Origin of the sequence: Streptacidiphilus sp. EB129, from assembly GCF_041262645.1 — a bacterium.
Classification (GTDB): Bacteria; Actinomycetota; Actinomycetes; order Streptomycetales; family Streptomycetaceae; genus Streptacidiphilus.
On the sequence record NZ_JBGCCS010000022.1, the window covers coordinates 57,444 to 114,782 of the forward strand.

50 protein-coding genes (2 of these 50 running past the window's edge) are annotated in these 57,339 nt (G+C 71.8%); 21 read left to right on the forward strand and 29 right to left on the reverse strand.

The genetic code is table 11. From position 1 onward, the window contains the following. Positions 1-88, forward strand: partial view of an SDR family NAD(P)-dependent oxidoreductase gene (locus tag ABH925_RS24830; protein WP_370151156.1) — the end only. The gene continues 650 nt to the left of window position 1, outside the view; 88 of the gene's 738 nt are visible here — the last part of the coding sequence; its start codon lies beyond the left edge, outside the window; its stop codon occupies positions 86-88. A 17-nt stretch (positions 89-105) separates the two neighbouring features. Here the strand turns inward: ABH925_RS24830 and ABH925_RS24835 are convergent, their stop codons facing one another. From ABH925_RS24835 to ABH925_RS24850, 4 genes are all read right to left on the reverse strand, one after another. Next, the gene (locus ABH925_RS24835; protein WP_370151092.1) at positions 106-396 is read right to left on the reverse strand and encodes a hypothetical protein; all 291 of its coding nucleotides are present in this window, start codon (positions 394-396) and stop codon (positions 106-108) included. 63 nt (positions 397-459) lie between these two features. Next, positions 460-1,512 (reverse strand): LacI family DNA-binding transcriptional regulator, encoded by a 1,053-nt coding sequence (locus tag ABH925_RS24840; RefSeq protein ID WP_370151093.1) that lies wholly within the window; start codon positions 1,510-1,512, stop codon positions 460-462. A gap of 61 nt (positions 1,513-1,573) precedes the next feature. Further along, complete coding sequence (gene sthA / locus ABH925_RS24845) at positions 1,574-2,977, reverse strand: Si-specific NAD(P)(+) transhydrogenase (RefSeq protein WP_370151094.1); 1,404 nt, start codon at positions 2,975-2,977, stop codon at positions 1,574-1,576. A 71-nt stretch (positions 2,978-3,048) separates the two neighbouring features. Further along, positions 3,049-4,827 (reverse strand): AMP-binding protein, encoded by a 1,779-nt coding sequence (locus ABH925_RS24850; protein WP_370151095.1) that lies wholly within the window; start codon positions 4,825-4,827, stop codon positions 3,049-3,051. A gap of 238 nt (positions 4,828-5,065) precedes the next feature. Between ABH925_RS24850 and ABH925_RS24855 the strand changes: the two genes are divergently transcribed. Next, the gene (locus ABH925_RS24855; protein WP_370151096.1) at positions 5,066-5,884 is read left to right on the forward strand and encodes a hypothetical protein; all 819 of its coding nucleotides are present in this window, start codon (positions 5,066-5,068) and stop codon (positions 5,882-5,884) included. 190 nt (positions 5,885-6,074) lie between these two features. Here ABH925_RS24855 and ABH925_RS24860 read toward each other — a convergent pair whose 3' ends face one another. Then, positions 6,075-6,407, reverse strand: coding sequence for a DUF6401 family natural product biosynthesis protein (locus ABH925_RS24860; protein WP_370151097.1), 333 nt, complete (start codon positions 6,405-6,407; stop codon positions 6,075-6,077). A gap of 439 nt (positions 6,408-6,846) precedes the next feature. On the opposite strand from ABH925_RS24860, the gene ABH925_RS24865 reads away from it, so the two are divergent. From ABH925_RS24865 to hemC, 4 genes are all read left to right on the forward strand, one after another. After that, positions 6,847-7,032 carry a hypothetical protein gene (locus tag ABH925_RS24865; RefSeq protein WP_370151098.1) on the forward strand — a complete coding sequence of 62 codons (186 nt, stop codon included), beginning with the start codon at positions 6,847-6,849 and terminating at the stop codon, positions 7,030-7,032. Positions 7,033-7,355: 323 nt separating this feature from the next. After that, the gene (locus ABH925_RS24870; protein WP_370151099.1) at positions 7,356-7,880 is read left to right on the forward strand and encodes a DUF5666 domain-containing protein; all 525 of its coding nucleotides are present in this window, start codon (positions 7,356-7,358) and stop codon (positions 7,878-7,880) included. A gap of 127 nt (positions 7,881-8,007) precedes the next feature. Next, positions 8,008-8,889, forward strand: coding sequence for a glycoside hydrolase family 25 protein (locus ABH925_RS24875; protein WP_370151100.1), 882 nt, complete (start codon positions 8,008-8,010; stop codon positions 8,887-8,889). Between the two features lie 212 nt (positions 8,890-9,101). Next, entirely contained in the window at positions 9,102-10,019 is a 918-nt protein-coding gene (gene hemC, locus ABH925_RS24880) for a hydroxymethylbilane synthase (protein WP_370151101.1), read from the forward strand. 74 nt (positions 10,020-10,093) lie between these two features. On the opposite strand, the gene ABH925_RS24885 is transcribed toward hemC, so the two are convergent. From ABH925_RS24885 to ABH925_RS24925, 9 genes are all read right to left on the reverse strand, one after another. Further along, positions 10,094-10,978 (reverse strand): hypothetical protein, encoded by an 885-nt coding sequence (locus tag ABH925_RS24885; protein ID WP_370151102.1) that lies wholly within the window; start codon positions 10,976-10,978, stop codon positions 10,094-10,096. Positions 10,979-11,020: 42 nt separating this feature from the next. Next, positions 11,021-11,164, reverse strand: coding sequence for a helix-turn-helix domain-containing protein (locus ABH925_RS24890; RefSeq protein WP_370151157.1), 144 nt, complete (start codon positions 11,162-11,164; stop codon positions 11,021-11,023). A 47-nt stretch (positions 11,165-11,211) separates the two neighbouring features. After that, on the reverse strand, positions 11,212-11,727 hold the full coding sequence (locus ABH925_RS24895) for a DUF6879 family protein (RefSeq protein ID WP_370151104.1): 516 nt from the start codon (positions 11,725-11,727) through the stop codon (positions 11,212-11,214). Between the two features lie 354 nt (positions 11,728-12,081). Further along, the gene (locus ABH925_RS24900) at positions 12,082-12,921 is read right to left on the reverse strand and encodes an ABC transporter ATP-binding protein (RefSeq protein ID WP_370151105.1); all 840 of its coding nucleotides are present in this window, start codon (positions 12,919-12,921) and stop codon (positions 12,082-12,084) included. After that, positions 12,914-13,909, reverse strand: coding sequence for an ABC transporter ATP-binding protein (locus ABH925_RS24905; RefSeq protein ID WP_370151106.1), 996 nt, complete (start codon positions 13,907-13,909; stop codon positions 12,914-12,916). The genes ABH925_RS24900 and ABH925_RS24905 overlap by 8 nt, the downstream gene beginning before the upstream one ends. After that, complete coding sequence (locus tag ABH925_RS24910) at positions 13,906-14,760, reverse strand: ABC transporter permease (protein ID WP_370151107.1); 855 nt, start codon at positions 14,758-14,760, stop codon at positions 13,906-13,908. Before ABH925_RS24910 ends, ABH925_RS24905 begins: the two co-directional genes overlap by 4 nt. Further along, a complete protein-coding gene (locus ABH925_RS24915) occupies positions 14,757-15,716 on the reverse strand; it encodes an ABC transporter permease (RefSeq protein WP_370151158.1) in 960 nt (319 codons plus the stop codon). The genes ABH925_RS24910 and ABH925_RS24915 overlap by 4 nt, the downstream gene beginning before the upstream one ends. An 86-nt stretch (positions 15,717-15,802) precedes the next feature. Further along, positions 15,803-17,479, reverse strand: coding sequence for an ABC transporter substrate-binding protein (locus tag ABH925_RS24920; protein WP_370151108.1), 1,677 nt, complete (start codon positions 17,477-17,479; stop codon positions 15,803-15,805). Between the two features lie 175 nt (positions 17,480-17,654). Continuing rightward, the gene (locus ABH925_RS24925) at positions 17,655-18,680 is read right to left on the reverse strand and encodes an agmatine/peptidylarginine deiminase (protein WP_370151109.1); all 1,026 of its coding nucleotides are present in this window, start codon (positions 18,678-18,680) and stop codon (positions 17,655-17,657) included. A gap of 236 nt (positions 18,681-18,916) precedes the next feature. Here ABH925_RS24925 and ABH925_RS24930 point away from each other — a divergent pair, with 236 nt between their 5' ends. Then, positions 18,917-19,483, forward strand: a complete 567-nt coding sequence (locus ABH925_RS24930) for a TetR/AcrR family transcriptional regulator (RefSeq protein WP_370151110.1) — start codon at positions 18,917-18,919, stop codon at positions 19,481-19,483. Positions 19,484-19,522: 39 nt separating this feature from the next. Here the strand turns inward: ABH925_RS24930 and ABH925_RS24935 are convergent, their stop codons facing one another. Both ABH925_RS24935 and ureA read right to left on the reverse strand, forming a co-directional pair. Then, complete coding sequence (locus ABH925_RS24935; protein WP_370151159.1) at positions 19,523-21,238, reverse strand: urease subunit alpha; 1,716 nt, start codon at positions 21,236-21,238, stop codon at positions 19,523-19,525. Between the two features lie 44 nt (positions 21,239-21,282). After that, positions 21,283-22,014 carry an urease subunit gamma gene (ureA, locus tag ABH925_RS24940; protein ID WP_370151111.1) on the reverse strand — a complete coding sequence of 244 codons (732 nt, stop codon included), beginning with the start codon at positions 22,012-22,014 and terminating at the stop codon, positions 21,283-21,285. Positions 22,015-22,288: 274 nt separating this feature from the next. Here ureA and ABH925_RS24945 point away from each other — a divergent pair, with 274 nt between their 5' ends. The 4 genes from ABH925_RS24945 (at position 22,289) to ABH925_RS24960 (ending at position 24,919) form a co-directional block, all read left to right on the forward strand. Beyond that, on the forward strand, positions 22,289-22,606 hold the full coding sequence (locus tag ABH925_RS24945; protein ID WP_370151112.1) for a hypothetical protein: 318 nt from the start codon (positions 22,289-22,291) through the stop codon (positions 22,604-22,606). Beyond that, complete coding sequence (locus ABH925_RS24950; protein ID WP_370151113.1) at positions 22,584-22,964, forward strand: hypothetical protein; 381 nt, start codon at positions 22,584-22,586, stop codon at positions 22,962-22,964. The genes ABH925_RS24945 and ABH925_RS24950 overlap by 23 nt, the downstream gene beginning before the upstream one ends. A gap of 234 nt (positions 22,965-23,198) precedes the next feature. Further along, entirely contained in the window at positions 23,199-24,131 is a 933-nt protein-coding gene (locus ABH925_RS24955; RefSeq protein ID WP_370151114.1) for a Rieske 2Fe-2S domain-containing protein, read from the forward strand. Then, positions 24,128-24,919, forward strand: coding sequence for an alpha/beta fold hydrolase (locus tag ABH925_RS24960; protein ID WP_370151115.1), 792 nt, complete (start codon positions 24,128-24,130; stop codon positions 24,917-24,919). Before ABH925_RS24955 ends, ABH925_RS24960 begins: the two co-directional genes overlap by 4 nt. 121 nt (positions 24,920-25,040) lie before the next feature. On the opposite strand, the gene ABH925_RS24965 is transcribed toward ABH925_RS24960, so the two are convergent. The 11 genes from ABH925_RS24965 to ABH925_RS25015 form a co-directional block, all read right to left on the reverse strand. Next, on the reverse strand, positions 25,041-28,007 hold the full coding sequence (locus ABH925_RS24965; protein WP_370151116.1) for an NHLP bacteriocin export ABC transporter permease/ATPase subunit: 2,967 nt from the start codon (positions 28,005-28,007) through the stop codon (positions 25,041-25,043). After that, positions 28,004-30,316, reverse strand: a complete 2,313-nt coding sequence (locus ABH925_RS24970; RefSeq protein WP_370151117.1) for an NHLP family bacteriocin export ABC transporter peptidase/permease/ATPase subunit — start codon at positions 30,314-30,316, stop codon at positions 28,004-28,006. Before ABH925_RS24970 ends, ABH925_RS24965 begins: the two co-directional genes overlap by 4 nt. A gap of 5 nt (positions 30,317-30,321) precedes the next feature. Continuing rightward, entirely contained in the window at positions 30,322-31,134 is an 813-nt protein-coding gene (locus ABH925_RS24975; protein ID WP_370151118.1) for an HlyD family efflux transporter periplasmic adaptor subunit, read from the reverse strand. Beyond that, positions 31,131-32,615 (reverse strand): SagB family peptide dehydrogenase, encoded by a 1,485-nt coding sequence (locus tag ABH925_RS24980; protein WP_370151119.1) that lies wholly within the window; start codon positions 32,613-32,615, stop codon positions 31,131-31,133. Before ABH925_RS24980 ends, ABH925_RS24975 begins: the two co-directional genes overlap by 4 nt. 120 nt (positions 32,616-32,735) lie before the next feature. Then, the gene (locus tag ABH925_RS24985; RefSeq protein ID WP_370151120.1) at positions 32,736-35,087 is read right to left on the reverse strand and encodes a TOMM precursor leader peptide-binding protein; all 2,352 of its coding nucleotides are present in this window, start codon (positions 35,085-35,087) and stop codon (positions 32,736-32,738) included. A 74-nt stretch (positions 35,088-35,161) separates the two neighbouring features. Then, complete coding sequence (locus ABH925_RS24990; RefSeq protein WP_370151121.1) at positions 35,162-35,950, reverse strand: RimK family alpha-L-glutamate ligase; 789 nt, start codon at positions 35,948-35,950, stop codon at positions 35,162-35,164. Between the two features lie 366 nt (positions 35,951-36,316). Further along, positions 36,317-36,985 carry a GAF domain-containing protein gene (locus tag ABH925_RS24995; protein ID WP_370151122.1) on the reverse strand — a complete coding sequence of 223 codons (669 nt, stop codon included), beginning with the start codon at positions 36,983-36,985 and terminating at the stop codon, positions 36,317-36,319. Next, on the reverse strand, positions 36,978-37,946 hold the full coding sequence (locus ABH925_RS25000; protein WP_370151123.1) for a S8 family serine peptidase: 969 nt from the start codon (positions 37,944-37,946) through the stop codon (positions 36,978-36,980). The genes ABH925_RS24995 and ABH925_RS25000 overlap by 8 nt, the downstream gene beginning before the upstream one ends. 11 nt (positions 37,947-37,957) lie before the next feature. Next, positions 37,958-41,215, reverse strand: coding sequence for an AAA family ATPase (locus ABH925_RS25005; protein ID WP_370151125.1), 3,258 nt, complete (start codon positions 41,213-41,215; stop codon positions 37,958-37,960). 84 nt (positions 41,216-41,299) lie between these two features. Further along, a complete protein-coding gene (locus ABH925_RS25010) occupies positions 41,300-41,491 on the reverse strand; it encodes an aroma-sacti cluster domain-containing protein (RefSeq protein WP_370151127.1) in 192 nt (63 codons plus the stop codon). A gap of 180 nt (positions 41,492-41,671) precedes the next feature. After that, positions 41,672-41,992, reverse strand: a complete 321-nt coding sequence (locus tag ABH925_RS25015) for a helix-turn-helix transcriptional regulator (RefSeq protein WP_370151128.1) — start codon at positions 41,990-41,992, stop codon at positions 41,672-41,674. Positions 41,993-42,325: 333 nt separating this feature from the next. On the opposite strand from ABH925_RS25015, the gene ABH925_RS25020 reads away from it, so the two are divergent. Next, positions 42,326-42,538, forward strand: a complete 213-nt coding sequence (locus tag ABH925_RS25020) for a hypothetical protein (RefSeq protein WP_370151129.1) — start codon at positions 42,326-42,328, stop codon at positions 42,536-42,538. Positions 42,539-42,599: 61 nt separating this feature from the next. On the opposite strand, the gene ABH925_RS25025 is transcribed toward ABH925_RS25020, so the two are convergent. Beyond that, on the reverse strand, positions 42,600-45,830 hold the full coding sequence (locus ABH925_RS25025; RefSeq protein WP_370151130.1) for a BTAD domain-containing putative transcriptional regulator: 3,231 nt from the start codon (positions 45,828-45,830) through the stop codon (positions 42,600-42,602). A 605-nt stretch (positions 45,831-46,435) separates the two neighbouring features. Here ABH925_RS25025 and kdpF point away from each other — a divergent pair. The 8 genes from kdpF to ABH925_RS25065 all read left to right on the forward strand — a co-directional run bounded on the left by kdpF (position 46,436) and on the right by ABH925_RS25065 (position 56,037). Further along, positions 46,436-46,525, forward strand: a complete 90-nt coding sequence (kdpF, locus tag ABH925_RS25030; protein ID WP_370151131.1) for a K(+)-transporting ATPase subunit F — start codon at positions 46,436-46,438, stop codon at positions 46,523-46,525. A 2-nt stretch (positions 46,526-46,527) separates the two neighbouring features. Beyond that, positions 46,528-48,192, forward strand: a complete 1,665-nt coding sequence (kdpA, locus tag ABH925_RS25035; RefSeq protein ID WP_370151132.1) for a potassium-transporting ATPase subunit KdpA — start codon at positions 46,528-46,530, stop codon at positions 48,190-48,192. Beyond that, positions 48,192-50,330 carry a potassium-transporting ATPase subunit KdpB gene (gene kdpB / locus ABH925_RS25040; protein ID WP_370151133.1) on the forward strand — a complete coding sequence of 713 codons (2,139 nt, stop codon included), beginning with the start codon at positions 48,192-48,194 and terminating at the stop codon, positions 50,328-50,330. Before kdpA ends, kdpB begins: the two co-directional genes overlap by 1 nt. 20 nt (positions 50,331-50,350) lie before the next feature. After that, on the forward strand, positions 50,351-50,980 hold the full coding sequence (gene kdpC, locus ABH925_RS25045; protein ID WP_370151134.1) for a potassium-transporting ATPase subunit KdpC: 630 nt from the start codon (positions 50,351-50,353) through the stop codon (positions 50,978-50,980). Positions 50,981-51,108: 128 nt separating this feature from the next. Next, complete coding sequence (locus ABH925_RS25050; protein WP_370151135.1) at positions 51,109-53,766, forward strand: ATP-binding protein; 2,658 nt, start codon at positions 51,109-51,111, stop codon at positions 53,764-53,766. Next, entirely contained in the window at positions 53,763-54,467 is a 705-nt protein-coding gene (locus tag ABH925_RS25055) for a response regulator (RefSeq protein ID WP_370151136.1), read from the forward strand. The genes ABH925_RS25050 and ABH925_RS25055 overlap by 4 nt, the downstream gene beginning before the upstream one ends. Before the next feature lie 161 nt (positions 54,468-54,628). Continuing rightward, complete coding sequence (locus tag ABH925_RS25060; RefSeq protein ID WP_370151137.1) at positions 54,629-54,883, forward strand: hypothetical protein; 255 nt, start codon at positions 54,629-54,631, stop codon at positions 54,881-54,883. A 98-nt stretch (positions 54,884-54,981) separates the two neighbouring features. Beyond that, entirely contained in the window at positions 54,982-56,037 is a 1,056-nt protein-coding gene (locus tag ABH925_RS25065) for a phosphotriesterase (protein ID WP_370151138.1), read from the forward strand. 32 nt (positions 56,038-56,069) lie between these two features. Here ABH925_RS25065 and ABH925_RS25070 read toward each other — a convergent pair whose 3' ends face one another. Continuing rightward, positions 56,070-56,669 (reverse strand): Uma2 family endonuclease, encoded by a 600-nt coding sequence (locus tag ABH925_RS25070; protein ID WP_370151139.1) that lies wholly within the window; start codon positions 56,667-56,669, stop codon positions 56,070-56,072. 386 nt (positions 56,670-57,055) lie between these two features. Between ABH925_RS25070 and ABH925_RS25075 the strand changes: the two genes are divergently transcribed. Further along, on the forward strand, positions 57,056-57,339 hold the beginning of the coding sequence (locus ABH925_RS25075; protein ID WP_370151140.1) for a neuraminidase (sialidase). Its footprint extends 1,294 nt past the window's final position; 284 of the gene's 1,578 nt are visible here — the first part of the coding sequence; it begins with the start codon at positions 57,056-57,058; its stop codon lies beyond the right edge, outside the window.

The window sequence follows — 57,339 nt, forward strand, 5'->3', positions numbered from 1 at the left end:
CGGCCCGGCAGCCGCCTCGGTCACCGGCACCGCACTCGCCGTCGACGGCGGCATGCAGGGCCTGCGGCTCCGCCCGGCCACGACCTGACCGGCTCGCCGCAGCCGTCAGCGGATGGACCGGCGGTACGCCCCGGCCGCCAGGTCCACCGCCTCCTTCGCGTCCCTCAGCCCCGAGCCGGTGATCTCCCGGTACCGCTTGATGGCCATGATCAGCTTGCCCCGCGTGATCCACTCCATCACCTCGGGCATGGCCGAGGCATCAGGCGGCCCCCAGCTCGCCACCGGGGGCTGGGAGCCCGTCAGCCCGAGGTGCGCCATGATCGCGTCGAGCTTCTCCTCGATCGCGGCCAGCCGCGCGTCGGTGCTCGGAGTGTCCTGCTTGTCGAACATATCCATGCGCCAGAACCTACGGCACCCGCCGCCGCCATGGCTCCACGGGCTCCGGAACCACCCGCCCGCTCAGGCGGACTCCCGCAGCACCAGGGTCGGCCGGAACAGCACCGACTCCTGGGTCTCCCCCGGCTCGGTGATCTGCCGCAGCAGCAGCTGCGCCATCCGTGCCGCCATCTCCTCCAGCGGCTGGCGCACCGTGGTCAGCGGCGGGTCGCAGGCCAGCGCCGCGCTGCTGTCGTCGAAGCCCACCAGCGCGACGTCCTCCGGCACCCGCAGTCCGGCCCGGCCCAGCACCGGCAGCGCGCCCAGCGCCATCAGGTCCGAACCGACGAAGACCGCGTCGAAGCCCGGTGCCTGCTCCAGCAGCGCCCGCATCGCCGCCGCGCCGCCCGCCTGGGTGAAGTCCCCCTCGACCATCCCGGCCTCGGCCAGGCCGTGCCCGGCCAGCGCCTCGCGGAAGCCGGCCAGCCGCTCCTGCGCCGACGGCATGTCCAACGGGCCTGCGAGAGTGGCGATCCGGCGGCGCCCGGTGGCGACCAGATGGTCCACCGCCAGCACCGCGCCCGCCCGCTGGTCCGCCTCGACGAAGGTGATCGGCGTGGGCTGTCCCGGCCGCCCGGACAGCACCGCCGGTACCCGGGAGTCCGCGAGCATCCCCGGCAACGGGTCGGCGGCGTGGCCGCAGATCAGCACCACGCCGTCGACGTGGCCCTGCCGCAGGTAGCCGACCAGGCCGGCGCGCGAGGCGGCGTCGTCCACCAGCATCAGCACCAGCTGCACGCCGCGCGGACGGATCGCCTCCATCACGCCGGTGACGACCCGTCCGAAGAACGGGTCGGTGAACACCCGGCCGAGGAACGGGTCCGCCACCTCGCGCTGCTCGGCCTCGGAGACCACCAGCGCGATCGAGTCGGTGCGCCGGGTGACCAGCGAACGCGCGGCCCGGTTGGGTACGTAGTCGGTGGCGGCGACCGCGTTCTCGACCAGCACGCGCATGGCCGGGTCCACCGTCGTACTGCCGTTGATGACGCGCGAGACGGTGGCCCGGGACACTCCGGCGACCCGGGCCACGTCCTCCAGGGTGACCGACCCCGAGGCCGGCGGCTTCCTGCTGCTCATACGGCCTTTATACCGTCTGCGTGTGCGACTGCGGCCCGCCACCGGGGCGCAGCCGCGGGGGTCAGTCCCGGAGCTGCTCGATCTGGCGGATCTTGTTGGTCGCGTCGAGCGCGGCGACCTTGTAGGACTCGGCCAGGGTCGGGTAGTTGAACACCGCGTCGACCAGGTAGTCGACGGTGCCGCCGGACCCCATCACCGCCTGGCCGATGTGGATCAGCTCGGTGGCCCCCGTGCCGAAGCAGTGCACTCCCAGCAGCCGCCGGTCCTCCGGGCTGACCAGCAGCTTCAGCACACCGTGGGCGTCGCCGATGATCTGCCCACGGGCCAGCTCCCGGTAGCGGGCCACGCCCACCTCGAAGGGCACGCGCTGCTCGGTCAGCTGGTCCTCGGTACGGCCGACGAAGCTGATCTCCGGGATGGTGTAGATGCCGATCGGCTGCAGCTCCGGCATCGGGTGCACCGGCTCGCCGCAGGCGTGGTACGCGGCGACCCGCCCCTGTTCCATCGAGGTCGCGGCCAGCGCCGGGAAGCCGATCACGTCGCCCACCGCGTAGATGTGCGGGACCGCGGTGCGGTAGTGCGCGTCGACGGCGATCCGGCCCCGGCTGTCGGCGGTCAGGCCGGCCTTGCCGAGGTCCAGCTCGTCGGTCAGCCCCTGGCGTCCCGCCGAGTACATCACCGCGTCGGCGGGGATGCGCTTCCCGCTCTCCAGGACGGTGATCGTCCCGCGCGGGTGGCGCTCGACCGCGGCCACCTTCTCGCCGAAGCGGAAGGTCACCGCCAGGTCGCGCAGGTGGTACTTGAGCGACTCGATCACCTCGACGTCGCAGAAGTCCAGCATCCTCTCGCGCTGCTCGACCACGGTCACCTTGCTGCCCAGGGCCGCGAACATGGACGCGTACTCCATGCCGATCACCCCGGCGCCGACGATGACCATGGAGCGCGGGACCCGCTCCAGGTTGATCACGTTGTCCGAGTCCAGGATGGTGCGCTCGTCGAACTCCACCAGGTCCGGCCGGGCCGGCCGGGTGCCGGTGGCGATGACGATGTGCTCGGCCGTCAGCATCCGGTCCTGACCCGTCACATCGCGGACCGCGACGGTGTGGTCGTCGACGAACCGGCCGGTCCCGGCCAGCAGCGCGACATGGTTGCGGGAGAGCTGACTGCGGATCACATCGACTTCACGGCTCACCACATGCTCGGTGCGGGCGGTCAGGTCGGCCACCGTGATCTCGTCCTTGAGCCGGTAACTCTGGCCGTAGAGGTCGCGCTGGGTCAGCCCGGTGAGGTAGAGCACCGCCTCACGCAGGGTCTTGGACGGGATGGTGCCGGTGTGGATGGAGACTCCACCGACGCGGTCGGGACGGTCGACGACAGCGACCCGGCGGCCCAGCTTGGCCGCGGCGATGGCGGCCTTCTGGCCGCCCGGGCCGGATCCGATCACCAGCATGTCGAGTTCGGGCACGCGTCAGAGTCTGGCAGCCCGTCATCCCGCACGGAAGGGAACTCCGTACGGTCGAGCCGGATTCCGTGACCTCATCCGCCCTGCTCCAGCAGCGCGGTCCGGCCGTGCTCGGCGAAGGACGCGTGCAGCGCGGCGACGTCCCCGGGCGTCAGGGGTCGGTAGTCGAGGCCGGCGTGCGGGCGCCAGAGCACCAGCTCACCCGCCGGGGCCAGCCAACGCTCCTGCCGCAGACCGGACTTTGCGGTCTTGTGGCTCGCCGTCGCCGGCATCGCGGCGACGAAGCGCACGAACCGCGGCGGCATCTTGGTGCCGAGGTCCGGCTGCACCGCCAGGAAGGCGCGCAGCGCGCCGGCGAGCGTCACCTCGTCATGTTCCCGCTGCCCGTCCCGCAGTTGGACGGCGGCCATCACCTGGTCCCCCGCCACCGGATCCGGCACCGCGTACACCGCGACGGCCTCCGCCGCCTCCCAGCGACCGAGGATGTTCTCGATGTCGGCGACCGACAGGTTCTCACTGTCCACCCGGAGCCAGTCGGCGCTGCGCCCGGCGAAGCGGAACCAGCCCTCCTGGTCGCGGTGGAAGAGGTCCCCGGTCCAGTACCAGCCCCGCCGGACCCGGGCGGCGCCCGCCTCCGGGTTGCGCCAGTAGCCCTCGAAGCCGGCCCGCTCGGTGCGGTTCACCAGCTCGCCGATGGCCTCGGCGCCGTTGAGCAGCCGCCCGGTGGCGTCGAAGCGGGAGCGGGGGCACTCGGCGCCGGTGGCCGGGTCGACCACCGCGAGGTCGTCGTCGGGTCCGGAGCCGGTCCGGCCCACCGCGCCGGGCGGGGCCGCCGGGTCCTGCTTCAGGCTGCACCCGCCCTCGGAGGAGCCGTAGCCCTCGACCAGCGAGCAGCCGAAGCGCCGCTCGAAGCGGGCCGCGTCCACCGCCCCCGCCTCGGTGCCGAAGCCCAGCCGGAGCGGGCTGTCCGCGTCGTCCGGGCGCGGCGCGGTGGCCAGCACATAGGAGACGGCGCGGCCGACATAGGTGAAGTAGCCCGCCCGGTAGTCCCGGACGTCGTCCAGGAAGCCGGAGGCGGAGAAGCGGCTGCGCAGCGCTATGGCCCCGCCCGCCAGCAGCATCGGGGCCCAGAGCGCCATGGTGGCGTTGCCGTGGAACAGCGGCATGCAGGCGTAGCCGGTGTCGTCGGCGGTGAGCCGGAACTGCTCGCGCAGCTTGTCCCCGGCCCGGGCGAGCCGCCGCTGGCTGCAGATGACCGCCTTGGGCGCGCCGGTGGAACCGGAGGTGAAGGTGAGCAGCATCCTGGTGTCCTGGGCCGGCAGCCGAGACGGTGGCTCCGCACCGTCGTAGCGGGCCAGCAGCGCGGCATAGTGCGCGGAGTCGCTGTCCAGGACCGGGACCGGCAGCTCCAGTCCGTCCAGCAGCGGGAGCCGGCTCCGCTCGGCGACGACCAGGGCGCAGTCGGTGTGCCGGATGTCGCGGAGCAGGTCGAGGCCGCGCCGGGTGGGGTTGATCCCGACCGCCGTGGCCCCGGCGAGGGCGCAGGCCTGCAGCCACAGGACGTACTCGGGGGTGTTGTCCAGCAGCAAGCCGACATGCGGCTCGGCCGCCGGGGCCCCGGCCGGGCCTGCGGCGAGTGCTCCGACCCGCGCGTCGGCCAGTGTTCCGGCCAGTGCCCCGGCCAGTGCGTCCGCGAGCAGCGCGGCGCGGGCGCAGGCGCCGCGGAAGACCTGGTCGTGGCTGTGGTCGAAGCCCGTCCCGACCAGCCCCCTGCCGGTCCGCCCCCGCTGGGCCAGCACGGCCTCGACCAGTGCCGACGGCGCGGCGGAACGGGCGTCCTGCGGTTCGGGCATGGCGGCGGACTCCCTGCGCGGCGTCGGAGCGGGGCACGGTCATAGCTGACGATCCGTCAGCTATGGGTGTTGATACCGCGCCGCGGCGGCCGACCGCAAGACCGCCCGGTTTCACCCACTCGGCGTACTGCGGCGGCGGGTCGGCGCACCGACTGGTATCCACAGAACAGACCCATATGGAGGGGTCTCGTCCGCGCGCGATCAGACTGTGCGGGCCCGTCGAGTGGAGGTCCGCCCCATGGCACAGCAGCTCGCTCTCTCCGTGAACTTCGGCCAGGGCTTTTCGAATGCCTGGTCCAAGGTCGCCACGTTCATCCCGCAGTTCCTGGCCTTCCTGGCGATCCTGGCCATCGGCTGGTTCGTGGCCCGGCTGATCGCCCGGGTGCTGGACCGGCTGCTCCGAAGGGTCGGCTCGGAGAAGCTCTCGGAACGCGCCGGGGTGTCCCGGATGCTCCGGGGCTCGGGCTATGACGGCACCGGGATCATCAGCAAGATCATCTACTACGTGATCCTGCTGATGGCGCTGCAACTGGCCCTGGGTGTGTTCGGCGCCAACCCGATCAGCACGATGATCAACAGCATCGTTTCCTGGCTGCCCAAGGGCCTGGTCGCCATCGTGATCATCATCGTCGCCATGGCGATCGCCAACGCGGTGCGCGGCATCGTCGGCAGCGCGCTGACCAGCACCTCCTACGGACGCACGCTCGCCACCATCGCCTGGGCGTTCATCGTGGCCCTGGGCGTGATCGCGGCACTGGGCCAGGCGGGGATCGCCACCTCGGTCTCGCAGCCGGTCCTGATCGCGATCCTGGCGACCATGACGGGCATCGCGGTGGTCGGCGTCGGCGGCGGGATGATCATTCCGATGCGCCAGCGCTGGGAGCGCTGGCTGGACGCGGCCGAGCGCGAGACCGCCAACGCCCGTGGCAGCCTGGACGCCTACCAGGCCGGACGCGCCGACGCGATGGAGGGCCAGCCGGCGAAGCCGACCCTCCCCACCACGGGCACCGCAGGCACCACGGGCACCTCTGGCACCACGGACGAGTGGGAGCGATAACCCCGCTCCACCCCCGACCCGGCACCCACGCGCGCGGTGCCGGTCGGCCCCCGGACGACGCGCGCCGGTCGCGGCCCAGCCCCCGACCGGCGCGCGTCACCGTTCCCAGCCAGCCGACGCACGGGGCACGGTCCAGACAGCTCCAGGGGGCGCGACGACACATCGACGGGGCGCGCAACGCGCCCTGGGGTCAGGCCGCGAGGAGTTGGTGCCGGTGCACCAGCCAGCAGATCGCGGTCAGCCGGCACACGGCGAAGTCCTGCCCCACCGGCTCGCACCAGCCGTTCTCGGCGAGCACGTCGGTGAAGCCGAGCGCGTAGTCAGCCAGCGCCTCACGGTCCACGGGCCGGAGCTCCAGCTCCGGCCCGCTGGCATGCAGCCGCTCGCGCACGGCGGCGACATGCTGGTCGACGGCGGCCAGGAACCCGGGCTCGAACGCGAACTCCGCGAAACGCGGGGTGTACGCGGCCACGAGCCCGGACAGCGGATCGCGCGGCGCGGCGTCGTCGGGTGAGGCGGACATCCGTACACGGTAAGGGCCGGATCCCGCCCGCAGCGGGGACTGTCGTCCAGCTCACATGGGACGTCCGCCACGCCGGCGGACCACGGCCTGCGGCCGGCACCGAGCGCGGTCAACCCCCGCACACCTGACGTACTCTCAACTTCCGCTCCGCCAGAACCGCTTCGTAGCCGTCCCGATTCGACGGCGGCATGCGGTGTTTGCCAGGATGACAAGAGGCGCCCCGCAATCACAGGGTTGCGGGACGCCTTGCGCTTGTCCGGGGGGAGCGCGCTCGTTAACTATGACATGCATGCGTCAAGCGCGCCACCCCCTGGAGGCCGCCACGCTCTGTCACTCTCGGTAACTCTTCGAGATGCGGGGAGACTTGCGTGCTGGGACGGTGGGGTGAGCACCCACCGGTCGTGGGTGCGGTGTCCTAGACCATGCAGGAGACTGGATCATGACGAAGGTCAAGAACCGCGGCCGCGGCAAGCACAAGGCCATGAGCTCCACCGAGCACGGTGCCGGTGGGCGTCAGGACAAGGCCATGTCCATGGACATGCAGGCGGAGCACTCGCCCATGCAGATGCCGCTGGACACGGAGCCCATGTCGCACAAGAAGCAGAAGAAGTTCGGCCACAACTGAGACCGCTGGGCCGCAACCCGACGGCCTCACGGCCGCACCGCTCCACAGCTGAGGTGCGCACCCCTGGCGGGCGCGCACCTCACGCCTTTCCGGCCGGCCGCAGGCACTCGTAAATTCGCTCGCCCGGCCGACCCCCGCTCCGTACTCTCAAGACCAGCGGGAGCGCGGTTCGACAGCGCGGGGGCCTCACCGGCCCCAGCTGACGGGGGTCGAACCGCGCCCCGCGTCCCCGCCCGCCGCGCCACAACGTTTCCACAAAATCGGGCCCTACGCTCCGCAGGTAATCGGTACAACGCCGACCACCGTGACCCTCGGAGATCATCATGCGCACCCTGCCCCTGCGCCGGCGCGGCATCGCCGTCGCCTCCCTCGTCCTGGCCGGCGGGGTCGCCGTCGGCGGTGCGACGGCGTACGCCGCCTCCGGTACGACCGCGACGCCGAGCGCCTCGCCCTCGGCCACCGCAGCCCACCAGGCCGCCCACCGGCACCTGCGGACACCTCGCGGCATCCATGGCCAGGCCACCGTCAAGAACGGTGTGACCGGTCAGTACGTCACCCGCGAGTGGCAGCGCGGACAGGTCACCTCGGTGTCCGGCGCCACCCTCACCGTCAAGAGCGCCGACGGCACCAGCTGGACCTGGACCACGGACTCCTCGACCAAGGTCACCCGCGACGGCAAGAAGATCAACGAGTCGGTCCTGGCGAACGGTGACACCGTCGAGGTCCTCGGGAAGCAGTCGGGCACCGCGAACGACGCGACCCGGATCTTCGCCCCGTCCGCCGCGCAGATCGCCAAGATGAAGGCCAAGTCCGCCGCGACCCCGACCCCGAGTCCCACCAACAGCTGACCCAACTCCCGTCCCGCACCAGGACGCCGTGCTCAGCGTGCCCTCGACATGTCCGCCGCCCCTGGTGAGTCGCTAGCCTGGAAGGGGCGGCACCGCCCCGGTCGACCAGTCGAAAGACGGTACGTGCATGGGGATCTGGGGCCAGGACTGGGCCTCGTACCAGTCGGACACGCCGGACACGAGCGGGCTCGCCTTCGCGTTCGTGAAGGTCACGCAGGGCGTCAGCTACGTCAACCCGCGCTGGACCGCCCAGCGCGACCACGCGAAGGCCGCCGGGCTGGTCTGGGGCGGCTACCACTACCCGGACATGGGCAACGGCGTCCAGGCCGAGGGGAACTACTTCCTCTCCCAGGTGGCCTGGGAGCCGGGCGACCTCGCGATCCTGGACTGGGAGGGTTACGACACCGCCAACTCGGCGGTGTCGAAGCATGACCAGGCCGCCTACAAGGAGGCCTGGCTGCGGTACGTGAAGTCCCGACTGCCGCACAACCCGGTGGGCCTGTACTGCGACACGGACTACTGGCGGACCGTCGACACCACCGGCTACTACGGCGACTTCCTCTGGATCGCCACCGCCGGGCTGCCCGCCGGCCAGCCCGGGATCCAGGCCCCGTGGCTGTTCCACCAGTACAGCGCTTCCGGCGTCGACCGTGACTTCTGTCATCTGTCCACCACTCAGGCGCTCCGTGACTGGGCGCTCTCGTTCTCGGAGGCCGACGTGCCGTTCACCCCTGCCGACGCCCAAGTACTGCTCGACACCAAGGTGCCCCTCGCGAAGCTGGCCGACGGCTATGTGCCTTCGGTCGCGGAGCTTCTGAACGGGGCGAAGCTGGCCGACTCGCTGCTGACGGCGCAGACCGCGCAGATCGCGGCCCTGTCCGCGGCGGTGGCGGCCCTGGCGAAGAACGGCTCCCTCACCGCGGCTGAGGTCCAGGCGGCGGCGCAGGCCGGGGCGGCGGCGGCGCTCGCGCAGCTCGGCCAGGTCCTGCAACACCCCGCCGCGCCCTGACCAGCCGGCCGGCCCACAGCCTGCAGCCGCCCGCGTCACCGTGACGGCACGGAGCTGCCGGCTGACGACTGAGGGCGGGGAGCTGTCGAACGACGGTACGGAACTGTCCCAGGACGGCGCCATCACGGCACGAAGTGGTCCGGCGACGGACGGTGGCGGCAGGGGGTGGGCGGCGGTCACGCCGATCGGATCTGACGGGTAGTCTGAACGCCATGTCCGACCCCCGCCTGATCCGAATCGGCGCCCGCAGCTCCCCCATGTCCCTCGCCCAGGTGGAGCGCGTCCGCGCGCTGCTCGGCGACACGCCCACCGAGGTCGTTCCGGTGACCACGTCCGGCGATCGCTGGGCCGGGGCGCTGTCCGCGCTGGGCGGCAAGGGCGCGTTCACCAAGGAGCTCGACGACGGCCTGCTCAGCGGTGCCTGGGACCTTGCCGTGCACTGCGTCAAGGACGTCCCCGGCGACCGTCCCGTCCCGGCCGGTACCGCCTTCGCCGCGTACCTGGCGCGGGACGACATCCGCGACGCGCTGGTCCATCCGGGCGGGCTGACCCTCGACCAACTGCCGGTCGGCGCACGGATCGGCACCAGTTCGGTGCGGCGCGTCGCCCATCTCGCCCGGCACTGGCCGCATCTCGAACCGGTGCCGTGCCGGGGCAACGCCAACACCCGCCTGGCCAAGCTGGACGCCGGCGAGTACGACGCGCTGCTGCTCGCCGTCTCCGGGCTGGAGCGGATCGGCCGGAGCGACCGGATCACACAGATCCTCGACGTCGAGCGGATGATGCCCGCCGTCGGCTCCGGCACGCTGGTGCTGCAGTGCCGCAGCGACGACCAGCGGGTGATCGAGGCCGTCCAGCCGCTGAACGATCCGGAAGCCTTTCGGCAGACCACGGCCGAACGGATGCTGCTGCATGTCCTGCAGGGCCACTGCAACTCGCCGATCAGCGCCTACGCGGGCACCGAGCCCGACGGCCGGCTGTCGCTGCGCGCCCGGGTCTTCTCCCCGGACGGCAAGGTCTGCCTGGACGCCCACGAGTGGGACCGCAACGCCATGGCGCTGGGCACCAGCGTCGCGGCGACGCTGCTGCGGCAGGGCGCGCACGAGCTGATCGCCGGCATCCCGCACTGACCCGGCCGCGCCTCGGCGTCCCGTCGGCCGCTCTCCGCCTCCCGCCGCACCGGCGGGCGGCGGCGCGCCCCCGTTCAGGCCTGGCGGCGCGCCTGGCTGCCAGGCGCTGCACGGAGTTCGTGCATCAGGCTGCGCAGCCAGGGCTGGTCGACAGCGGGCTCCGCAGCCATGGTGCGCACCATCCGGTCGCGGACGGCCGGGGTCCGTCCGACGGCGACCAGGGCGACCGCCTGCGCCAGGGCCTGGCGGTGGTCCAGCCGCCGCGCGGGTGACGTCACGCCTTCCTGGTGCCACTCCCTGGGCGGGAAGCTGGGAGCCGTCTTGGCCTGGGCGTTGCCGAGCACGTTCCACAGCCAGGGGTGGATCGAGATGCTGCTGACGCTGCCGGCCGGCAGGTCCCTGGTCCAGGGGCGGTGCTGTCGCCAGCGGTAGGTCTTCGGGCTGGTCCTCTCGCGCGAGGTGACACCGAGGTAGCGCAGCTTGAGCCGGACCACCGGCCACGGCTCCCGCGTCTCGTCCACCCAACCGCGCAGCACGGTGTGCAGGGTGGTGAACGTCCTGCCCGCCCAGACCAGGTCCACCAGCGTCACCGGGCGGCTGCGCCGGGCCAGCGCCCGTGGCTCCAGCCCGACGGCGGCCAGGTGCTCCCGCAGCCGTCGCCGCTCCCGCGCGGACAGCTCACCGGGCGGGACGGTACACGACAGCGGCAGCCGCACCGGCCGCTCCTGCCAGGACGTCCCCGCCAGCGCGCCGCTGAGCAGGTCGAAGAGGTTGTCCGCCGACCTGCCCACAAAGCACAGGTCGCCGTTGCCCGAGCGAGCGAGCACCCGCGCCCCGCACTCGGTCAACTCGTCCAGCCACCCCAGCCCGGGCGCGTCCACATCGTCCAGCAGGCTCCCCAGCCGGTCCGGCCGCACCAGATCCCACCGATGGGGCAGCGGAGGCGTGGCATTCGACATGCCCCCGAGTCCACCACCGAACCCCCCAGCCCGCACGCGAATTTACCGCTTGAGCCGCCTGGTCGGCTGCATGCCGGGCGTGATCCTGCCGGTCTCAATTTTGCTGATTTTGCTCTGACTCATGGCACAACGTCGAGCGAGCCGGTCCCCTGTGAGACCGGCCCGCTTGCGTAGTGCTCTGAGCATTTCCGCCAGATCAGTCCGGGACTGTCCCAGCTGTTCAGGATCGAAGGTCACCCGTGGTCTTTCACGTAGTCCAGGAACGGCACCGACTCTTCCAGGGCAAGGCGCTTCCAGTGCCCATAAGGCTCCGGATCCCCCTCATGAATCCGGCGGTCGATCTGCGTGCCGTCCGGCTCATAGTTCATGAGGACCACCCGCTCGTCGTCGAACATCCAGAAGTCCTGATCCGGCAACCCTGGATTCTCGCGGTTCGTGATATCAAGAATGCGAACGTCCTCGCCCGCAGCTACATTGTGGCGGTAGTGCTCGAACTCGAATTCCAGGTACTCCGTCAGCGGCCGGGAGAGCACGTGGACACGCCGGACGACCCTCCCGGACTCTGCGAACATCCTGAGCCGAGCAGTCCAGGTCGCGGTATCCGCTTCGGCGATCGGCCGGCCCGCCCGGAATCTCCGGATGGCCTCCTCCTCTTGCGGGACGCGATAGACAGGAAGGGTCTCCAGGCGAAACGCATCCCGTTGCATTCCGTCGAAGAACTCCCGCCACCGGCTACCATCCAAGCGCACGAATTTCCTCCTTCGGAACCGCCTCCGGGATCTCCACGAGTCCCTCGCCGTCCGGCGGACGGAATCCGTTGAACACGGCGCCCTGAACGACGAACGTGCCGTGCTCCGTGGCATCGACGTTGGGACAGTCATCCGCCCCGCAGGGACCGGAGCCCTCCCCCGAGCCGTCTCCTGAGCCGGTGAGCCGCGTAAGTCCGACCTTCCCCGCCATCGTCAACCCCCTTGACCTGCCGGGCGCTTCCCGACCGCGCACACGACGCTACGGGTCGCATCTGAGCCCGTCCATGCCGCAATGCGGATATTCCCGTCCTGGAATTAACGATCTCCAGCAGCCTCGGATATGCCCCCGCCAGGTCACAGCGCGCGGCGGGTGGCGGCTATGTGGTGGGGGTTCCAGCCGGGGCGGGGGACGGATTCCAGGAGCAGGCGGGTGTAGGGGTGCTGGGGGGCGGCCAGGACGCGGGTGGTGGGGCCGGCTTCGACGATCCGGCCCTCGCGCATGACCACCACCTCGTCGGTGACGCAGGCCACCACGCCCAGGTCATGGGTGATGAACAGGTAGCCGACGCCGGTCTGTTCGCGGATGTCGGCGAGCAGGTTGAGGATCTGCGCCTGTACGGACACGTCGAGGGCGGCCACCGCCTCGTCCAGGACCAGGACGGCGGGTTCGACGGCCAGCGCCCGGGCGATGGCGACGCGTTGGCGCTGCCCGCCGGAGAGCTGCCGGGGCAGCGACTCGGCCAGCCGCCGTCCCAGGCCGACCTGGTCGAGGAGTTCGGCGACGCGGGCGGCGTGGTCCCGGCCGGGGAAGTGCAGGGCGAGCGGTTCGCGTAGCGCGGTGGCCACGCTGATCCTGGGGTCGAGCGACAGGAACGGGTCCTGGAACACCATCTGCACATCCTTGGCCCTGGCCAGCCGCTCGTTCCGGCCGCGCCGGTGCCCGGTACGGTCACGGCCGTTGATCCGCACCCGCCCGCTGTCGGCGCGCTCCAGGCCGACGATGATCCGGGCGGTGGTGGTCTTGCCGGATCCGGACTCCCCGACGATGCCCAGCGACGCGCCTGCGGCCAGGGAGAAGGAGACATCGTCGACCGCCCGAACGGTGCCGTAGGCCCGGTGCAGGCCGGTGACCTCCAGGACGGGACGGCCCGGCGCGTCGCGGCCAGTCCGCTCGTGTGCCTTCGGGTCACTCATCGGCGGTGCTCCCTTCGAACTGGTGACGGTCTTCGAGCTGGTCGCTGTGGTGGCAGGAGACCAGGTGCGCCGGCTCGCCCGGGACGGGCAACTGCTGGGGTGCCGTCTCGCGGCAGACGTCGGTGGCGTGCCGGCAGCGCGGGGCGAACGGACAGCCAGTCAGTTCCTCGTGCAGGTCCGGTGGTTGGCCGTCGATGGCGGCGAGGCGGCCCCGGGCCGCGTCCAGTCGCGGGGTGGAGGCGAGCAGCGCGGCGGTGTAGGGGTGGCGGGGGCGGGCGAAAAGGGCTTCGGCCGGGCCGGTCTCGGCGATCCGTCCCGCGTACATGACGTAGACGCGGTCGCTGATGGCCGCGGCCAGGCCCAGGTCGTGGGTGACGAAGAGCAGGCCGGTGCCGAAGCGTTCGCGCAGGTCGCCCAGGAGCGCGACCACCTCGGCCTGGGTGGTGACGTCCAGGGCCGTGGTGGGCTCGTCGGCCAGGATCAGCGCGGGGTCGCCCATCAGCGCGGCGGCGATCATGACGCGTTGCAGCATGCCCCCGGACAGCTGCCCCGGGTACTGCCGCAGCGCGGCGCTGGTCAGCCCGACGGACGCGAGCATCTCGGCCGCGCGTGCGGTGGCCTCGGCCTTGGCGACACCCGCTCCCAGCCGGAGGCCCTCGGTGAGGAAGTCACCGACCCGGCGCAGCGGGTTGATGGAGGCGCGCGGGTCCTGGAACACCATGGCGGCGGTGCCCGAGCGCAGTCGGCGCAGCTGGTCCGGCGTCATGGTCAGCACGTCGTCACCGGCGACCCGTACCGTCCCCTCAGTGACGGCTCCCGGCGGGAGCAGGCTGAGCACGGTGCGCGAGGTGAGGGTCTTGCCGGAGCCCGACTCGCCGACCAGGGCCACGGTCTCGCGGGCGGCGACGGTCAGGTCGACGCCGTCGAGGACGGGTCGGGCGGTACGGGGCAGGCGCAGGCGCAGACCCTGGATCTCGAGTGTGTTCAACGGTCCCTCCGGGCGACCTGGTCGGCCCAGCGTTCGCCGACGACGTTGAAGGCGACGACGGTCAGCACGATCGCCGCGCAGGGCAGGACCGCGGACAGGGGGTAGCCGGACTGGATGGCGGACTCGCCGTCGAAGACCATGCGCCCCCAGTCGGGTGTCAGCGCCGGGACGCCGAGGCCGAGGAAGGACAGGCCGGCCAGGTCGATCAGGGCGTAGCCGAAGTTGATGGTGGACTGCGCCAGGACCACCGGGGCGATGTTGGGCAGCACGTGGCGCAGGCAGATCTGCACCCCGGAGTGGCCCTGGACCCGGTAGGCGGCGACGTAGGGGCGTTCGCGTTCGGCCAGCACCAGCGAGCGGGTGAGCCGGCTGACATAGGGGAGGTAGGCGACGGCCAGGGCGAGGACCGGCGCGACGAGTCCCTCGCCGTAGATGGAGACGATCATCAGGGCGAGCAGCAGGCCGGGGAAGGCGAAGACCAGCTCGGTGCTGCGCGACAGCACCGAGTCCAGCCAGCCGCCGCGCCAGCCGGCGGCCGCGCCCACGGCGACTCCGGCCAGGGTGGAGAAGACCACCACGCCGAGCGGGCCGAGCAGTGAGGTGCGGGCGCCGGTGATCAGGCGGGACAGGGTGTCGCGTCCGGACGCGTCGACTCCCAGCAGGTGGCTGCCGGAGGGTCCCGCCAGCGCGTTGCCCAGATCGACGCCGTTGGGGTCGTGTGGGGCGAGCCAGGGGGCGAGCAGGGCCAGCAGCGTGACCAGGGAGATGAAGCCCAGGCAGGTCAGGTAGAGCGGGGCGCGGGTGGTGCGGATCCGGGAGAGGCCGGGCCGGCGGATCAGTGCGGTGGTCATGCTGCCGTACTCCTCGTGCCGAGGGTCACCCGGGGGTCGACCAGGGGGTGGAGCAGGTCGACGACCAGGTTCACGACCATGAACAGCGCGACGATGATCAGCGAGATGGCCTGCACGACCGGGAAGTCCTTGGTGGTCGTGGACAGGTCCAGCAACTGGCCGATGCCGTCGAGACTGAAGGCGGTCTCCACCAGGACCGTGCAGATGACCAGGGTGGAGATGATCAGGCCGCCCATGGTGAGGACGGTGCCCAGCGAGTTGCGGAAGACGTGACGGCGGATCACCTGCCGCTGCGGCACGCCCCGGCTGCGGGCCACCGTGACGTGGTCGTGGCTCAGGGATTCGAGCATGGCGCTGCGGGTGACCCGGGCCAGCATCCCGATCAGGTAGAGAGCCAGGGCGACCGAGGGCAGGGTCAGGTGCCACAGCATCTGCCCGAGGCCGGTGCCGCTGCCGCCGCTGGGGAACCAGTGCAGCTTCACCGCGAACAGCCCCTGCAGCAGGATCGCCGCGACGAAGGAGGGGGTGCCCAGGGCGAAGGTGGTGGCCACCAGGATCGTGGAGTCGACGGCTCCGCCGCGTACCGCGCCGATCCAGCCCAGCACCAGGCCGAGCACCACGACCAGGACCAGGGACATCGCCACCAGCAGGAGGGTGGTGGGCAGCCGGGCGGCCAGCAGGTGGGAGACCGGGGTGCGGTACTCGATCGAGCGGCCGAAGTCCCCGTGCAGCACCTGGCCGAGCCAGCGCAGGTACTGCACCGCGAAGGGATCGTTCAGGTGGTACTGGGCGTTGATGGCGGCGAGCGCCGCCGGGGTGGCGGCGCGGCCCGAGAGCAGGAAGCTGGCAGGGTTGCCCGGGGCCAGGTAGAGCGCCCCGAAGATCACGAAGGAGGCGGCGAGCAGGGCCGCCGCCATCTCCGCGAGCCGGCGTGCGACAAACCGCGCGAAGGCCACCACGCCTGCGGAGGATCCGGCGCCCGCGGAGCGCCCGGCACCTGCGGCGGTCGCAGCCGCTGCAGGGCTGCCGCCGCTTGCGACGGTCACTGCGCGGCCCCCACGTCGGCGGCCCACGGGTAGTACATGTAGGCGATGGAGGTGGGTGCGCCGGTGATCCGCTTGTTCAGGAACACCGAGGTCGGCCACTCGGCGGCCGGGATCCACAGCACCTGGTCGGCGGCCTGCTGCTGGATCCTGGCCTCGATCGCGAGCCGGGCCGCCGGGTCGTAGGTGGCGTCGGCCTGCTGGACCAGCCGGTCGTACGCGGGGAGGCTGAAGCCCGCGTCGTTCTGGTAGCCGCCGGTCTGGAAGTTGGAGAGGACGTCCATCGGATCGGTGATGGACAGGTAGTAGGTCTCGGGGAACATGTCCAGGCCGGCCCGGGCCTTGGGATCGGTGAACAGCGCCGTGTAGCCGTTCGGGGAGACCGTCTTCAGCTGGACGTTGAGGCCGATCTGCTGGCCCGCCGACTGGACGGCGGTGGCCAGCAGTGAGACATCCTGGCCGATCGGACTGGTGGCGATGGTGACGGTCTTTCCGGTCGCACCGGCCTGCTTGATCAACTCCTTGGCGGTGGCCAGATTCTGGGCGAGGTTCTGGCTGGTGGGCGGCAGGCCGTCGAAGGCGGAGGAGACGACGGAGCCGGGCGCGGCGGCCCAGGCGGCGCGCGGCGAGATGGCGTTGCTGACGCTGCCCACCCCGGCCAGTCCGGCCTTGACGAAGCCGCTGCGGTCCAGCGCCAGGGACAGCGCCCGGCGCACCCGGACGTCACCCAGAGCGCCCTTCAGGTTGGTGACGTTCATGTTGACGGTGGTCAGGCCCTGACCGAAGTAGAGGGTGCCGGCGCCGCTGGACTTCAGACCGGCGTAGCTCTGGGTGGGGATCAGGTAGCTGCCGTCGGCCTGCCCGGTGAGCAGCGCGTTGGTGAGCGCGGAGGGGTCGGTGAGGAAGTCGAAGAGCACCTTGGCGGACTTGGCCGGAGTGCCCCAGTAGCCGTCGAAGCGGTCCAGCTCGATGGACTGGCCCTTGGTCCAGATGCCGAGCCGGTAGGGACCGGTGCAGTCCAGGCTGCCCGCGGTGCCGTAGTTGTTGCCCCCGGCCCGGACACCCTTCGCGCTGGCCACCACGCCGGCCGCGGTCGCCATGTACTGCGGGAACTGGGAGTCGGGCTGCCTGAGCTTGACGGTGACCTGCAGCGGCCCGGTCTTGGTGATCGAGCTGACGTTCTGGAAGGTCTGCACCCAGGAGGAGCCGAGAGCGGGGTTCATCTGCCGGCCGAGGCTGTAGACCACGTCGTCGGCCGTCATCACGCCGCCGTCCTGGAAGTGCACTCCGGGCCGCAGGTCGTAGACGAAGGTGGTGGGGTTCGGCGTCTCCACCTTCTGGGCCAGGCCGGGGACCTCGGTGAGCTGCGGGGTCCAGCGCATCAGGCTTTCGCAGACGTTCGACAGGATCATGTTCTGCGGGTAGTCGAACGCCGCGATGTAGTCCAGCGTGGGCGGTTCGGCGTACAGGGCCCAGGTGAACGAGTCCAGGCTGCCCTTGGCGGCGGGCGTCCCGGGCGAGAGGGTGAAGGCCGCCGCGGCGGCCGGGCCGGTCTTCGGTGGCCCGGAGCAGCCGGCGACGGCGACCAGGCCGAAGGCGGACAGGGCCGCGGCGGCGAGGGCGAGCCGGCGGCGCGGGTCACTGCGTCTGGCGGATCGGGGCGGGAGTGTCGGCATCGACGTGTCCTTTCCGAGCTCAGTGGGGGTGGCGCGGGAAGCGGGCGGGTCCTGCGGACGGGGCGGACGCGCGGTGAGGCGGGGTCGGGTGGGCGGGGCGGGCGGACGGACGGACGGGCGAAGCCCTGGCGCATCGGGGGCGGGGCGGCGCCCCCGAGGGCGCGGGTGCTGCCGGCTACGCGCTCGCGTCTGCGGCGGCGTGCTGGGCGGCGGGGATCTGCTGGGTGATGCAGTGGACCCCGCCGCCGCCGTAGGCGACCACGCGGGTGCGCACGCCGACGACCTTGCGGCCGGGGAAGGCGTCCGCGATGACCGCCAGGGCCGCCTCGTCCTCGGGCAGGTCGGCGACCGGGACGACCACACCGCCGTTGGCGACGTAGAAGTTGAGGTAGCCGACCTCGGTCTCCACACCGTCGACCTCCGTGAACACGGTCTGCGGCAGATCGAGGATCTCCAGCGGGCGTCCCTGGGCGTCGGTGGCGGCCTCCAGCACCGCGCGGTTGGCGCGCATCCGCTCGAAGTCGGGGTGCTCGGGGTCGTCGGGCAGCGAGACCAGGACCCGGCCGGGGCCGACGAACGCGCAGACGCCGTCGACGTGCCCGTCCGTCTCGGTGTCCTCCAGGCCGCCGTAGGGCAGCCAGATCACCTTGGTGACGCCGAGTCGGGCCATCAGCTCGCCCTCGATCTGCTCCCTGGTCATCCCCGGATTGCGGTTGGGGTGGAGCAGGCACTGCTCGGTGGTGATCAGGGTGCCCTCGCCGTCGACGGTGATCGCCCCGCCTTCGAGGATCATCGGCGAGCCGATGCGCGGCAGGCCGAGCCGCTCCAGCAGCAGGCCGCTGATCCGGTCGTCGGCGTCGAAGGGGTGGTGCTTGCCGCCCCAGGCGTTGAAGCGGAAGTCCACTCCGGCGCGCTCGCCGTCCGCACCGAGGACGACGATCGGCCCGGAATCGCGGAACCAGGAGTCGTCGATCGGCAGTTCGACCACCTCGACGCCGTCCCCGCAGAGCTCGCGGGCCTCGTCGCGGGCTCCGGGTCGGGCCACCATGGTCACCGGCTCGAACCCGGCGATGGCCCGGGCCACCGCAGCGTACTCCCGCTTGACCTCGGCGAAGACCCCGCCCCACAGGTCCGGCCGGGTCGGCCAGGCCATCAGGCAGCCCTCGTGCTCGGTCCACTCGGCAGGCATACGGAAGCTCATGGCCACTCTCTTCTCGCGTGAGGTGTTCGTTCGTCGGTGGGGCTGCTTGGTGCTCAGGAAGGTGCGTGGTGCGGGGAATCCTGCCCCTTCCTGAAAATTCAGTCAAGGGTTCTGGGGAGAAGTTCCCCCATGTCCCCGCAGGGCAGGGGGCCCAGCGAAGGAAGCCCAGAAGGGAGGTCGATGGGATGCTGAAAAATTGATCAGGATTACTGGGTCGCGCAGTAGAGTGTCTGCTTGTGTCGGACCGTCGAACAGCGATACTCAAAGCCGCCACCCGCGTCATCGCGCGGCGTGGCGTGCGCGGGCTGCGCGTGGAAGAACTGTCGGCCGAGGCGGGGGTGTCGACCTCGCTGATCTACTACCACTTCACCGACCGGGCCGGGATCCTGCGCCGGACCCTGGAGTTCATCACCGAGCGCGCCCGCCGGTACACGGCCGAGCGGGATCCCGACGCCGTCGATCCGCGCGCCGATCTCGAACAAGCGCTGCTCCTGGAACTCCAGGACACCCCCGAGGTACGGGAGAACAGCACCGCCTGGGGCGAGTTGCGGGCCAGCGCCGTCTTCGAGCCGGGGCTGCGCGAGGATCTGGCCAAGGCCACCACGACCTGGGTCCACGCGACCGCCGAGCTGCTCGGCCGGGCCCGACCGCTCGGCACGGCGACCGCCCACGCGGCCGCCGCCGAGCGGCTGACCGCCCTGCTGGAGGGGCTGAGCATGCGCTGGCTCAGCGGCACCCTGCCGCTGGAGCACGCCCGCGAACTGCTGCGGCAGGCCATCGACGTGGAGCTGCGGCAGCTGTGACCGGTGGCCCTCGTCGAGGTCGACCCCTCCTGAAGTTCGCTACAGGAAGTAGAGGCGGCTGAGCGGGACCGAGTCGGCGGGTTCGGAGCGCAGCGGGTCGCCGTCCAGCGAGACCAGGCCGGTGCGGGGGTCCACGTCGACCTGGCCGAGCCGGCCGTTGCGGAGCATGTCGCGCGGGCCGATGCCCCGGGTGCCGCGCACCGCGACGCGGCGCCTGCGCGTGGCCATCGCGTCGTAGGGCCTGCCGAAGGAGCCCGACTCGGCGGCGGCGCGGCTGACGAAGGCCACGGACAGGTCGGCCGCGGTCGGGCCGTGCCCGCCGAAGAGGGGACCGAGCACCAGCGGCTGGCAGCTGTCGGTGGCGGCGTTGGGGTCGCCGGTCACCCCGTAGGCGGGGAAGCCTGCCTTCAGCACCATCTGCGGTTTGGCGCCGAAGAACGGGGGCCGCCACAGCACGATGTCGGCGAGCTTGCCGACCTCGATGGAGCCGACTTCATGGGCCAGGCCGTGGGCGATGGCGGGGTTGATGGTGAGCTTGGCGATGTAGCGGCAGACGCGCTCGTTGTCGTCGCCGTCCCCGTCGCCCGCCAGCGGGCCGAGGTCCGCCTTCATCTTCCCGGCCATGGCGAAGGTGCGGCGTACGGTTTCGCCGGCCCGGCCCATGCCCTGGGCGTCGGAGGAGGTGATCCCGATGACGCCCAGGTCGTGCAGGATGTCCTCGGCTCCCATGGTCCCGGCCCGGATCCGGTCCCGGGCCATGGCGGCGTCGCCGGGCAGGTCGATCTTGAGATCGTGCGAGGTGACGATCATCCCGAAGTGCTCGCCCAGGGCGTCGCGGCCGAAGGGGAGGGTGGGGTTGGTGGAGGAGCCGATGACGTTGGGGACGCCGGCCATCTTCAGGACGTTGGGGACGTGGCCGCCGCCGCAGCCTTCGATGTGGAAGGCGTGGATGGTGCGGCCGGCCAGGACGGACAGGGTGTCCTCGACGGAGAGGCATTCGTTGAGGCCGTCGGTGTGCAGGGCGACCTGGACGTCGTGGTCCTCGGCGACCCGCAGGGCGGTGTCCAGGGCGCGGGTGTGCGCGCCCATGTCCTCGTGCACCTTGAAGCCGGACGCGCCGCCCTCGGCCAGCGCCTCCACCAGCGGCGCCGGGTCCGAGGAGGAGCCGCGGGCCAGGAAGCCGATGTTCACCGGCCAGGCGTCGAAGGCGTTGAACGCGTGCCGCAGCGCCCAGGGCGAGTTGACCCCCACCCCCCAGACCGGGCCGAACTCCTGGCCGATGACGGTGGTCACCCCGGAGGCCAGCGACGCCTCCATGATCCGCGGCGAGAGCAGGTGGACGTGGGTGTCGACGGCCCCGGCGGTGGCGATCAGCCCCTCACCGGAGACGATGGTGGTCCCGGTGCCGACCACCACCTGCACCCCGTCCAGGGTGTCCGGGTTCCCGGCCCGGCCGATCGAGCAGATCCGGCCCTCCCGGATCCCGATACTGGTCTTGCGGATCCCCTGCACCGCGTCGATCACCAGCACATTGCTGATCACCACGTCACAGGTGTCCCGGACCGCGGCCGCCTTCAGATGCAGCCCGTCCCGCGCCGTCTTGCCGAACCCCGCCAGGAACTCCTCACCCGGCACCTGCGAATCCGACTCCACCCGCACGATCAGACCCGAATCCCCCAACCGCACCCGATCCCCGGCACGCGGCCCGTGCACCGCGATGTACTCCTGCGCGGTGATGGCGTCGGTGGCGGGTATGCCGGGACGGCCGTGGCAGCCCCGGGCCTCGAAGATGCTTGCGGTCACTGTCCCGCCTCCTGGGATGCGTCGTTCCGGTACTCGGTGAGGTAGCCCGTGGCCCGGGCTCTGGCCATGGCCGCTTCGCGCGCCCCCGGCGCGTCCAGCGGACCGTCCACCAACCCGGCGAAGCCGATGGCGATCCGGGCGCCGCCGACGGGAATGAGACCCACCTCGACCACCGCGCCGGGATCGAAGCGCACCGTGGAGCCGGCCGGTACGGCCAGCCGCATCCCGTAGCCGGCGGAACGGTCGAAGGCGAGCCGGGGATTGGCCTCGAAGAAGTGGAAGTGCGAGGTCACCGTGATCGGCACGCTCGCGGTGTTGCGAACCGTCAGGGTGCGTACGGGCTGGGGGACATGCACCCGATCCGTGCCCGGCAGCACCGCACCAGGGGCGTCCTGGCCATCGTCGTGGCCATCGTCGGTGCCGTGCGCGCGGAACGGGTCGTCGACCACGATGAGCCTGGTCCCGTCCTCGAACACCGCCTCCACCTGGATCTCGGTGACCACGTCCACCACACCCGGCAGCACGTCGTGAGGGCCGAGCACGCTGCGGGCCGCCTCGATCGCGTCCGCCAGCCTGGCACCGTCGCGGGCCGACTCGCAGGCCGTGTCGGCGATCAGCGCGGTGGCCTCCGGCACGTTCAGCCGCAGTCCGCGCGACCGCCGCGAACGCGCCAGTTCCGCCGCCGTGAACAGCAGCAATCGGTCTCGCTCGGTGGGAGTCAGCTGCACCGGTCCTCCTGAGGTCGTCGCGTCGCGGCCACTGTGGCATTGACTGAATTTTCAGTCAAGCATCCGACGCCGCCCCACAGCTCCGATCGCGCACGCCTCCGCATCGGCGGACGTGGACCGGCCGGACACACCCGAACCCGGCTGGACCGACGGCGTACCACTGAGCGGATAGCCGGGACGTGCGGCCGAGGCATGTTCCTCTCTTTATTCAGGCCGAATTCCGCCTGCCCCGGCCCGCACCCCGGCAGCACCGCCCAGAAGTCCCCGAAAATCCATGGAGGGGATTACAGAAAAGCGCCGCGAGACAGGCGGAACTCCCTATGACCACCAGCTGATGGCAATCGAGCCGATGGCGCTGACCAGCGCATTCATCACCCCCGGCATCGCCCGGCCACCCTACGGCACCCCTTCGGGCACGCAGCGTAGCGGCGTGAATTCGCATCGCCCCGGCCGCCGCCGGGGCACCGGCGCGCAGTTTTCGACCCTGGCCGGGCCGCCTATTCCTGTGGAACACTCAGGCCATCGGAATCCCGCCGGGGATTCGCGGAATCAAAAAGGGGATGAGACGAATGAACAGCCAGGATCGCGCTGATTTCCTGAACGCCTACACCAAGCTGCTGGTCAGCGCGTGGTCCGACGAGGACTTCGCCGCCCGCCTGAAGAGCGAGCCGCGTGCGGCCCTGGCCGAGGTGGGCCTTGAGGTGCAGGCCGATGCACAGATCAACATCCTCACCTACTCGGTCGCCCACGACACCCCGAGCGAGCAGGAGGCGGCCCTGGAGGAGCAGATCGGCTTCTGGGAGGAGGGCCTGAAGACCGGCATCTACAAGCTCCACGTCCCGGACGAGCCGCAGATCGACGGCGAGGCGCTGAGCGACAGCGACCTGATGTCCGTCGCCGGTGGTGGCTGCTGCTGCTGCCCGTGCTGCACCATGACCATCAAGTTCTGAGGCCAGCCGCCGTTCGGAACAGCGGAAGAGGTTTCGGGAGGGCAGCCTTCTGCTCTGCCCTCCCGAAGCCGGTCGAGCATACCGCGGGCTCCCGCCAGGGGAGTTCGATCGCTCTCCCCCGCGACATGTCCCGGAACCCGAACTCGGGTCCGGGACATCGGCGTCGCGTCGTACGGATGGGCACTTCACCACTGATGCCCCGTCAGCGACCGGGGCAGAGGAGCAGTCGAACCAATGACCACTGTGCAGTCCGCACCACTCGCAGCGTGCGCCGTTCCGGCGCACGCTGTCAGCGGTTGGTACCTGATCGCCTTCGCCGACGAACTCACGGCGGAGGTCACCCCGCTGAGCATCGGCGGGCACGCCCTGCTGGCGGTCCGGCGGGGCGCGGACATCCGCGTCTTCGACGCGATCTGCCCACACCGCGGCGCCAACCTCGCCCACGGCGGCGCCGTGTCCGGCGACGCTGTGATCTGCCCGTTCCACGGCAAGGCCGTGGCCCTGGGCGACACCTCGCGGCGCTGGTCGGTCGCCGAACACCACGTCCACCGGGTCGGTGACGCGGTCTTCGTGCGGATCGGCGACGACGACCGCGGCTTCGCCTCGGTGCTGGCCGCGCTGGACGGGCGACGCCTCGTCGCCGGCCTGGTCCGTGAGGTGGCGGTGGCACCCTCGTACGTCATCGAGAACGCCTTCGACATCGGGCACTTCTCCGCGGTCCACAAGGTGCCGCGGGTGGTCGATCTCGGGCTGCGTCCCGGCGAGCACGGCGAACTGGCGGTCGAAGCCCTCTTCGAGACCGGAGCACCCGCCATCGGCGGGGACGCGGAGCCGGTCCGGAGCCGGTTCTGTGCCCGCGCCTACAGCCCGCACCTCGTGGTGAGCGAGCTCGGGCCGGCCGAACGCTCGCATCTGGTGATCACCGGGGCGGTGCCGACACCGGCCGGCTGCACGGCCAGGGTCGCCTACGCGCTCGCGCCGGACGAGCCGGAGAGCACCCTGCACGGCTTCATCCGGGGTGGCGAACTCGCCTTCGAGCAGGACCAGGTGGTCTGGGAGCACCTCGATCCGTCGGCGCCGGCCCGCTACGACGCGGGCGACGTCGCGGTCCTCGCCTTCCAGGCGTTCCGCAGCACCTTCGCGGGCTCCACCGGGGGGCTGCAGTGAACGCGTCGGCCGGGCCACTGGCCACCCACGTCTCGGGTTCCGGTGCCGGGGTGCTCTGGCTGCACGGGTACACCATGGACTCCTCGCTCTGGCGGCCGCTGTGGGAGCGGCTGCCGGGCTGGCGCCACATCGGGGTCGACCTCCCCAGTCACGGCGGGTCACAGCCCTGGGACCCACGGGCGTCGCTGGCCGACACCGCCGCCCTGATCGCGGACGTCGCCCGCAGCCACGAGGCCCACCGGGTCGTCGCGCTGTCGTTCGGCAGCAGCCTGGCCCTGCAACTGGCCTTCGACGAGCCCGACCTGGTCCACCGCCTGGTCCTCGGTGCCCCGACCATCGCGGGAGCCGCGACCGAGGCGGGGACCGCCCGCCGCTACAACCAGCTGGCCGCGCTCTACCGCCTGGCCGGGGCCGGCGAGCACCTCACCCGGCTGTGGATGACCTCGCCGCCGGACATCTTCCGCGGTACCGAGGCCCATCCCGAACTGCGGGCCGCCATCCGCTCGGTGGTGGACGCACATCGCTGGACCGAACTCGGCAACGGCGCCCTGCGCACCATGTCGCAGACAGTGCACACCGACGCCGACCTGTCCCGGATCCGGGCGGCGACCCTGGTGGCAGTCGGCGACCAGGAGATGCCCGGCTTCGTGGCCAACGCCGAACGGCTGAGCGCGGTGCTGCCGGACTGCCGGGTCGCCGGGATGGCGGCCGCCGGGCATCTCTGCCTGCTCGAACGTCCCGACGAGGCAGCCGAGCTGATTGACACTCACCTGCGGTCGGGGGCCTAGCTCCAGCGGCCCGCGCATCACCTCGGCGCCGGCGTCGGACAGGATCCGTGCTCCTGTCCGGCGCCGGCGCCGTCTTTCCCCGCCTGTTCGGTGCGACGACCGACCGCCAGCGCTGGCGGCGCTAGCGCTGGCGCGCGGCCAGCGTCGCGAACAGGCCCTCCTGCGCGCTGAGTTCCTCGTAGCTGCCGCGCTGCACGATCCTGCCCTGGTCCAGCACGATGATCTGGTCCGCGTCGCGCACGGTGGAGAGCCGGTGGGCGATGACGACGCGGGTGGCGTTCAGCCGTCGGGTGCTCTCCGCGACGATCTTCTGGGTCGGGTTGTCCAGGGCGCTGGTCGCCTCGTCGAAGAAGAGGATGCGGGGCCGCGACACCAGCGCTCTGGCGATCATCAGCCGCTGCCGCTGTCCGCCGGACAGGGTGCTGACGCCCTCGGACAGGATGGTCTGCATCCCCATCGGCATCGCCGCGATGTCCTCGGCGACACCCGCCATCCGGGCCGCCTCCCAGGCTTCGGCCAGGGTGTAGTTGGTGCTGCCGATGATGTTCGTCTTGATGTCGCCGGCGAGCAGTGCCCCGTTCTGGAGTACCACGCCGCACTGCCGCCGGACCGAGGTCACCTCCAGTTCGGACAGGTCCTGCCCGTCGTACAGCACGGACCCGCTGCCAGGCGCCTCGAAGCCGAGGAGCAGCCGCAGCATGGTGGACTTGCCGCAGCCGGTCGAGCCGACGACGGCGACGAACTCACCGGGCTTCGCCTCGAACGACACGTCGTCGAGGATCAGCGGCCCGTCCTCGGTGTAGCGGAAGGAGACGTGGTTGAAGCTGATGCCGCCGGCCAGGTCTCCCGGGTCCGCCTTGGTGCCGGTGACCTCCGGCTCCGCCTCCAGGATCGGGGACAGCCGCTCGAACATCGGGATGACGCTCATCGTGGTGATCGCGACGCCGGTGAACTGCAGCGTCGAGGAGAGCAGCAGGTAGAACGCCGAGTAGAAGGAGAGGAACACGGCCACCGAGAGCCCGCCGTGCGCGGGTCCGCCGATCAAGGCGAAGAGGATGACCGAACACAGCAGCGGGAATCCCGCGTTGAAGGTGGAGACCAGGATCTGCACCCGCCGGGCCGAGCTTGCCAGCGCCCTGCCCCGGACGAACTCGCGGGACCACACGGCGAAGGCGCGGTCCTCGGCCGCCGCGACGCGCAGCTTCGACAGGCCGCCGAGCAGCTGGAAGACCCGCGAGGACAGCTTTCGCTCGACGTCGTACACCTGGCGCTGCCACCGCACCTCGCGGACTCCCGCGACCAGGCAGACACTGCCGCCGATCGCGACCAGCAGCGTGGCCACCAGGGCGAGCTGGACGCTGTAGAAGTACACCAGCACGAGGTTGGCCAGCCCCGTCAGCACCCCCAGCGTGGCAGTGGTGGTGACGGCGGACAGCGCCTCCTGGGCGGTGCTCACCCCGAGCGCGGCGCCGGCGAGTTCGCCGGTGGTGTAGTCGGCGAAGAACGACGCGGGCAGCGAGAGCAGTCTGGTCCACACGGCGGACTGCAGCGTCGAGGTGGCTCTGCCCTCGATCCGCAGCACGGCGATGTTCTGGACGACCGACAGCACCGCGCTGACCACGGCGGCCCCGATGATCAGGAGTCCGCCCTCGGCGACGAGCTGCCGCTGGGCGTCGGGGACGAAGGTGCCCAGGACCCGGCCGGTGAGGATCGGGGTGAGCAGGCCGAGCACCGCGACCAGGGCGCCGGTGGCGATCAGGGTCCGGATGTCCCGGCCGTTGCGCCGCTGGCTGAACCGCAGCAGGTCCCTGACCGTCAGTCTGCCTGCGGGGAGCGGGGTGTAGAGAACCACACCACGGTCGGTCAGCCGACCGACGGTGTCCTTGGTCACCGGCGTGGGCTGCTCCTCGTCGTGGGCGACCATGACGTAGCGACGGCCCTTGGGGAGGAGTGCCACCGGGCGGCCGTCAGCGCGCCGGAACCCGACCATGGGGCCGAGGTCCTGCTGCCACCATCCCTTCTCCAGGCGCAGATCGCGCGTGCGGACACCGGCGGCCTGAGCGATGCGCTGGAGCTTGTCGGTCCGTCGGCCCGGCGGTCCCAGCGTGGGGGGAACCCGCAGGTCGAAGCCCATTCGGGCGGCGACCAGGCGCATGGCGGCCAGCTCCGGGGTGTCGGCGGCCACGTCGACCGGTGCGCCGTGGGCGGGGCTGCCGCCCAGTACGGCGGCGAAGCCGCGGGTGGCGCTGCCGATCGCCTCGGCGTCGTTGGCCGCACGGGAGGCGAGCGCGAGGCGCTCGACCTCGTTCCTGCGTTCGATGCGGCGGTCGACGCTGTGCAGCATCCGCTCGGCGTAGCCGTGCAGGTGGTCCCAGAGCCGGCCGTCGGCCAGCAGGTCGTGGCTCGACCGGGAGTGCAGCCGGACCTCCGACTCGGCGGTGAGCCAGTCGCGTTCGGTCATGCACAGTTCGTCGCCGGGGCCCAGCGGACCCGACAGCAGCCCCTCGCCGACGCGTACCGTGCCCTCGACGATGGTCACCCACTGCACCCCGTCGACCGACCGGGCGGCCTTGGACGCCTCGACCACGGTCTCCGTACCGGGCTCGAACGGGGTGAAGTCCCTCGGCGGGAGCGCCTCCCGCAGGGGTCCCGCGAGTGCGTCCACACCCCGGTCGAGCCCGCGCACGAACTGACGTACCGCCAGGCCGTGCTCGGACGGCGCGAGTTCCCGGACCCGGCCTCCCGCCGCGGCGGGAGTCGCGCCCGTGGACAGTTCCTTGAGCGTCTCGACGGACAGCGAGGACAGCCGGGTGTCGAGCACCGGACGGCCGACGATGCTGTGCTCGGGTCCCGGCGGCACGCCGAGCAGCACCGTCCCCTGTTCGGCGCGGCAGAGGAAATTCCAGCGGCCGTGCGGCCCGCCGCCGGTCATCCGGACCGCGAAGAGGTCGACGGCCCCGCAGTCCACCAGGGTGACCCGGTCGGGGTCGTTGAGCACCAGCAGCGGGTCGTCGTCGAGGTCGACCGGGACCGCGGCGTCGGTGAAGAAGCGGGAGAACCCGGACACTCCCGGAGCGACGGTGGTCATGCCCCACCCCCGTCGGCGGGCACGTCGTCAGCGGAAGGGGTTTCGGCGGGAGGGGCGTCGTCCGCCGCCGCGATCAGGGCGGCGTAGGGGCCGTTGCCGGCGATCAATGTGTGGTGCCTTCCCCGCTCGACCACCTCGCCGGCCCGCATGACGATGATCTCGTCGGCGTCCCGGACGGTGGACAGGCGATGCGCGATGATCAGGCAGGCGCAGCCGCGCCTGCGCAGGTTGTCGGCGATGAGGCGCTCGGTCTCCGGGTCCAGGGCGCTGGTCGCCTCGTCCAGGATCAGCAGCGTCGGTTTGGTGACCAGGGCGCGGGCCAGCTCCAGCCGCTGGCGCTGTCCGCCGCTCAGGTTGCGGCCGCCCTCGTCGATCCGGCTGTTGACGCCGCCGGGTCGGGCCGCCACGACGTCGTAGATCAGCGCGTCCCTGAGTGCCGCGATGACGTCCTCCTCCGGGACCGTGTCGTCCCAGAGCGTGACGTTCTCCCGCACCGTGCCCTCGAACAGGAAGGCGTCCTGGTCCACGAAGGACACCGAGGTGGCGAGCACCGCCCGGGAGACCGACTGCCGGGGGTTGCCGTCCAGCAGCACCGCGCCGGTGGTGGGCTCGTGCAGTCCCGCGGCCAGCCTTCCGACGGTGGACTTCCCGCTGCCGGACCCGCCGACGACGGCGGTCCGGCGGCCGGGGGCCAGCGAGAAGGACAGGTTCCTGATCGCGGGCTCGTCCAGCGGCCCGTACGAGAAGCCGACCCCCTCGAAGTCGAGCCGCCCGTCGAGCCGGGAACTCCCCAGCTCCGGCGGGTCGACGAAACACGGCGCCACCGGGTAGCGCTCGACGTCGTAGAGCCGGTTGACGTCGGCGGTGACGTCCTGGAGTCGTTCGCCGAGGTTGGTGAGCTGGGCCACCGGCAGGCTCAGCCCGCTCAGCAGGGTCTGGAAGGCCACCAGCAGGCCGATGCTGATCGCGCCGTCGATGGCCCGCAGCCCGCCGATGAACAGGATCAGGCCGACGTTCGCCGTGGCCAGCATCGGCGGGACGGTGGTGATCACCGCGGTGGAGACGCCCAGCCGCTGTTTCACCGTCACCATCTTGGCCAGGAAGCCGGACCAGCGGGCGAAGGCGTCCGGCTCGGCGCCGCTCGCCTTGATGGTCTCGATCAGTTTGAGCGTGTTGAAGCTGGCGGCGGCGAGCTTGCCCCGGTCGGCGCGCAGCCGCTCCACCGCGTCCGTCCTGGCGCGGGCGACCCAGCGCAGCACCAGGATGTTCAGCAGCGCCATCACGATGCCGATGGCGGCGAGCAGCACGTCGTAGTGGATCAGCAGGACCGCGTAGAACACCACCAGCACCAGGCTGACCAGCGTGGTGGCGACGTCCCGGGAGAGGATCTCGGCCACCATGTCGTTCGCCGACACCCGGGCCGCCACCTCGGCCGGCTGGCGCTGGACGAAGAAGGACAGCGGCAGCCGCAGCAGGTGCCGGAAGAACCGCGCGGTGCTGGTCACCGCCAGCTTCATCTCGATACGCAGCAGATGGCGCTGCTGGATCCAGGTGAGCAGCATGGTGGCCGCCATGGCGGCCACCATCACGCCGAGCAGCGGACAGAGGTAGGTCTGCTCTCCGCCGACCAGGATGTTGTCGATGAACACCCTGCTGAACGCCGGGGCGATCAGCCCGGGGACGACCAGCAGCAGGCTCGCCAGCAGCACCAGCAGCAGCGCGCCGCCGGTGGGCTGGCGACGGTTGAGCAGCGCCTCGACGACCTTGGTGGGCCGGCCGCCGGGCGTGAACTCCGGCCCGGGTTCGAAGGACAGGACCACGCCGGTGAAGCCGGAGTCGAAGATCTCCCAGTCGATGGTGCGGGGTCCGGTGGCCGGGTCGTTGACGTGGACGACCGTCCTCCCGAACCGGCGCTGGATGCTCTCCACGACCATGAAGTGCTGGAACGCCCAGTAGATGATCACCGGCTTGCGGACGGACCGCAGTTCCTCGGCCTCCATCTGGAAGCCCTTGGCGATCAGCCCGTAGGACCGGGCGGCCGCCACGATGTTCCCGGCGCGGGAGCCGTCGCGGGTGACCCCGCAGGCCACCCGGAGCTCCTCCAGCGGTACGAAGCGGCCGAAGAACCCGAGCACGATGGCGAGCGCCGCCGCCCCGCACTCCACCGCCTCCATCTGGATCACGGTCGGCGTCCGGCGGCGGCGGAGCCGGAACCCCTCCCGCCTCAGGTCGGCCAGCCCGTCGGCCGGCGGCGGGTCGGCTGCGGGGGGCTCGGCCGCGGACGGCGGTGGTTCGGTCACGGTGGCCATCGGCGTCAGCTCCCCAGCACAAGACTGATCGGCCGCTGCGAGCCGAGGTTGATGGATCCGGTCACCTGCACCAGCGACCCCAGCGGCATGGGCGCGCCCGCGCTGGTCGACCACGCGTAGCCGGAGGCGGTGGACGGGTTCCGCAGCAGGTCCACGAGGACCTCGGTGTAGGACCCGGTGCCGCTCAGGCCCGCGAGCGCCGCGTTCCCGCCGAGCAGTGCCGACGCGTCGGCCGCCGAGAGCGGGTACCGGCCGACCGTGGTCACCTGGCCCCGGAGCAGGCCGTACGCCTGCGAGGGCAGTGTCGACACCGAGAGGTCGACCGGTTCGCCCGGGGTGACGGCCAGGGCCTGCGAGGAGGGCAGGAACAGCATCGCCACCAGGCGGTCGTCGGGGCCGTCGGTCCGTTCCACCGTCAGGACGGTGGAACCGGGCCGGACGGCCTGGCCGGTCGCCACGGGCGCACCGGCGACCAGCCCGGAGAAGGGGCTCCGGACGGTGCGGACCGCGCCGGTCGGGTCGGTGATGTCGGCGACGTCCTGCCCGGTCGTGACCGAGTCACCGGGGGCCACCAGCACCCTGCTGACCAGCCCGGCGTACTCGCTCTGGAGGGCGGAGACGCCGAGCGGGTGGACCAGGACACCGGACGCGCTCAGGTTCTGCGGCAGCCGTCCGACCACCGACCAGGCGCCCGCGCCCGCGACGACCGCGAAGGTCACCAGCAGCGCCGCCCAGGCGCGCGGTGCGGCCAGCCGGGTCGGGGTGTCGAGTTCGTCGGGTTCGCGCTGCCGCTGCAGGGCTTTGAAGCGGAACTTCATGGCTGTGGCCTCGTCGTCGTGAAGGTCATGGCGTGGTCCGTCAGGTGCGGCGGCCGGCTGCCCAGGACCAGTTCGCCGACGCTGCCGGTGTCGTAGTAGTCCAGGCCGCTGGCCCGCGCGAAGTCTCCGGCGTCGCCGCCGCCGAGGCCGCAGACGCCCAGGCCCATGGCGCTGCCCACCAGGTAGAGGGTCTGGTACAGCACGCCGACGTGCTTGAGCGTCAGGCTGTAGGCCATCGACTCGTACTTCCACATGGTTCTGCCGAACCGGGCGGCGACGATCAGCACCACCTGCGGATCGGCCTCCATGAGGCAGGTGGCACGGGCGGTGGCGACCAGGGTGGTGGTCGCCGGGGTGGGTTCGGATACCAGTTCCAGCTCGTGGTCACCGCTCCGGTAGTGCCACAGGCCCGGCGCGAGCCCGGCGCAGTTGCTCACCATCGGGTAGATCTCCAGCTCGTGCAGGGCACCCCCGCCGGGCGTCGGCTTGTCGACCACCTCCTGACCGTCCGGGCTGGCCACGATCTGCCGGACCCGGCTGGTACGGAAGAGCAGTTCGCCGAGCTGCGCCAGCGTGATCGGGGCCGCGTCGTCGTGTTCGCGGACCGAACGCCGCTGCTCCAGGACCTGGGTGAGCGAGGGCTCGTTCGCGGCGATCGCGGCCAGGTCCGGGACCGGGAGCTCCACCCTGGTCGCGGACACCGGGGCGGGCACCGGCGGCAGCGGCGCGAACCGGTCGCGGAAGCGGTAGCTGCCGCCGAAGCCGGCCGACAGCCGGGTGCCGCGGCTGCGGGCGTGCTCCCACAGGTCGGTCACCGCCCACTGGGCCCGCGCCAGGCCGCCGTCCTCCGGGTCCTCCTCCGGGCCGCCGGTCACCAGCAGTTCGGCCTGCGCGCACAGCCCGAGCACCTGGGCGACCGCGGTCTCCCCCAGGCCGCGCAGATCCGCGAGGAGCTGCTTGGGCGTGGTCCAGTCGGCCAGGGCCGTGACGACCTCGGCCGCCGGTGGCGCCAGCTCCACCTGGAGGTGACTGCGGGGAGCCTGGGCGACCAGGACACCACCCTCCGCACGCACGATCGCGTACCGGGAGAGCTTCACCAGGGCGTCGTCGTCCAGCTTCGGCGGGCGGCCCGGGGTGCCACGGCCGACCGGGACCAGCCGGGCGACCGGCAGTCCGTCGACCACGACCACGTGTTCCAGCAGTCCGGTCGCCGTCAACTGGCGTAGCAGGCCCTGCAGTTGCAGCAGGCTGGTCGCCCCCGCCTCGGCGATGACCTGCGCCGCCAGGTCGTTCTCCGGCACGTCGCCGGCGGCCAGCCGGGTCAGCGCGGCCCTGACGGCACGCGATGCCTGACGGAACGGCACCTCCCCCAGCGGAAAGGCGACGCGGAGGTCGCCGGGGGCGTCGGGCGGCACGAGCAGCTCCGCATCCCTGCGCAGCCGAACCGTGGGAACCGGTTCACCGCCGTGTGACGAGTTCATCAGGACTCCTAAGCCTGGACAGCTCGGCCTGCGCCGAAGGAAGGGCGCGTCCCCGGGCTCCGGGACGCCTGGCCGCACGGGTGCCGGCCGCCGCGCTCGGCGCGGATCAGACGATGCGGATCAGAAGAAGACGCTCCACGGGTTGAGCCGCTCCTCGGGGGTCGGCTCCGCCAGCAGGCCCATCCGCACCGGTACGTCGTAGAGCCGGCCCGGGGCCAGGCGTCGCCAGAAGTGCCGCATCCCGGGCACGACCACCCGCGCGACCGAGAGCTCGATGTCGGGGCGGGACTGGTCCAGGACGATCATCTCCATCCCGGCTTCGGCGACCCGCCGGTTGCACTGCTCGACCACGTCGGCGATGCCCCTGCCACCGGGCTGCGGGTAGTCGGCCAGGGTGGTGGCCCGCCGGGTGCGGTCCGGGGTGAGCCAGGGCTGGTTCTCGACCGAGGTCTCCGCCCACCAGGACAGGGTGTAGGGGTCGTCCTCCCAGTACGCGGTGTTGCCCGCCGCGTCACGGCGCTCCACCGCCGGGAGGAACTGGTTGACCTCGGTCAGCGCACGCAGCGCCGCGACCCGCGCGTCGGGATGCGCGCCGAAGCCCAGCAGCAGGTCCTGGACCGGGTGGTCGACGCGCTGCGACACCCCCGCGAAGGCCGGGATGCCGAGGTCCGAGGTCAGGTCCAGCAGCCAGAAGGTGCGGCCCATGCCGGCGTAGAAGTCCCGGAGCATGTCGACGTACGGCTCCTGCAGCGAGTCGATGTCGAACTCCGGCATCCGCAGCCGGTTGTACCACCACAGGGCGACGCTGTCGCGCTCGACCAGCTCGCTGAACCCCTGCAGGACGGCCTCCTCCAGGGTGTTCCCGCTGGCGCAGCCGTTGGCGTCGGCCATGCAGAAGCCGGAGTACAGGTCCGGGTGCCCGAACCAGCTGAAGGCCGCCGGGATCTTGCGCTCGCGCTGGGCCGTCAGCGACCAGGCCGTGGTCCAGTCGATCCGCTCGTCGTCGCCGAGCGGGCGGGGAACTCCGTTGAGCCGCCCGGCCGGTGAGTCGTTGTACTGCTCGCGCTCGGCGTACTGGCGCTCCGAGTACTGGCCCAGCAGGTCCATGCCGACGGCGAGGTCGGGTCCGAGGTCGGCGTAGGCGGCGCGGACGACCGGCCGGGCCGGCGTCCAGATGCCGCAGTAGCGCTCGATCGCCTCGCACACCGCGCTGGTACGCGCCTGCACGTCGCTGCGGCCCTTGCCGCCGCTCTGCCCGCGCAGGTTCCGGCGCAGCAGGTCGAGGTTGTCGCCGCCCATCGCGAAGTTGTGGCCGGCCCGGTAGCTGTAGGTGACGCCGTTGTCGATGTCGGCGAAGCTGGTGAGCTCGGTGACCGCCCCGAGGATCGGGTCGATGTGCTTGGAGAGCCGCTCCAGCGTCGCCTCCGGGGTCACCACGCGGTATCCGCCGTCGAGGCTGATCCGGGCGGTGTCCCGGGTGAGCTCGATGCGCGGATCGCGCTCGGAGACCAGCGCGGGGTTCCCGCACGCCGCGCACTGCGGCTGCCGCACCAGTTCGTGTTCCTCCAGCCGCAGGGTGCGCTGGTCGATGGTCACCAGCTTGCCCCGGGTGCTGGCCTGAGCACCCGTCAGCACCTTGGCCAGCTCGTTGACCAGCAGCCCGGTGAACAGCGCGGTGCCGCCCGGGGCGGCCGCCATCGAGGTCAGGAACGGGGTGCGGTCCGCGTGCTTGTTGATGAGATAGCGCTCGACCTGCCGGTTGCCCTCCACCCGCTCCGCCAGGCAGGCCCAGCAGCCGGTCGTGCCGGGCTGGAAGTACGGTCCGAGCCAGAGCACCTGGCCGCCGGGCTTGGCGAGCAGCCAGGGCCGGCCGCCACCGAGCAGGACGTCGTTGAGCTTCTCCAGCTGCGGCATCAGGTAGTCCTCGACCAGCACCACCACCGGACCGTCCACCGCTCCGGCGCTCAACGCGTCCAGGTCGGCGGTGACCACTCGCAGTCCGCCCTGCTCCAGTGCGGCCCGCACCGGTTCGACCGCCGCGTCCCCGACGCCGACGAGCGTGACCGTGGTGGACGCGAGCCGGGTGGCCGCGAGCGCGGGATCGACCCCGACGCCGTCCCAGTGGGCGACCGCCGAGCGGTCGCCGTCCGCGGCGCCGTCCGCCAGCTGGCCGAGGGCCTGGAACTTCCGGATCACCGAGAGAGTCTGCTGGAGCGGGATTTCGCCGGCCAGTTCCCCGCAGATTTCCGCGGTTGTCCGTGTCCCGTCAAGAAAGGGGAGGACTTTCACCGGAGCCTCGCCGCTCAACATCAGATGCTGGCCCTCCGCCAGCAGAAATACCTTCGAATCCCCGACTACCTCTGCCACCACATGTGCTTTGAGGCGTGGCTTTTTCATGGTGCCCTCCACCCTGGCAATGACAGCCCCCGTGCCGGGGTTGCTGAATTGCTGATCTGCGGCACACGATGTCATAAAGGCGGCCGGACTGTACAGGTGCAAATATCCGCCTCCCAGCGTGCGGAATCCCGCCTGCCGAAAGGCCTGGATCACCCGCAGAGGAAGGACAGCAGATCAATGCCGGCACCGTCCCCGGCCGACTCCCGGCGGTGCAGGGCGCGCAGCATCCGCACCGCGGCGTGGGTGACCCGCGGATCCCCGGCGGCGGTCTCGAACCAGCGCCAGTCGCCGTTGAGATTCGCCTCCAGGAACACCGGCTCACCGGCGGGCTCACCGGCGCGGAGCAGGAAGTCGAAGGCGCAGTAGTGCAGCTCCCAGGCCTCCGCAAGGGTCCGGGCCGCCCGCAGCACGGCGTCCGGCGGCCGCACGGCACGCACCCGTACCGCGGCCGGACTCAGCCACGGCTCGGCCGGGGACGACTTGGCCACCGCGTAGGCGTGCAGCTCGCCGTGGACGTAGTAGACCCGCAGCTCACGCTGGTGCTCGACGTACTCCTGGAAGACCATCGGCGGGCCCGCCGGTTCGGACCGGTCCAGCAGTTCGGCCCGGTCCAGCACCTCGGCGAAGACGCCGGTCAGCAGGCCGGGACCGGACTCGACGAAGTGGCTGCCCAGGGCCTTGACCACGATCCGCGGCCCGGTGAGCGCGGCCGCGGCGGCCGCGGCGTCGACACCCACCAGCGTCCGCGGCGTGGCGATGCCGAGGCGCGCCGCGTCCCGCAGCTGTTCCAGCAGACCGGGACGCCGGCGCGGAACGCACACCGTCGCCGTCCTGGCGAGCTGGTCGATGAATTCCGCCCGGGAAACCCGGGCGAACCTGTCGAGCGCACTCGCGCCGAATGGTGAACCGTCACATGCGCTGCCCGTCGTCGAATCCATCGACAGACCGTGCCGCGCCCAGACCACGGTCGGCCGCATCCGGAGATCCCCGACGGTAATCAATCCCGTGGACACGTCGAATCCGAGCGCGCATCCGGAATCTCCGTCGGGATCGATCCCGAGGACGGTGATTCCAATCCTGCGCAGAATGCGCGACACCGCCAGGAACTCGGCGTCGCTTTCCCGGCCGACCAGTACCACGCATTCGACGGGATCCGATCGCGTACCGCCGGCGGATCTCGGCGCCGGCCGGGGCGCGCACCTCCCGTTCGGATCAGGTCCGTTCAGATCCAGCACGAAGCGGGAATCGGTGATCTGCCCCAGCAGCGGTCGTCCCCCGCCCGGTGGCGTCGGCCGGTTCACCCGCTAGCCACGGCGCGGACGGGGGGCCAGCAGGTCGTCGGTGGCGTTCAGGAACTTCAGCGCGACCTCGGTGGTGGGGCCGTCCGCCGTGTGCAGGTGCTCCTCGATCCGCTGGATCAGCATCGCGGCGGCGCCGCCCAGCGGGTCCTCCCAGCCGGCCCGCCCGGGCCGCGCCATCCCGCGCAGCCGCACCAGCAGGTCCAGGCCGATCGAGGCCTGCGCCGCCAGCAGCGCCAGCAGGTCGACGTCGGCCAGTTCACCGCTGGTGCGGTTGCCCCGGTCGAGCACCTCCAGCACACCGATGCACTCGCCCCGGCGGATCAGCGGGGCCGCCATGATGCTCTGCGGCACGTATCCGGTCGACTCGGCCGCCGAGCGGGCGAACTCCCTGACGTCCGCGAGGTCGTCGGCGAGCATCGGCTGGCCGCAGGTGGCGACCCAGCCGACGATGCCGGTCCCGGCGGGGAACCTGGTGCCGGGCAACTGCCCGGCCCCCTCCCCCGCCACCGCCTCGAAGATCAGGTCGCCGGTCTCGCCGTCCACCAGGAACACCGACGAGGCCGCCGCACCGAAGACGTAGCGGGCCACCTCGACAACGGACTGCAGGAGCTGGCGCTCGGTCAGCTCCGTGACGCCACCGGTGGCGGAGTCGGGGAGAGGGTAGTCACGCAAGGGCATGAGTGTCTCCGTTCTCGCTGGGCTCGTTGGTCTCGTCGGTCTCGTCGGGTTCGTCGGTCCCGCCGGCGACGTTGCTCGCGGTCAGGTACAGGACCGACTTCAGCTGGAAGGGCGTCAACGAGCGGTGCTTGCTGAGGATCAGCGCGCAGATGCCCGCGATGTGCGGGGCCGCGAAGCTGTTGCCGGTGCTGCGCATCGCGCCGCCGCCGGGCCAGGCCACCCGCACACCCACTCCACGGGCGTAGAACTCCACCGGTGGCGACGGGTTGTAGTAGTGCAGCATCGGGTCCGGCTCGTCGTGGCTCGCCACCGAGACCACCGACGCGAACGGCCAGGGGAAGCTGCGCACCGGCATGTTGTGGGCCGAGACCACCAGCAGGCAGCGCCGGAAGTAGGCGCGGTCCGCGAGTTCGTACAGGGCGAGGCTGAGCTCCGGCCTGACCGTCGACAGGCTCAGGTTGATGACGTCGAAGCCCTCGTCGATGGCCCAGCCCAGACCGGCGAGCAGGGCCGCGCCACTGCCGGTCTTCCCCTGGGTGAGCACGCGCACCGAGGAGAGCGAGGCCAGCGGGGCCACCGAGCGGATCACGCTCGCACAGGCGGTGCCGTGACCGGCGGTGTCAGTGGCCTCGCAGTCCTCGACGACCGGTTCCCCGTCCGCGCCGGTGGTCACCGCCACCACCCGGTCGAGGGGGCCGACCAGGGGGTGGCCGCCCTCGACCCCGCTGTCGACCACGCACACCCGCACTCCCGACCCGTCCGCACCGCCCCAGGCCCACTGCGGGGTGACGTCGACCAGCGGGGTGACCGCGAACGGCTCGGGCGCCGACCTGGTCGTGGGGGCGCCCCAGGCCGGCACTCCGGGGAAGTGGTCCCGTGGCGGACGGCGCCACGGAGGTGCCGTCCCGAGGCCCGGACCCGTGATGCCCGGACCCGCAATACCCGGCCCCGTCATGCTCGGCCCTTTCACGACTGGTCCCGCGCGGTGCCGGGAGCGGCGGCGAGCCAGGCCAGCGCGCGGCCGGCGGGGAGCAGGGCTCCCTTCGCCGTGTAGCACCGCGCCGCCGAGCGGACCGCCTCCACCGCCTCGTCCTCGCGGCCGACGGCGCGCAGTGCCTCGGCGAGTTCGGCGAGGGTGTCACCACGCAGACAGAGGTCGTCCGTCCGCTCGCTCATGTCCCAGACCAGGCGGGCCTGCGCGAGTACGTCGTCGGACCTCCCGTCGGCCGCGGCGAGGCCGGCCCTCAGCGCCGTAGTGATCATCTCGGTTCTCATGTCGAGTCCTCCCGGTCCCGCCGACAGCGTGGTGAGCAGGTCGGCGGCGCGAGCCGTCCGCCCCGACCGGAACGTCTCCCGGGCCTGGTACGCCACCAGGGTCTTGGCCGGGCCCAGATGCCCCGCCGCCCTCAACTCCTCGCCGCTGCGCCGGAAGTGCTCCTGGGCGAGCCGGTGCGAACCCGCCAGCGACTCCACCAGGCCCTGGACCTGTGACACCGTGACCGCGCCCAGGTTCAGGTGCAGTTCGTCGGCGTGGTTGCGGGCGGTCGCCAGCACCGCCCGGGCCCCGTCGAGGTCACCCGCCAGAGCCAGCAGCCGTCCCTTGGTCGCCAGCACCGGCAGCATCAGCGAGCGGTCCGCGGCAAACCGTTCGAGCAGTTCCGCGCAGAGCGACAAGCCCTCGACGACGGGCGTCGGCGACCACTGGGTGAGCTCGCACAGGCCGGTGAGGATCCGGTTCTCCGCGTACTCGTCGCCGAGCGACCGGGCCCGGACCAGGGCCGCGCGCAGGGCCTCCTCGGCCGCCCCCAGGCGGGCGTCGCCCAGGTGGCAGAACGCCTGGAGCTGGTGCAGCACGTACCAGCTCAGGTCGTCGGCGCCCTGGTCCGCGAGCGTCGCGGCCAGGTCCTCGGCCTCCGCCGACACCTGCTCCGCGGAGACCGCCCCGAACCGCAGCGAGAGCAACTGCCGCTGGAGGGCGAAGACCCGCCGGTCCGCCATGGCGGCGGCGCGCTCGCCCACCTCCAGCGCCGCCATCGCCTGCTGCGGCTCGCCCAGGCCCAGTCGGCAGTCCGCCAGTCGCAGGGCGAGCAGGGGGTGCTCGGCCGCGGCCACCGGAAGCAGGTCACGGCCGCGCTCCAGCAGCGCCGCGGCCGCGGGGAGGTCCTTGCGGCGCAGCGCGACCGTGCCCTCGTCGACCAGCAGGCGGGAGGCCCGCGCCGCGAGTTCCGGCAGGGTCGGGTCGCCCGGACTGACTTCGCGGCGCAGCAGGCAGGCCATCTCGGCGTGGTAGCCGAGCCGGCTGTCCGTCCGCCCGTCCACTCGGCTGTCCGCGCGCCCGTCCGCACGCCCGTCCGCCGCCGTTGCTCCGATGGCCGCGGTCCCGTCCTGGAGCCAGGCGACCAGGCCGGAGTGCCAGCGTTCGCGCTGGGCCTTGGCGGTGCGGGCGTAGGCGGTGTCGCGCACCAGCACCTGGGTGAAGCGGAAGCCGCCCGGACCGCGGCCCCGTTGGACCAGCCGGCGGCGGACCACCCGGAGCAGCAGCTCGTCGAGGTCCGGCGTCTTGCCGTCGACCGAGGCCAGCACGCCCAGTTCACCGCGGGTGAACTCCCAGCCGATGGTGGCGGCCCACTCCAGCAGCCGGCGTTCGACGGCGGGCAACCCGTCCAGCCGGGCGCTCAGCACCGCCTGGATCGTCGGCGAGACCAGGGCGTCGGGGCCGTTCTCGCTGATGACGTCCAGCATCAGTTCGGCGAAGAGCGGGTTGCCCTCGCAGCCGTCGACCACGGCGCGGCAGACCTCGGCGGTGTCCACGCTCTGGGCGAGCACCTCGGGCGCCGGGCCCCACGCTCCGACCGCGCCGACTCCGTCGCCCGCCAGCACCAGTGCGCCGACGAGTTCACCGGTCTGGGCCGGGGTGAGCCGCTCCAGCTCCAGCACCGACACGCCCGCCTTGCCGCCACCCCAGGTCGGCCTGGTCTCCAGCAGCTCGGGGCGGGCGACGCAGACCATCAGGGCCGGCACCCCGGGGAGCCAGCTGACCAGGTCGTCGATCAGGTCGAGCAGCGTCGGCTCGGCCCACTGCAGGTTCTCCCAGACGGCGATGATCGGGCGCCCGTTGCCGAGCACCTCGAAGAGGTAGCGGGTCGCCCAGGAGATCTCCTCGACGCCGACCACCACCGCCGGCCCGGCGGCGTCACCGGCCACCGTGGCCAGGCTGCGCAGCGCCCGCGCCCCTTCGGGCTCCGGCTCCAGCACCGCCACCACCTGGTCCCAGCCGCCGGGCAGCGACTGGATCATCTCGGCGATCGGCCGGTAGGTGACGCCGTGGCCGTAGGAACGGCAGTGGCCCACCATCACGGTCGCCTCGTCCCCCACCGCGGCCAGGAACTCGCGCACCAGCCGGGACTTGCCCAGCCCCGGTTCGCCGAGCACCGTCGCCAGCCGGCACTGGCTGCCCCGGACCGCGCGTGCGAAGCCGTGCCGCAGCTGGCCCAGTTCGTCGTCCCGTCCGATCATCGGGACGGCGTCGGCGCCCCGGCTCAGCGGTGCCGCCTCGATCGCCAGCAGGCGCCACACCGGGACCGGGTCCGCCTTGCCCTTCAGCGGCAATGGGGGCAGCTGCTCCAGTCGGGTGTGGGCGCGCACCATGAAGGCGACCTCGGCGCCGAGCAGGGTCTCACCGGCGACCGCGGCGGACTGCAGGCGGGCGGCGGTGTTCACGGCGTCGCCCACCACCCTCAGGTCCCCGTTCGACGCGGCGGTGACCACGACCTCGCCCGAGCTGATCCCGGTGTGGACGTCCAGCTCGATGCCGTGGGTACGGGCGACCTCAGCACCGAGGTCGCGGACCCCGAGCCGGGCCGCCTCCGCGGCCCGCACCGCGCGCAGGGCGTCGTCCTCATGGGCGGTCGGCACCCCGAAGGCCGCCATCACCGCGTCGCCGATGAACTTCTCGACGACCCCGCCGTGCTCGGCGATCGCCCCGGCGCAGACCGCGTAGTAACGGTCCATCACCACCCGGAGCGGCTCCGGGTCGAGCGACTCGGCCAGGGCGGTCGACCCGACGAGGTCGATGAACAGGATGACCACGATCCGGCGCGACTCGCGGTCCGCGCTGTCGACGACGGTCAGCGCGGTCCCGCACATCGGGCAGAACCGGTTGCCCTCGATCACCGGGGCCGCGCAGGAGCGGCATCGGGCACCGGGCTCAGCGGCTTCCGGCATCGGACCCCCTTGGTGACGGATTGTCAGGCCCGGAGTGCACCTCCGGGCCTGCTGGCGGACATGGGCCGACGGACCCGGGCAGCGCTAGAACATCTTGAGTTCCTGGGCCTCGACCTCGGCCTCGACCTCGTTGACGGCGTCAAGGCGGGCCTTCAGTCCGTTGATCACCCGGACCTCGTCCTCGGTGAGGGCGGCGAAGACGTCGCGCTGGGCCTCGGAGATGAAATCGACGGGATGGCCCGCGTCCCGGAGCGCGGTCAGAGCGTCGAACGGCATGGGGACTCCTCGGTTTGTCTACGGTTTGACTGCATGCTTCCGTGGGTCCGGCAGGGCCGGTCCCCGATGTCGTGCACCGCGCGTAGATACGCCCGGCGGCGATACCCCGCGCAGGGGTTCCCCGCACGGCAGTTACTGCGACGGCGGGACGGGCGGGACACGTGCCCGCTGCCGCGTCACTCAGTCGACGGAGACCCGTTCGCGCTCCGCGGCCCGCGCCTCCAGGCAGAACCGGCCCGACCTCCTGGGGGGCCAGCTGCGCGGGACCAGGATGCCCCCGGCGTAGGCGCGGGCCACCAACTCGGTCCGGTTCCGCACGTCGCACCGTTTCAGCATGCTGCCCAGGTGGTGCGTGACCGTGTGCGGGCTCAACTGCAGGGTGAGCGAGATGGCCTGGGTACTCCAGCCCGCCGCCAGCAGGCAGATGAGGTCGACTTCACGCTCCGTCAGATGCTGGTCGTGGCAACAGCATCCCCCTGAATCCAGGACCACCGACTCCATGAGCACCCTCTCAGGTATGTCCGAACGCCTCGCGCAACGATCCGCCGCGGACCGGCCCTTCGGCGGTGGCCGGGGCGGGGTCTGCTGGCAAGGCACAGACTGCCAGAGGGCCGGTCTACACCCTGTGAACGGCCTGTCAACGGGACCCGTCAACGATCGGCCCCGCCCGCGTCCCGCCCGCGTGGAGTGCGACGACACCGTGCGGTCGGCAGCCATCGCGGAGGCGCTGGACACCGTGTACGACCCGGTCCCAGCACGGCGTTGACGCCACGTTTACGGCCCCATGCCAGGATCCATTCTCAAGCAACACACAGAGACGGAGGGATCCTTCCCATGGATCGACGGAACCGGGCCACTCAGCGCACACTTCGCCTCGCGGCCCTCGGCCTGAGCCTCGCCGCAGCGCTCACGGCCTCGATCGGCGTGGCGAGCGCGACCTCCCGGACCGACCATCGCGTCGGCTGCCACCAGAGCGGGGAGACCGACGAGTGGAACAACACCAGCTCCGGTTGCGTGGTCCTGCCCCCGTGGTTCCATAAGCCCTGATCGGCCCAGCGGAGCGACAGCGCGCCGACCGTCCCGTAACGGACGGTCGGCGCGGCTAGGTTCAGGCCCGTGCCGGAACCTCTTCCGGAGCGGGGACCGCCGCGACCGAAGCCGGAGCAGGGACCGGGACCAGGGCCGGGGCGGGCACGGGCACCGGAGCGGGAGCGGGGACCGGCGCCGCCGGCTCGACCCGGGAGAGCCTCTCCGCCTCGGCCGCCTCGGGCAGGCCGAGCCGCCGGTAGAGCTCGTAGGCCTGACGGGCCCGGCCGCAGGCCTCCTCGGTCCGCTCCAGCGCCCGCAGCACCCGGGCCAGCACCATCAGCGCATGCCCCTGGTCCCGCTCCTGGCCGGTGGCCTCGCACACCCGCACGGCCTCCAGGACCTGCGGCAGCGCCTCCTCGGCCCGGCCCAGGGCAAGCAGGGCGTCCGCGAGCCGGTAACGGGCCGGCGCCTCCCGGCCGGTGGGGCCGACCGCGGTCCACAGCCGCAGGGACTCCGCGAACCGCTCGGCGGCCTCCCCGTGGCGGCCCAGCCGGTGCAGGGCGAGCCCCAGTACGTACAGCGCCTTGGCCTCCCCGACCCGGTCGCCCGCCTCCCGCTGGTCGACGAGGACGCCCTCGCAGTCCGCGACGGCCTCCTCCGCGCGCCCGGCACGGACTCTGGCCACGGCGGCGTTGAGGGTGCTCACGCACTCCCCCGAACGGTGGCCCAGCTGTCTGGCGAGGGCGATGGCCTCGTCGTAGCGGCCCACCGCCTCGTCGAACCGGCCCTGGAACTGGGCCAACAACCCCAGGTCGTTCAGTGTCTGACGCAGGATCAGGGTGTCGCCCACCTCCCGGCAGACGTCGGCCGCCAGCCGGGACTCCTGTTCGGCCTCGTCCAGCCAGGTGGCGGCGGTGGCGATGTTCCCCAGCAGGAAACGGGCCCGCCCCTCCACCGTGCGGTCTCCGCCCTGCACCGCGGCCAGGACCAGCAGCCGGGCGGTGGCCGCCCACTCGTGCCGCTGCGACTCCAGGGCGAAGGGGCTCAGCGCGATCAGCAGGTCGGCGCCCATCCTCAGGAACGTCGTTGCACCGCACTCCGGCTCCGCGGGGGTTTCCCCGGTGAGCCCGGCACGGGCGATCTGCGCGGTCAGCGCGAGCGCCCCGTCGGTCTCGGCGGCCGCCCAGCACCGGGCCTCCTCCAGCCCGGACAGGGGAGCGCGGCCGGACTCGACCTGCACCAGCACATCACGCACAGGGTCGCCGGGGACGGCGAACTCGAACGCGGCCCGGGCGGTCGCCAGCAGGTGGCCGAGCATCCGGGCCCGCGCCGCGGCCGCCTCACCGGGATGAGCCTGCTCCGAACGGTGCAGGGCGAAGGCGCGGAGCAGGTCGTGGTGCCGGTAGCGGCCGGGGCCGTGCGACTCCAGCATGGCCACGTCCGCCAGGGATTCCAGCAGGTCGTCGGCCGTGCGCTCGTCCACACCGATCAGCGCGGCGGCCGAGGAGAGGCTCAGGTCGGCCACGTCCACGGCCGCGACCAGGCGGAAGGCCTCGGCCTGGCACCGGTCCAACTGCCGGTAGCCCAGCTCGAAGCAGGCGCCCACGGCCAGGTCCCCGACCCGCAGTTCGTCGATCCGGCGGCGCCCGTCGACGAGCCGGTCGAGCAGCGTGCCGATCGTCCATCCGGGCCGCGCCGCGAGCCTCGCGGCGACGATCCGCACCGCCAGCGGGAGGAACCCGCACGCCGCGACCAGGTCGCGGGCCGCCTCCGGCTCACCCTCCAGCCGCCCGGTACCGATGACGTGCTCCAGCAGGCTCAGCGCCTCGGGCGGTTCGAAGACGCTGAGGTCGATCTGCCGGGCCGCGGGCAGCCCGGACAGCCTCGTCCTGCTGGTGGCCAGTACCGCGCAGGAGGCCGTTCCCGGCAGCAGCGAACGGACCTGCGCGGTGTCGCGGACGTTGTCCAGGACGATCAGCAGCCGACGGCCCTCGACCATGGACCTGAAGAGCGCGGACCTCGCGGCCAGGCCGTCGGGCAGGGCCTCGGCGGGAGCGCCGAGCGCGTGCAGGAATCCGGTGGCCACCGACTCCGGGGTGGCCACGACCTCGCCGCCGCCGCGCAGGTCGGCGTACAACTGGCCGTCGGGGAAGGCGTGTTTGAGCTGGTGCGCGACGTGCAGCGCCAGTGTGGTCTTGCCGACCCCGCCCATACCGGCCACCACCGCCACCACCGGCCCCGTGCGCGGTTCCGTGCGCAGGGTGGCGTGCAGCTCCGCGATCGGGCCGCAGCGACCGGTGAAGTCCAGCTCGTCCGGCGGCAGCTGGGCCGGCGTCGGCAGCGGCTGGGCGGCGCGGGCGGTGCCCGGCGCCCCGGCGGGCGCCACCGGCGAGGCCCCCGCCGCGAACACCTCGCCGGCGGCGGACGCGGCCGGCGCGGGCTCTGCCGCAGCGGACAGGGCCGGGGCGGACGCGGCCGGGGCGAGCCGGACTGCGGGCACCCCGGCTCCGGATGCCGCGACGGCGCCGCCCCCGGTGGCATCGATGCCCGCCGCCCCGGCGCCGCCCCGATGGCTCGCGGCTCCCGCCAGGCCGGGATCCCGGTCCAGGATCCGGCGGTACAGCGCCAGCAGGTCAGGGGCCGGCTCCATCCCGAGCTCGTCGATCAGCATCTGCCGCGCCCGGCGGAACACCTCCAGTGCCTCCCCCTGACGCCCCGCCTGCGTCAGCGCCTGCATCAGCAGGCTGTAGAGGCCTTCGCGCAGCGGATACTCGGCCGTCAGCGCGGACAGCTCGGCCACGCACCGCGCCGCGCGGCCGAGCGCGACGTCCAGGCCGATCCGCTCCTCCAGCAGGGTCAGCCGGAACTCGGTGAGCCGGTGCCGCTGCATCTCCGCGAAGGTTCCGGGCACGCCGGCCAGGGGCTCGCCCTGCCACAGATCGTCCGCCGCGCCGAGCAGGCCGCGCGCCTCCTCCAGCAGCCCGGCCGACCTGGCCCGCTCCGCGCCGGCGGCCAGCTCCTCCGCCCGGTGCACGTCCGTCGCCCCCGCGTCCAGCACCAGCCGGTAGCCGCCCTGGTAGGACACCAGCACGTCGGGTTCGTCGGCGGAGGTCTCCAGGATCCCGCGCAGACGCCACACATAGGTGCGCACCGTGGCCCGCGCCTGGGGCGGCGACCCGTCCCCCCACAGCGCGTCGATCAACCCCTCCATGCTCACCCAGCGACCGGGCTTGAGCAGCAGCGCGGCGAGGACCGCCTGCTGCTGCGGACTGCCCAGCGGCAGCGGGATCCCGTCGCGGTCCCCACGCATTCGCCCCAGGACACAGAAACTCAGGTCGGCCACAGGCGTTCTTCCCCCCTGCACGTTGCAGCCCGGGGCCGACACGCACGCTCTTCCCCCGGGCTACGGATGATCATAGGTCTCAGCCCGCCGTCCGACCCCGAATCAGGCAGCGGCCTGCTCGGGGCCCGCAACGCCCCCGCCTGCCTGGACGCACCCCGCCACACCTTCCGTTCCCCCGCCGACGGGACGGTTCCCGCCCTCCGAAGGCGCGGCGCGTCCACCATCGGCTCCAGCGGCGGGTCGGGCGTGACCGGGTCGTGACCTCACGTAAAGGCGGTGTCAAGGTTCCCGGGTCAGCCGCCAGGGGGGCGTTAACGGACATCCCCCGAACGGCCCACATCCTGTTCTCTGAGCGAGGCCGGTTCGTACGGCCCCGCTCGCGAGTCCTCTCGGGCGGATCGGACCCACTCGACCCCTGGGGTGCAACCTCATGCTCGACGTGCTCTTCGTCGGGGTGACGATCCTCGTGTTCGCCGTCCTCGCCCTGATCGTGAAGGGGGTGGAGAAGCTGTGACTGCTCTCCAGCTCCCCGCCCTCACGCTCACCCTCCCGTGGACCGCGGGGGTGTCGCGATGAGCGTTGACAACATCGTCGGCCTGATCGTCTCGGTCGCCCTGGTGGGTTACCTGATCGCGGCTCTGATCCGTCCGGAGAAGTTCTGACCATGAATCCGACTCTTGCGGGCTTTCTCCAGGCCCTGGCGCTGGTAGGCGCGCTCGCGCTGTCCTACCGTCCGCTGGGCGACTTCATGGCCCACACCCTCACGTCCAGAAAACACCTCCGGGTGGAGCGCGGCATCTACAAGCTGATCGGCGTCAACGGTGACGCGGAGCAGACCTGGGCGTCGTACCTGCGCAGCGTTCTGGCGTTCTCGTTCATCTCGGTGCTCTTCCTCTACGGATTCCAGCGGCTGCAGGAGCACCTGTGGCTGTCGCTGGGCTTCCCGGCGGTCACGCCCGCGATGGCGTGGAACACCGCCGCGTCCTTCGTCACCAACACCAACTGGCAGTCGTACTCGGGTGAGTCGACCCTGGGCCACCTGGTGCAGATGGGCGGCCTGGCCGTCCAGAACTTCCTGTCCGCCGCGGTGGGCATCGCCGTGGTCGCGGCCCTGATCCGGGGCTTCACCCGGAACAAGACGGACCAGCTGGGCAACTTCTGGGTCGACCTGACCCGGATCACCCTGCGCGTCCTGCTGCCGATCTCCATCGTGTTCGCGCTGGTGATGGTCGCCGGCGGTCTGGTCGAGAACCTGCACGCCGCGCACGTGTACACCACCCTGTCCGGTGGCACGCAGTCGATCCCGGGCGGTCCGGTGGCCTCGCAGGAGGTCATCAAGGAGCTGGGCACCAACGGTGGTGGCTTCTACAACGCCAACTCCGCGCACCCCTTCGAGAACCCGAACCCCTTCACCAACCTGCTGGAGATCTACCTCCTGCTGGTGATCTCGTTCGCGCTGTGCCGCACCTTCGGCAAGATGGTCGGCTCGAACAAGCAGGGCTACACCATCCTCTCGGTGATGGGCCTGTACTGGGTGGCCTCGGCCGCGCTGATCACGTTCTTCGAGAACCGGCACTCGGGTGTCGCCGCGCAGATCGCGGGTGCCGCCATGGAGGGCAAGGAGGTCCGCTTCGGGATCCCCGGCTCGTCCCTCTTCGCCGCCTCCACCACGCTGACCTCCACCGGTGCGGTCAACTCGATGCACGACTCGTTCACCCCGCTCGGCGGCGGTACCGCGATCCTGAACATGATGTTCGGTGAGATCGCGCCCGGCGGCACCGGCTCGGGCCTGTACGGCATCCTGATGCTGGCGATCGTCACCGTGTTCGTGGCGGGTCTGATGGTCGGCCGCACGCCGGAGTACCTGGGCAAGAAGCTGGGTGCACGGGAGATGAAGTTCGCCTCCCTCTACATCCTGACCACCCCGGCGATCGTGCTCTGCGGTACCGGTCTGGCGATGTCGCTGAAGGCGGGCCACGGCGGCGGCATGGCCAACACCGGACCGCACGGCTTCTCCGAGGTGCTCTACACCTTCACCTCGGCGGCCAACAACAACGGTTCCGCGTTCGCGGGTATCACCGTCACCAGCCCGCACTGGCAGACCGCGATCGGTCTGGCGATGCTGTTCGGCCGCTTCCTGCCGATGGTGTTCGTGCTCGCGCTGGCCGGCTCGCTGGCCCGCCAGACGCCCATCCCCGAGAGCGCGGGCACGCTCCGGACCACCAGCCCGCTGTTCGTGGGCATGCTCTCCGGCGTGATCCTGATCGTCGTCGGACTCACCTACTTCCCGGCCCTGGCGCTCGGGCCGCTCGCGGAAGGTCTCCACTGATGTCCACCCCCATCCTCAAGACTCCGGCCTCCCCGCCGGAGACCCCGCAGCAGGCGGGTGAACTCGAACACCGGTTGTCCGCAGGACTGCTCGACCCCAAGCAGCTGATCACCTCCTTCCCGGACGCGATCAAGAAGCTCGACCCCCGGGTCATGGTCAAGAGCCCGGTCATGTTCGTGGTCGAGATCGGCTCGCTGCTGACGACGATCTCCGCGATCGAGAAGCCCAGCGTCTTCGCCTGGGTCATCACCGTGTGGCTGTGGCTGACCGTGGTGTTCGCCAACCTGGCCGAGGCCGTGGCCGAGGGCCGTGGCAAGGCCCAGGCCGACACCCTGCGCCGCACCAAGACCGACACCGTCGCCCGGCAGATCCAGGGCAGCTGGACGCCCGGTGCGACCGATGTGGTCGAGGCCGAGATCCCGGCCGCGGAGCTCAAGCTCGGCGACTTCGTGGTGGTCGAGGCCGGTCAGGTCATCCCCGGCGACGGTGACGTGGTCGAGGGCGTCGCCTCGGTGGACGAGTCGGCGATCACCGGTGAGTCCGCGCCGGTGATCCGCGAGTCCGGCGGTGACCGCTCGGCCGTGACCGGCGGCACCAAGGTGCTCTCCGACCGGGTGGTCGTGAAGATCACCTCGGAGCCCGGCAAGACCTTCATCGACCGCATGATCGCCCTGGTCGAGGGCGCGGCCCGGCAGAAGACGCCGAACGAGATCGCGCTCAACATCCTGCTGGCCTCGCTGACGATCGTGTTCCTGCTGGCTGTGGTGACCCTGCAGCCGATGGCGAAGTACGCGGGCGCCGAGCAGACCATCATCGTGCTGGTGTCGCTGCTGGTGGCGCTGATCCCGACCACCATCGGCGCGCTGCTCTCCGCGATCGGCATCGCCGGTATGGACCGGCTGGTCCAGCGCAACGTGCTGGCGATGTCCGGACGCGCGGTCGAGGCCGCCGGCGACGTCTCCACCCTGCTGCTCGACAAGACCGGCACCATCACCTTCGGCAACCGCCAGGCCGCCGAGTTCATCGCCGTCGGCGAGGTCGACTCGGACTCGCTGGCCGACGCGGCCCAGCTCTCCAGCCTGGCCGACGAGACCCCCGAGGGCCGCTCCATCGTCGTCCTGGCGAAGGAGAAGTACGGACTGCGGGCCCGGCACCAGGGCGAGCTGTCGCACGCCACCTGGATCGAGTTCACCGCCCAGACCCGCATGTCCGGCGTCGACCTGGACGAGGCCGACGGCGTGCACGCGGTCCGCAAGGGCGCCGCGGGGTCCGTGGCCGCCTGGGTGCGCGACAACGGCGGCGAGACCGGCCAGGAACTGGACCTCGCGGTCGAGCGGATCTCCAACCTCGGTGGTACGCCGCTGGTGGTCGCGGAGAAGCGCGGCAGCGCCCCGGCCCGGGTGCTCGGTGTCATCTACCTCAAGGACGTCGTCAAGCCCGGCATCAAGCAGCGCTTCGAGGACCTTCGGGCGATGGGCATCAAGACCGTCATGATCACGGGTGACAACCCGCTGACGGCCGCCGCCATCGCCGAGGAGGCCGGTGTCGACGACTTCCTCGCCGAGGCCACCCCCGAGGACAAGATGGCCCTGATCCGCAAGGAGCAGGAGGGCGGCAAGCTCGTCGCGATGACCGGCGACGGCACCAACGACGCCCCCGCCCTCGCGCAGGCCGACGTCGGCGTGGCCATGAACACCGGTACCTCGGCCGCCAAGGAGGCCGGGAACATGGTGGACCTGGACTCCAACCCCACCAAGCTGATCGAGATCGTCGAGATCGGCAAGCAGCTCCTGATCACCCGCGGCGCCCTGACCACGTTCTCCATCGCCAACGACGTGGCCAAGTACTTCGCGATCATCCCGGCGATGTTCGCCGCGGTGTACCCGGGGCTGAACCAGCTCAACATCATGGCGCTGCACAGCCCCAAGTCCGCGATCACCTCGGCGATCATCTTCAACGCCCTGATCATCATCGGACTGATCCCGCTGGCGCTGCGCGGAGTGCGCTACAAGCCCTCCTCCGCCCAGTCGCTGCTGCGCCGGAACCTGGGGATCTACGGCGTCGGCGGGCTGATCCTGCCCTTCGTGGGGATCAAGGCGATCGACCTGATCGTCCAGTTCATCCCCGGTCTGCACTGAGAGAAGTGGTGTGACACATCATGGCTAAGCCCCTTCCCACTCCGGTGCGGAACCACCTGACGGGTCTTCGGATCCTGCTGCTGTTCACCGTCCTGTGCGGTCTGGCCTACCCGCTGGCGATCACCGGGATCTCCCAGGTCGCGTTCTCGAACCAGGCCAACGGCTCGCTGGTCAAGGACGGCCACGGCAAGGTCGTCGGATCCTCGCTGATCGGGCAGAACTTCACGGTCACCTCGGCCGACGGCAAGACCGTCAGCCCGGACCCGAAGCTGTTCCAGTCCCGGCCCTCGGCCGCGGGCACCAACGGCTACGACCCCACCGCCTCGGGCGGCACCAACAAGGGCACCAACGACGCCGGTCTGGTGACCACGTACACCCAGCTCAAGAGCGACATCGCGACGTTCAACCACGTCGCCGAGAGCCAGGTCCCCGCGGACGCCATCACCTCGTCGGGCTCCGGCCTGGACCCGGACATCTCCCCGGCCTACGCCGGCATCCAGGTGGACCGGGTCGCCCAGGCCAACCACCTGACCGACGCGCAGGTGCAGGCCCTGGTCGCCACGTACACCCAGGGACGTACCCTCGGGTTCCTCGGCGAGCCCCGGGTCGACGTGCTCAACCTCAACATCGCGCTGACCAAGCTCGGCTGAGCCGGACAGCCCGGCTCGACCGCTCGGCCGCACGGGACCGCCGGTCCCGTGCGGCCGAGTCGCAACCGCGTCCACTCCGACTCGACCTGCCCGGCAGGCCCGACCTGCCCGGCGAAGAAGGAAGTTCGGTGATAAGCCCGCAGGAACAGCCGCCCCCCTCCGCACGCGCCGCCGGCGGGAGGAGAGGGAAGCTGAAGGTCTTCCTGGGCGCCGCACCAGGCGTCGGGAAGACCTACCGGATGCTGGACGAGGCCCGTCGCCGAGCCGACCGCGGCACCGACGTGGTGGTGGCGTACGTGGAGTGCCACCGGCGCCGCAACACCGAGGACCGGCTGGAAGGGCTCGAAGTCCTGCCCCGCCTCACCCGCAGCTACCGCGGCGCCGAGTTCACCGAACTCGACGTGGACGCCGTGCTGGCCCGCCGCCCCGAGGTCGCCCTGGTCGACGAGCTCCCGCACACCAACGTTCCCGGCGGCAGGCACGCCAAGCGCTGGCAGGACATCCAGGAGATCCTGGACGCCGGCATCGACGTGATCACCACCGTCAACGTCCAGCACCTGGAGTCGCTGAACGACGTCGTCGAGAAGATCACCGGCGTCCCGCAGCGCGAGACCGTCCCGGACGAGGTGGTCCGGCGCGCCGACCAGATCGAACTGGTCGACATGTCACCCGAGGGCCTGCGCCGCCGGATGGCCCACGGCAACGTCTACGCGGCCGAGAAGGTCGACGCGGCGCTCTCGCACTACTTCCGCGTCGGCAACCTCACCGCGCTGCGCGAGCTGGCGCTGTTCTGGCTGGCCGGACGGGTCGACGAGGGGATGCAGAAGTACCGTACGGACCACGGCATCGGGAGCATCTGGGAGACCCGCGAGCGGGTGGTCGTCGCCCTCACCGGCGGACCCGAGGGCGAGACGCTGATCCGCCGCGCCGCCCGGATCGCCGACCGGTCCGCCGGCGGTGACGTCCTCGCCGTCCACGTGGCCCGCAGCGACGGGCTCGCCGACGCCAACCCGGCCGCGCTCGCGGCGCAGCGCCGGCTGGTGGAGAGCCTCGGCGGCAGCTACCACTCCGTGGTCGGCGACTCCGTGCCCAGGGCGCTGCTGGACTTCGCCCGCGCGGAGAACGCCACCCAGCTGGTGCTGGGCACCAGCCGGCGGGGCCGGCTGTCCCGCTCGCTCACCGGACGCGGCATCGGCGAGACCACGGTCGAGCTCTCCGGCGACATCGACGTCCACATGGTCACCCACGAGCAGTCCGGCCGGGGCCGCCGACTGCCCCTGCCCAGCAGCCTGTACTCCCGGGGGCGTCGCGTCGCCGGGCCGCTGGCCGGACTCGTCATGCCCTTCCTGCTCACCGGGGTGCTCAGCCAGACCCGCGACGCGGTCAACCTCACCAGCGACATCCTGCTCTTCCTGCTCGCGGTGGTCGGCGTCGCCCTGCTCGGCGGCGTGACCTCGGCGCTGGTCGCCTCGCTGATCGCATCGGTGCTGCTGAACTACTACTTCATCCCGCCGATCCACGCCTTCACCATCTCCTCGCCCAACAACGTCCTGGCGCTGGTGGTCTTCGCCGTCGTCGGGATCACCGTCGCCGCCGTCGTCGACCGCGCCGCCCGGCTGTCCCGCCGTGCGGGCCGCGCCACCGCCGAGGCCGAGACGCTCTCGGCGCTGGCCGGCAGCATCCTCGGCGGGCAGAGCGCCGTCGAGGCGCTGCTCGCCCGGCTGCAGGAGACCTTCGGCATGGAGTCGGTCACCCTCCGTCGACGCCGGAACGGCCAGGACGGGCCGGTGATCGCCGTCTCCACGCCCGCTCCTGCCGACGCATCAGCTCCCGACGCGACCGCTCCCGACGCGGCTGCCTCCGCCGTCGAGGAGGTGCCGGTCGGCGAGGACGCCGTGCTGGTGCTGCGCGGCCGCCCGCTGCCGGCCACCGACCGGCGGGTGCTCACCGCCTTCGCCGCCCATGTCGCCGCCGCCCTCGACCGGGCCCAACTGGCCCGGGTCGCCGCCGAGGTGGAACCCGTCAAGGCCGCCGACCGGATGCGCACCGCGCTGCTCGCCGCCGTCAGCCACGACCTGCGCACCCCACTCGCCGTCGCCTTCGCCTCGGTCAGCTCGCTGCGCAGCCAGGACGTCGAGTTCTCCGCCGAGGACCAGGACGAACTGCTGCTCACCGCCGAGGAGTCGCTCGGCAAGCTCACCCGGCTGGTCGACAACCTGCTGGACCTGAGCCGTCTTCAGGCCGGCGCGCTGGCACTGGAGTTGCAGCCCACCGCGCTGGAGGACGTCCTCTCCACCGCCGTGGACTCGCTCGCCGACACCCGCCTGCCGGTCCGTACCCGGGGACTGGAACAGGCCCCCGCCGTACTCGCCGATCCGCCGCTGCTGGAGCGGATCATCGCCAACCTGGTCGCCAACGCCCAGCGCCACGCCGCGGGCACTCCGGTGCTGGTCGCGGCCAGCAGCCTGGGCGACCATGTGGAGATCCGGGTGATCGACCACGGCCCCGGCATCCCGCAGGCCGACCAGGACCGGGTGTTCCAGCCCTTCCAGCGGCTCGGGGACACCGACAACGACACCGGCGTGGGCCTGGGCCTGGCCCTGTCCCGGGGACTGGCCGAGGCCATGGGCGGCACCCTCGTTCCCGAGGACACCCCCGGCGGCGGGCTGACCATGGTCCTCTCGCTGCCCGCCGAGCCCGGCGCCGACCGCGCGGACGCTCCCCCCACCGACGAACTCCCGGCCCGTCACCACCCGCCGGCCCTGGACGGAGAAGCCCAGCCGTGACCCGAGTCCTCATCGTGGACGACGAGCCGCAAATGCTGCGCGCGCTGCAGATCAACCTGGAGGCCCGCCAGTACACCGTCGCCACCGCCGCCGACGGCACCCGGGCCCTGGACGAGGCGGCCCGCACCCCGCCGGACGCGATCATCCTCGACCTCGGCCTGCCCGGGCTGGACGGCGTCGACGTCATCCGGGCACTGCGGGTGTGGAGCCAGGTGCCGGTGATCGTGCTGTCCGGCCGCTCCGACGCGGGCGAGAAGATCGCCGCCCTGGACGCCGGCGCCGACGACTACGTCACCAAGCCCTTCTCCATGAACGAACTCCTGGCCCGGCTGCGCGCCGTGCTGCGCCGCCCCGCCACGGAGGACCTGCCCGGCGGCAGCGCGGTCATCGGGGACCACACCGTCGACCTCGCCCGCTGCACGGCCCGGCTGACCCACGACGACGGCACCGCCCCGCCGGAGGGGGCGGCGATCCGGCTCACCCCGACCGAGTGGCGGATCCTGACGGTGCTGATCCAGCACCCCGGGCGGCTGGTCACCGGGCAGCAGATCCTGCTGCACGTCTGGGGGCCGGGACACGAGCGCAAGACCAACTACCTGCGGGTCTACCTGGCCGGCATCCGTCGCAAGCTGGAGCGCGACCCGGCCCACCCGCGCCACCTGATCACCGAACCGGGCATGGGCTACCGCTTCGAGCCCTGAACCGGGCTCGGCGTGTGAGGAACGCGTCAAGAGTGGCGGGATCCGCGTCTGGAACCCGTCAAGGGCCCCGGTTTCCAGCGGTCGTCCCGGCCGCGGTGGGCGAAGGTGTGCTGGCACCTTCGTCACGATGGTCCATCCAGCTCCAGCCGAAAGGACGACCGATGGGGCTTCTGGAGCTCTTCTCACTTCCCGCGATCATGGCCCTGCTGGTGCTGGCCTTCGGCGGCTTCCTCGCCCTCGCTCCGCGCCGGAGCATGGCGGTCATCGGCAACGGCTTCGGCTTCGACGTCGACTTCCGGGTACGGGGCCCGGTGAAGGGCCTGTGCACCCGCGCGGTCGGCCTGGTCCTCACGGGCTACGGCCTCTACCTGCTGCTGAACACCGTCCGGCTCTGGCACTCCTTCCACCTGGGCTGACCGGGACGTCCGTACGTCAAGGCGCTCCGCGCTCCGCGAGCAACTCCCCTCCCTTGTAGGGTGTCCCGCGGAAGACGCAGGCCGAGCGGGGGGAGCTGATGGTGGCGCACGTCCAGACGGTGACCGGCCCGGTCGATCCGGGCGAGCTCGGCGGAGTGCTGTCCCACGAGCATCTGCTGGCGCTGACCCCGGGCCCGTGGCTCTCGGGCGGCCCCCGGCCGGACCGGGCCACCGACGGCCGCGCGGACACCGACGCGTTCGAGCAGGAGCAGGTCCGGCTGGCCGTCGACGCCCTGAGCGGCCTTGCCGGCCACGGCATCGGCACGGTCGTGGACCTCAGTCCGTACGGCGACGCCGGGCGCGACATCCGGGGCGCCAACGTGCGGCTGCTGCAGGAGATATCCCGGCGCAGCGGTCTGCACATCGTGTCCGGCACCGCCACCTACCGGGAGGGTTTCAGCCCGGCGTGGGTGAAGGAGGCGTCCGTCGAGGAGATCGCCGACCGGTTCGTCCAGGACGCCCGGAGCGGGATCGGTGGCACCGGCGTGCGCGCGGGCATCCTGGGGGAACTGCCCACGGGCCTGAACGAGGTGACCGCCCACGAGCTCAAGGGGCTGCGGGCCGCCGCCCGCGCGCACCACGCCACCGGGCTTGCCGTGAACACCCACACCACCCACGGCACCATGGCCCTGGAGCAGATCGACCTGCTGACGAAGGAAGGCGTCGACCCGGACCGCATCGTCATCGGCCACATGGACAACCACCCCGATCTCGACTACGTGCGCCGGGTCCTGGACCGCGGGGTGACCATCGCCTTCGACTCGGTCGGCAAGCAGACCTGGGACGTGCGCCTCCCGCCCGCGCCGGGCCCCCAGGCCGACGGCGGATACACCAAGGACGCCGTCCGCCAGTCCGACGCCACCCGCGCCGACCGCCTCGCCGCCCTTGTCGCGGAGGGCCACGGCGAGCGCATCCTGCTGTCCCAGGACCTCACCGGCGGCCAGGTGCACCAGAACCCCACCACCCACGGCCAGTGGGGCTACACCTACCTCAGCGCCGTCTTCCTGCCGATGCTCACCGAACGCGGCATCACCCCCGCCCAGCTCCACGCCCTGACCCACACCACCCCGGCGCGGCTGCTCACCCTCGACTGACGCGACCCGCCCGATCAGAACGCAGACCCAGGTCATGTGTAGCGTTTGAAGTCCGAGGTGGTGATGAGCCACGGGCCCAGTGGCACGTCGTCTCCGAAGGCGTAATCCGTGATGCGGTCGTACCGGGGGCCGTCGGGGCCGGGCAGGATGTTCTCGTAGGTGAAGATCACGCCTTTGCGGGGGTCGACGAGCAGATACAGCGGGATGCCCATCGCCGGGTAGTCGGCGACCTTCTCGATGTAGTCGTTGTCCGGGTTGTTCTTCGAGACCACTTCCACGACGGCCATGATCTGTGCGGCGTCCACGGTCCCTTCCGACTCGTCCAGGATGTGAAGTGGTACGACGACCGCGTCCGGCCTGCGCATTCGACCGATCGAGGGGTCTTCGATCTCGGCACCGGACTGGGCGATGACGTCGGTTCCGGGATGGGTGCGGGGGATCTGCTCCTCCAACTGGCGCACGACGCGGTACACGATCGACTCGTGCCGACCGACGGGGCTCATCATGACGAAGGGGCCGGCCGCGCCGATCTCCACGCCCCAGAATCCCTCCAGATGGCCGGCCAGGGGCCACAGCTCGGTCGCGATCGCGCGCATCCGCGCGTACACCTCGGGGTCCACAGGCTCGGGCATGACCGATTCCTCCGTCTCGACGTGAACCCTCGGCCACCTCGCCGACCGTCCGATGCACGTACGAAACCATCCTGCCAGGCAGGCGGCGTTCCCCACTGCTCCGCAGGCCGGCACGGCGGGCCGAACCGGTGTCGGCGACCGGTGAACCCCAAGCCTGTCCGTGCATCGCCAACTCTTCACCCGGCGACTTCCCGCACGGGCGGTGGCGGTATGCGGACGGGGATGCGGGTCTGGTGCGGCCAATGGAGGGCATGTTGCGGATTGGGCGCCGGTGGGATGTCATGTATCGGCAAGTTCTGGCATGACGAGACGTCACTTCAGGTACAGCGCATGCACGGCAGCATCCGGAGGACCTCCGGAAATCCGCTGACGACCATGGGGGATTCATGCATCTCCGTACTCGGGCATCCGTCGCCACCGCGACCGTGATGCTCACGCTCTGCGCCGCCGCAGGGGCCGCACAGGCGGCCACCGGCGGGTCCGCCGCCACCGCTGCGGGCAGCGGCGGCCTGGGGCTGATCTCGCCCGGCGACCCGTACGCCGCCTGCGACCTGAGCGGTGACGGGCCCGGCACCAACTCCCCGTCGGCGGAGGCCGAACCGTACGCGGCGGCGAATCCGCGCGACCCGAAGAACGTGATCAGCATCTACCAGCAGGACCGCTGGTCCAA

Bases quoted from the DNA above. Each gene is read 5' to 3' on its own strand.
- ABH925_RS24835 (WP_370151092.1), bottom strand. From the start codon at position 396: ATGGATATGTTCGACAAGCAGGACACTCCGAGCACCGACGCGCGGCTG.
- ABH925_RS24840 (WP_370151093.1), bottom strand. From the start codon at position 1,512: ATGAGCAGCAGGAAGCCGCCGGCCTCGGGGTCGGTCACCCTGGAGGAC.
- ABH925_RS24850 (WP_370151095.1), bottom strand. From the start codon at position 4,827: ATGCCCGAACCGCAGGACGCCCGTTCCGCCGCGCCGTCGGCACTGGTC.
- ABH925_RS24855 (WP_370151096.1), top strand. From the start codon at position 5,066: ATGGCACAGCAGCTCGCTCTCTCCGTGAACTTCGGCCAGGGCTTTTCG.
- ABH925_RS24860 (WP_370151097.1), bottom strand. From the start codon at position 6,407: ATGTCCGCCTCACCCGACGACGCCGCGCCGCGCGATCCGCTGTCCGGG.
- ABH925_RS24865 (WP_370151098.1), top strand. From the start codon at position 6,847: ATGACGAAGGTCAAGAACCGCGGCCGCGGCAAGCACAAGGCCATGAGC.
- ABH925_RS24870 (WP_370151099.1), top strand. From the start codon at position 7,356: ATGCGCACCCTGCCCCTGCGCCGGCGCGGCATCGCCGTCGCCTCCCTC.
- ABH925_RS24875 (WP_370151100.1), top strand. From the start codon at position 8,008: ATGGGGATCTGGGGCCAGGACTGGGCCTCGTACCAGTCGGACACGCCG.
- hemC (WP_370151101.1), top strand. From the start codon at position 9,102: ATGTCCGACCCCCGCCTGATCCGAATCGGCGCCCGCAGCTCCCCCATG.
- ABH925_RS24885 (WP_370151102.1), bottom strand. From the start codon at position 10,978: ATGTCGAATGCCACGCCTCCGCTGCCCCATCGGTGGGATCTGGTGCGG.
- ABH925_RS24890 (WP_370151157.1), bottom strand. From the start codon at position 11,164: ATGCTCAGAGCACTACGCAAGCGGGCCGGTCTCACAGGGGACCGGCTC.
- ABH925_RS24900 (WP_370151105.1), bottom strand. From the start codon at position 12,921: ATGAGTGACCCGAAGGCACACGAGCGGACTGGCCGCGACGCGCCGGGC.
- ABH925_RS24910 (WP_370151107.1), bottom strand. From the start codon at position 14,760: ATGACCACCGCACTGATCCGCCGGCCCGGCCTCTCCCGGATCCGCACC.
- ABH925_RS24920 (WP_370151108.1), bottom strand. From the start codon at position 17,479: ATGCCGACACTCCCGCCCCGATCCGCCAGACGCAGTGACCCGCGCCGC.
- ABH925_RS24925 (WP_370151109.1), bottom strand. From the start codon at position 18,680: ATGAGCTTCCGTATGCCTGCCGAGTGGACCGAGCACGAGGGCTGCCTG.
- ABH925_RS24945 (WP_370151112.1), top strand. From the start codon at position 22,289: ATGGAGGGGATTACAGAAAAGCGCCGCGAGACAGGCGGAACTCCCTAT.
- ABH925_RS24950 (WP_370151113.1), top strand. From the start codon at position 22,584: ATGAACAGCCAGGATCGCGCTGATTTCCTGAACGCCTACACCAAGCTG.
- ABH925_RS24955 (WP_370151114.1), top strand. From the start codon at position 23,199: ATGACCACTGTGCAGTCCGCACCACTCGCAGCGTGCGCCGTTCCGGCG.
- ABH925_RS24965 (WP_370151116.1), bottom strand. From the start codon at position 28,007: ATGACCACCGTCGCTCCGGGAGTGTCCGGGTTCTCCCGCTTCTTCACC.
- ABH925_RS24970 (WP_370151117.1), bottom strand. From the start codon at position 30,316: ATGGCCACCGTGACCGAACCACCGCCGTCCGCGGCCGAGCCCCCCGCA.
- ABH925_RS24975 (WP_370151118.1), bottom strand. From the start codon at position 31,134: ATGAAGTTCCGCTTCAAAGCCCTGCAGCGGCAGCGCGAACCCGACGAA.
- ABH925_RS24980 (WP_370151119.1), bottom strand. From the start codon at position 32,615: ATGAACTCGTCACACGGCGGTGAACCGGTTCCCACGGTTCGGCTGCGC.
- ABH925_RS24985 (WP_370151120.1), bottom strand. From the start codon at position 35,087: ATGACATCGTGTGCCGCAGATCAGCAATTCAGCAACCCCGGCACGGGG.
- ABH925_RS24990 (WP_370151121.1), bottom strand. From the start codon at position 35,950: ATGGATTCGACGACGGGCAGCGCATGTGACGGTTCACCATTCGGCGCG.
- ABH925_RS25000 (WP_370151123.1), bottom strand. From the start codon at position 37,946: ATGACGGGGCCGGGTATTGCGGGTCCGGGCATCACGGGTCCGGGCCTC.
- ABH925_RS25005 (WP_370151125.1), bottom strand. From the start codon at position 41,215: ATGCCGGAAGCCGCTGAGCCCGGTGCCCGATGCCGCTCCTGCGCGGCC.
- ABH925_RS25010 (WP_370151127.1), bottom strand. From the start codon at position 41,491: ATGCCGTTCGACGCTCTGACCGCGCTCCGGGACGCGGGCCATCCCGTC.
- ABH925_RS25015 (WP_370151128.1), bottom strand. From the start codon at position 41,992: ATGGAGTCGGTGGTCCTGGATTCAGGGGGATGCTGTTGCCACGACCAG.
- ABH925_RS25020 (WP_370151129.1), top strand. From the start codon at position 42,326: ATGGATCGACGGAACCGGGCCACTCAGCGCACACTTCGCCTCGCGGCC.
- ABH925_RS25025 (WP_370151130.1), bottom strand. From the start codon at position 45,830: ATGCGTGGGGACCGCGACGGGATCCCGCTGCCGCTGGGCAGTCCGCAG.
- kdpF (WP_370151131.1), top strand. From the start codon at position 46,436: ATGAGCGTTGACAACATCGTCGGCCTGATCGTCTCGGTCGCCCTGGTG.
- kdpA (WP_370151132.1), top strand. From the start codon at position 46,528: ATGAATCCGACTCTTGCGGGCTTTCTCCAGGCCCTGGCGCTGGTAGGC.
- kdpB (WP_370151133.1), top strand. From the start codon at position 48,192: ATGTCCACCCCCATCCTCAAGACTCCGGCCTCCCCGCCGGAGACCCCG.
- kdpC (WP_370151134.1), top strand. From the start codon at position 50,351: ATGGCTAAGCCCCTTCCCACTCCGGTGCGGAACCACCTGACGGGTCTT.
- ABH925_RS25060 (WP_370151137.1), top strand. From the start codon at position 54,629: ATGGGGCTTCTGGAGCTCTTCTCACTTCCCGCGATCATGGCCCTGCTG.
- ABH925_RS25065 (WP_370151138.1), top strand. From the start codon at position 54,982: ATGGTGGCGCACGTCCAGACGGTGACCGGCCCGGTCGATCCGGGCGAG.
- ABH925_RS25070 (WP_370151139.1), bottom strand. From the start codon at position 56,669: ATGCCCGAGCCTGTGGACCCCGAGGTGTACGCGCGGATGCGCGCGATC.